Raw genomic sequence first — 56761 nt, 5'->3', positions numbered from 1 at the left:
TGAACGACGTTGAAGGCGCTGATAGAAGTCGTATCGACCTGTTCGCGCATCCGTGGGTCGGGAGCGAGGCCAACGGCCCAAGCGCATGTTGATCCCGGCGCTGACCAAGATGCAGGAGATCAAGCCGAATTCCTCGCGAATCCTCTGGAAGGCATGTTCCACCGAGGCCACATTGCGCGGATCGCGCCGGATGCCGCCTTCTTCGCCTCGCGCGCCTGTCTGCCTGAACGCCCGCGCGCGCATGCCCCGGAGAGGCCAATCGGGTTTCGCGCGCCATGCCTGAGAGGAAAAAATGACGGGACCGGCCCCGCTCGGACCAGACCCGCCGCAGGGCGATCAGAGCCTGTTCAGGATGGCATCGGCGCGGGTCGCAAAGACCTCGTCGCCCGCGGGCAGTTCAGCATCGCCGATGCGCTGCTGCCAATCCGCCGTCGCGCTGGCCAGAGCATTGGGCAGGCCCAGCTCGGCCAGGGTGGCGGCGACTTCGCGCATTTCGGCGGCGCGGCGGCGGCCATGGACCATCATCCGCTCGAGGTTATAGGCCGCCTGCCGGGGCCATTCGATGTCCGGATTCGAGGCCTGCAGCGAGGCCAGCACCTGCGCCTCGACCCCGGCCCGGCGTGCGGCCAATAGGCATTCGGCAGTCAGCGCCTCCATGCCCTTGATCATGACCGAGCGGATCATCTTGATCGATGAGGCGTCGCCCACCGCATTGCCCGCGATCCTGGCCTGCATATCCAGCGCGGCCAGCACAAGCGCGGCATCGCCGCTATGGGGGCCCGCGATCAGAAGCGGCGTGCGATGCAGCTTGGGATGGACCGGGGCCATGATCGCGACATCGACGTAGCGCCCGCCCGCTGCCTCGACGATCGCCGCCGCGCGCCGCTTGGCCCCGGGCGAGCAGCTGTTGCCGTCGAACCAAAGCGTCCCCGGCGCGAGGAATTCGGCGGCCTCGGTCGCGGCCTCGACCGCGCGGTCGGCGGTCACGAGACAGAACACCGCCCCCGCCCCGGCAAGCGCCCCGGCCCGATCCGAGGCAAGCGTCACGCCTGCGCGGGCGGCGCGGGCCTGCGGCAGCGCCGCGGCGACGGGATCGCAAAGCTTGAGATCGAATGCCCGCGCCCGGCCCGCCAGTTCCTGTCCCCAGCCCGTGGCAAAGGCTTCGGCTGCCTCGCCGAAGCCGACAAAGGCAATGCCCTGCCCGATTGTGTCGAAATCTTCCATGCATGTCCTCCGGTTTGGTCCAGACCTAGCGCAAGCCCGCCGCAAGCCAAGCGGCCATAGCTCGCGCTTATGACATTGGACGCGCTTCGGAATTGCTCCTCGCCCGTCCGAGGGTCAGAAGCGGGACGGTTCTGACGAGGGGAGACGAAAGATGCGCGATCGGTTTCTGGAATTGCTGGGGCCTTCGGGCTGGCGTTCAACCCCCGAAGAGATGCGACCCTTTGCCCGCGACTGGCTGGACCGGCATGGCGAGACGCCGCTGGGCGTGGCGTTGCCCTGCTCGACCCCAGAGGTCGCGGCGGTGCTGCGCCTTGCCGGCGCGCTGGGGCTGACGGTCACGCCGCAGGGCGGCAATACCGGGCTGAATGGCGGCAGCGTGATCTCGGCGGGCAGGCCCGGCATCATCCTGTCGCTGGCCCGGATGAACCGGATCCACGAGATCGACCCGATCGGCATGACCGCGACCGTGGATGCCGGGCTGGTGTTGCAACGCCTGCATGACGCGGTCGCGGATCACGGCTTGATGTTTCCGCTGCATCTGGGCTCGGAAGGCAGCGCCCAGATCGGCGGGTTGATCGCGACCAATGCCGGCGGCAGCCTCGCCGCGCGCCATGGCATGATCGAGGCGCAGGTGCTCGGGCTGGAGGTGGTGCTTCCCGATGGATCGGTCTGGGACGGGATGCGCGCCCTGATCAAGGACAATACCGGGCTGCAATTGCGCAAGCTGTTCTGCGGGGCCGAGGGGCGTCTGGGCGTGGTCACGCGCGCCATCTTGCGCCTGCATCCCGCTCCGCGCGTCAGGGCCTCGGCCTTGCTTGCCGTGGCGGATCTGCGCTCGGCGCTTAAACTCGGCGCAGACCTACGCCGCGACGCCGGGGACATGCTGGCCGCGACCGAGTTCTTCTGCGAGACGGGGCTCGAGATGCTGCTGCGCCACCTGCCGACGCTGAGCCGCCCGATCCAGGCGAGAGGCCCGTATTACCTGCTGGTGGAACTGGCAAGCGCCAGCAACTGCGCCGATCCCGAGGCGGTTCTGGCCGATCTCATCGAATCCGCCTTCGAGGCTGGCGAGGTTCTGGATGGAACGATCGCCGCCTCCGACGCGCAGCGCGCGGCGCTTTGGCGGCTGCGCGAAGAGATGCCCGAGGGCCAGCGTCTGGAAGGGCCGCAGATCAAGCATGATATCGCCGTGCCGGTGGCCCGGCTCGCAGAATTCGTGGCCGGAATCGAAGCCGGGTTGCAAACCGTCCTGCCGGGGGTCCGGGTCAATCCCTTTGGACATCTGGGCGATGGCAATGTCCATCTCAACCTGTCGCCACCGCCCGGCGCGGGTTTCGACGGGCGCGAAAGCGCGCTTTCCGGACTGGTCTATGACCTTGCCGCCGGGATGGGAGGCAGCTTTTCGGCCGAACACGGGCTGGGTCAGGCCAAGGTCGCGCTGGCCGACCGGCTGCGCGGCGCGACCGAGCGGCAGCTTATGGCGGCGCTGATCGCCGCCGTCGATCCCGAGGGACGGATGAACCCCGGCAAGATCGTCTGACGTGCCTGCCGGATCCCTATAGCATTTCGTTATCCGACGCGGGCCGTTTCTGAATTGTCCTGCCCGCGCCGGATGCGCAAAAGGAGCAAGAGGAGAGGTCCGGTTTGCGCCTTGCGCAATTCCGGGCCCGGGAATTCGGGAGAGAACGGATGGATGGAATCCTTCAGTCGCTGGGGGTGATCTTCAGCCTGTCCGGGGTGGCGGTGCTGCTGGTCGGCGCGCTTCTGGGCATTGTTATCGGGGCCTTGCCGGGTCTGGGGCCCTCGATCGGGCTGAGCCTGCTCATCCCCTTTACCTATTCCATGTCGCCCGAACTCAGCATGCTGCTGATGATCTCGCTCTACACCTCGGCGGAATATGGTGGCTCGATCAGCGCGATCCTGCTCTCGACCCCCGGCACGGCGGCGGCGGCGGCCACGGCGATCGACGGCTATGCCATGGCCCAGAAGGGCCGCGCGAATGAGGCAATCTCGATCTCGCTGACCGCCTCGACGGTGGGGGGCATTCTTGGCGGGCTGGCCCTTCTGCTTCTGGCCATGCCGCTGGCGAAACTGGCCCTGCAATTCGGACCGGCGGGATATTTCGCAGTCGGGCTTTTCGGGCTGAGCTCGGTCGCGGCGCTGTCGGGCGGCTCGCTGGTCAAGGGCCTGCTGGGCGCGGCCTTGGGTCTTGCGCTGGCGACGGTCGGGATCGACCCGATCACGGGCGCACCGCGCTTCACCTTCGGCCAGTTCGAGCTTTACGAGGGCGTGCCCTTCCTTGCCGCGCTGATCGGGCTTTTCGCGGTCTCCGAGGCCATGGCCCTGGCCGAGAAACACGCCCGCGCCGTGCCGCAGGTCAAGGAGCGCGTCGGTCATGTCTTCATGTCGCTGGAGTTGTGGCGGCGCACCTGGAGGGCGATGATCTCGGGCTCGGTGATCGGCACGCTGCTGGGCATCCTGCCGGGCGTCGGCGGCAATATCGCCTGCTGGGTGGCGCGCGACTATGCCCGCGCCCGCGACCCCGAACCGCAGGAATACGGCCAGGGCGCGCCCAATGGCATCGCGGCACCGGAGGCTTCGAACAATGCCACGGTCGGCGGGGCGCTGGTGCCGCTGCTGGCGCTGGGGGTTCCGGGTTCGCCCACCACTGCGATCATGATGGGCGCGCTGATCATGCACGGGCTGCATCCCGGTCCGCAGCTCTTCACCGAGGCCCCGAGCCTGGTCTATGCGATCCTCTTCGGCGTGATCATCGCCTCGATCGTGCAGTATCTGGTCGGCTCGCTGTTCCTGCCGATCCTGGCGCGGACCGTGCGTCTGCCCGACGGGGTGATTGCGGCGGGGATCATGGCCTTCGCCATTCTCGGCGCCTTCGCGATCCGCAACCTCATGTTCGATGTCTGGATGACGCTGGGCTTCGGCCTGCTGGGCTACGGCATGAAGAAGCTCGATTTCCCGGTCGCGCCGGTGATCCTGGCCATGGTGCTGGGCTATCTGATCGAGTCGAATTACCGCACCGCGCTGGTGGCATCTCAGGGGGATTACTCGGTCTTTGTAACGGACCCGATCAGCCTTCTGTTCCTGATCCTCAGCCTGATCAGCGTGCTGGTTCCACTGCGCCGGGCATGGCGCGCACGCCGCGCCCGCAGCGTCGTCACCGAATGAAAAATCACCAAAGGGAGAGAGACACATGAAACCTGCCGAAACCGGCAAGATGCCCCCACGCCAGCCCCTGCACCAGCGCCTGCGCGGCCTATTGCAGGCCGCCGTCGCAACCTTTGCCCTGGTGGCGGCAAGCACCGCCCTGCCCCAGACCGCCGCGGCCGAATTCCCGGAAAAGCCCGTGACGCTGGTCGTCTGGTCGGGCGCGGGCGGGGCGCTCGACACCTATGGCCGCAAGCTGGCCGAGCTTTTGGAAAAGGAATCCGGCTGGACCGTCAAGATCGACAACCGCCCCGGCGGCAGCGGCGCGGTCGGGCTGTCGCAGATCGTGACCCAGCCCGCCGATGGCTACAGCATCCTCGTGCTGACGGGCACGCTGACCTTCGGCATCGCGCAGGGCCTGATCCCCTTCAAGCTCGATGACCTGCGCCTTCTGCGCGCGATGCAATCCGAGCCCTCGTCGCTGGCCGTGCTCAAGGACAGCCCGTTCCAGAACGTGCAGGATTTCGTCGATCACATGAAGGCCAATCCGAACGGGCTGAAGGTCGGCGGCCATTCCTCGGGCGGGTTCCATCAATACATGCTCTACCAGATGATGAAGCAGGGCGGTTTCGAGAGCGGCTGGATCCCGCATGACGCCTCGGGCAAGGTCACGCTGGGCCTGCTGGGCCAGCATATCGACGCGGCGATGATGACGCCCTCGACCGGGCTGTCGCAGGTGAAAAGCGGCGAGATCCGCCTGCTGGGCGTGACCACCGAGGAACGCTCGCCCTTCCTGCCCGATGCGCCGACCTTCAAGGAACAGGGCTTCGACATCGAGGGCGCGATCTGGCGCGGCATCGCGGTCAAGGCGGGCACGCCCGATGAGGTCGTGGCCTCGATCCAGACGGCGATCGACAAGGTGACCGCCTCGGAGGACTGGAAGAAATTCCAGGAAGAGCAGTTCCAGGACAGCCCGAACTGGACCGAGGCGGAATTCACCGAGCGCACCAAAAAGGATCTGGAGGAACAGCGCGAGTTCCTGCAATCCGCCGGTCTTATCAATTGACCCCGCGTCCCGATACCGACGCTGGCCGGAGGATTCCGGTCAGCGAGCTTGTGACGGGCGGTCTGTGTCTCGTCGCGAGCGGCGTCTTTCTCGCGCTCGCCACCGCGCTGCCCCAAGGCCATTCGCGCGGCGATGACGGCCCCGGCGCGTTGCCCGAGCAGATCGGCGTCTTTGGGCTGGTCTGTTCCGGTTTCTACCTCTTCTTCACGCTGCGCGGCGGCTTTCCCGGCGTGGCGGGGAAATTCACCGCCGCCCCGCGCGCCCTGGCGAGTTTCGCGATATTTGCTCTGGCCATGGCCGCGGTGCCGCTGCTTGGACTTGCTTCGTCCCTGGCGCTGGCAGCCGCCGGGCTGACGCTCCTGTTCCAAGGCGAACGGCGCTGGCTGCGCGCCGCAGCGACCGGCATTGCATTGTGGCTGATCGCAACGCTGCTGTTCCAGCGGCTGCTGGGGCTGCCGCTTCCGTGATAGGGCTGGGGGCGATCTATCTTCTGGGCGGGATGACGGGCTGGGCCTGCGCATGGCTTGGGCTGCCCTTGCCCTGGATGATCGGCCCGCTGCTGACCACGGCGACTCTGGCGCTGAGCGGTGTCCTTGCCAAGCCGCTGCCGGTCCGGACCCGGCCCTATGGTCAGGCGGTGGTCGCCTCGACCGTGGGGCTGTCCTTCACCGGCGAGGCGCTTCAGGCCGTGCTTGGGGCGCTGCCGCTTCTGCTCGGCATGGCGGGGTTGACGGCGGCCCTTGCGCTCTGCCTGTCGGTCCTTCAGGCCCGGCTAGCCGGGGCGCGGTTGTCGCGCATGGCGTTGGCGACATTCCCCGTCGCTCCGGTCGAGGCCGCCATCATCGCCGAAAGCTGCGGCATCCCCCCTGCGCCGGTGGTCATGGCCCAGACCCTGCGCATCGCCGCCATCGTCGTGACCGTGCCCCTGCTGCTTTACGCCATCGACGGGCGGCCCCAGGCCGATCCTGGCATTTTCCATGCGGTCGCAAACCCCGCCCTGCTACCCCTTCTTGCTGTGCTGGCCTTTGCCAGCGGACAGATCTTTCGCGCCCTTGGCTGGGTCAATCCCTATTTCCTCGGACCGCTTGCAATCACTTCGGCGGTGACGGCTTGCGGGCTGGACCTGCCGCATTACCCACCCCCGATCCTGGCCGGGGCGCAGATCCTGCTTGGCGCCTGGCTTGGCTCGACCTTTCAGATGCATCTGTTTCGCGGTGCGGCTGCCGAGATGGTCATTTCCCTGCTCGGCACCGTCCTGCTGCTGGCGCTGACCTCCGGCGCGGCGCTGCTCATCGCGCATCTGAGCGGCCATAACTGGGAGACGGCCATTCTGGGCATGGCGCCCGGCGGCGTGACCGAAATGGCCCTGACCGCGCAATATCTGCACCAGGACGTGGCCCTTGTCACGGCAGCGCATGTGGTGCGGATCTTTCTGCTGATGCCCTTGGCGCGGCCGCTGATCCGCATGCTCGACCGCCATGACCGGCGGCTCACGTCCTGATACAATTCCACACGCCGCTTCCGCCTTTCTAGATCCTGAGAAGATCCGCCGCCTTCTCGGCGATCATGATGGTCGCCGCATTGGTATTGGCCGAGACCAGACGCGGCATGACCGAGCTGTCGCAGACCCGCAAGCGGTCGATCCCGCGCAATCGCAACTGGGGATCGACGACGGCATCCTCCGTTCCACCCATGCGGCAGGTTCCGACCGGATGGTACGAGGTGCGGGCATGCTGTCGGGCAAAGGTCCGGTAGTCCGAGGCGCTACGGATCTCCGGGCCCGGCAGGTGGATTTTGCGCAGGTAGCGTCCGAATGAGGGCTGGCTCAGGATGTCCTGACAGAGCTTGATGCCATCAACCGCGCGCTCCAGGTCATAAGATTCGGCAAAACAGTTCGTGTCGATGCATGGGGCGGACCAAGGATCCCCCGAGGACAATGTGACACTGCCACGCGATCGCGGTCGCAGATGGTACGAATTCAGCGTGCAGCCATGACCGCCCGGCACGGTGCCGATCCCCTCTTCGACCCCCGCGCCGGGCAGGAAATGCATCTGGATGTCCGGGGTGGCCTCATCGCGGTCGCTCCACCAGTATCCGCCGGCTTCGACGATATTCGAGGCGACCGGACCCTTTCGGAAAAGCGCGTATTCCAACCCGGCGGCAAGCTGCCAGCGCCGCTGCTTGTAACGGTCGATTCCGAAGGGGCCGCGCAACGCGCCAATCACGTCGACCGCAGTATGATCCTGCAGATTGCGGCCGATCTGCGGCAGGTCGCGCAATACCTCGATCCCGTGGCCGCGCAGCATCTCGGCAGGCCCCAGCCCCGAGAGCATCAGAAGTTTGGGAGAGCCGATGGCACCCGCCGTCACGATCACCTCGCGCTCGGCCCGCAGGGGCACGGGGCGGCCAGCTTCGATGATTTCGACGCCGACGGCGCAGCCGTTCTCGATCAGGATACGGCGGATGGTTTGCCCGGTGCGCACCGTCAGGTTGGGCCTTGTCTCGGCGGGACGCAGATAGGCGACGGCCGTGCTGCTGCGACGGCCATTGCGGGTTGTCGTCTGGTAGAAACCGATCCCCTCCTGTCGACCCGCGTTGAAATCGGCATTGAACGGCAGGCCCGCATCCTGACCTGCCTGCACGAAGGCCCGCGACAAGGGATGCGGTGTCTGAGAGCTGACGCCCAAGGGACCGTCGCAGCCATGACATTCTCCGCCGAAGGTATCGTTGCCCTCGGCCTTGCGAAAATAGGGCAGGACATCGCGATAGCCCCATCCCTCGCAGCCGTCCCGATCGCGCCAGCCGTCGAAATCCTCGGCGCAACCACGGGTATAGACCTGGGCATTGATCGAACTGCCCCCACCCAGCACCCGCGCCTGAGGATAGACAAGACGTCGCCCCTCGATCTGCCGCCCGGCCTCGGTCTGGTAACCCCAGATCAAGGGCCCCGCGGTCATGCGGAAAAAACCCACTGGCAGATGGATATAGGGATTGCGGTCGCGCGGACCAGATTCGATCAACATGACCGAAATATCGGGGTCCTCGGAAAGCCGCGCCGCCAGAACACAGCCGGCAGATCCCCCGCCGATGATGATGTAATCGGCCATTTTTATCCCTCCACAAACCCAACATGCTGTATTTAAATGATAATCATTTTGTTCTGTTTGCCCGCCCTGAGCAACAATCGGAATTCTCTTGCCCGACGTCAAGTCTGTGGCTACCGTTATCGTATTCAAGGGTTGTCATACAACGTGGGAAGTGAACGTCCAATCGTAAACCTGGGGAGGATTTCGAATGACAGGCCAGACAAAGACATATTTAACCCGCCCGATGGCGCGGCGATCGTTCCTTGCGACAGCCGCGGCCGGCGCAACCGTCGCAGCCCTGCCGCACCGCCTTTTTGCGGCCGAGAAGCCGACTCTGGTGACCTCGATACGGTCACTGTCCAACCCTTATCACGCGGTCTGGAAGTCGGGTGCGGAAGCATTCGCCGCCAGCATCGGGCTTGAGCATGTGACGCTGGTGTCGGAGGGGAACAGCGAAAAGGGGATCGCGGATATCAAGGCCATGCTGGCCAAGACCGGCGGAAACATGGTGTTGAACTCGGATCCGAACGACACCCCGGATGCACGCCCGATCGTCGAGGCATGTGCCGCCGCCGGGGCCAGCGTCGTGACGCAATGGAACAAGCCGAAGGATCTGCATCCGCGCGACTTCAACCCGTTCTATGTCTCGCATATCGAATTCGACGGCATCGCCAGTGGCAAGCAGATTGCCGAGATCCTGTTCAAGGCGATTGGCGGATCGGGTGGGATCATCGCGCTTGGCGGCCAGATTTCGAACACCGCCGCGATCGAGCGCAAGGCGGGTCTTGAACAGGCCCTGGCGGCCAATTCCGACATCAAGCTGCTGGATTTTCAGGTCGCGAACTGGAAATCCAGCGAAGCCTATGACCTGACCGGCAATCTGCTGACCCGATTTGGCGACGATATCAAGGGCGTCTGGGCCGCCAATGACGACATGGGCACCGGCGCGCTCGAGGCGCTGCGGGCCGAGGGGCTAGCGGGTAAGGTGCCGGTGGTCGGCGTCGATGGCATCAAGGCCGCCGTCGATGCGGTCAGGGCGGGCGAGTTCGCCTGCACCGTCACCTCGGATCCGTTTTGGCAGGGCGGCATGGGGCTGGCGATCGGGCTGGCGGCCCATCAGAAGAAATTCGACCCCGCCGCAGAGCCGCCGGACCGGCGCGAATTCTATGGTCAGGCCGTCCTGATCTCAAAGGACAATGTCGAGGAATATTACAAGACCAATATCGAAGCCCAGCCCGTGCTGGACTGGGCCGATCTCTGGGGCCGAGTGACCGGGCCGATCCGCAGCGCCTGATCCGACCATCACATGCCGCGGGCCGGTTTTCCGGCCCGCCATCCATCGCGATGATGCAAGGGGGCGACCATCCGTTGACCGACAATGTCCAAGATCTCAAGCCCGGAAACATCCATGAGGAACAGATGTCCATGCCGCGGCCTGCCCTGTTCGGCGAAAGCAATCGCAAGCGCTTGCGCCGCTGGGCTCCGGCATTGGTTCTAATGCTGCTCTGCACGCTCATCACGATTGCCAATCCCAATTTTATCGAGCCGCGCAATCTGATCCGTGTGGCGAATTCCGCAGCCGTCCCCCTGACTTTGGCGATGGGGCTGACCTTCATCATCCTGATGGGCAGCATCGACCTTTCCGTGGAAGGCTCGCTCTCGATCGCGGCCATGGTCACCGTTCTGCTGGCCGCGAATGACGCCAATGCCAATTCCTGGGGCTGGTTCGCCGTCGCCGCCGCCATCGCGGCAAGCACGGCGCTCGGCGCGCTGACGGGTGCGATACAGACGTTTCTGCGGATTCCTTCGTTCATGGCGACGCTGGGGATCTGGTTCATCGGATTGGGGGTCTCGGTCTATATGCTGGGAGGCTCGGCGGTGCGGTTGATGGATCCGAGCATCCGCGACCTCGCCCTTGCCCGGTTCCTTGGCTTCCCCCTCTCCGTCTGGGTCGCGCTGGGGGCATTTCTCTTGGCCTGCGCGATCCAGTACCATACCCGGCTGGGTCGCCACATCCTTGCCATCGGAGGCGGCGAGGAGGTCGCCGAACTGTCTGGTATCAAGCTGCGCCGGGTCCGGATCGCGGCTTTTGCGCTGGCTGGCTTCTTTTTCGGACTGGCTGGGATTCTGGCGGCGGCGCAGCTGGGCCGTTCGGACGCGGTTATCGCAGATGGCAGGCTTTTCGCTGCCGTGACTGCGGTCGTGGTCGGCGGCACTGCTTTGACCGGGGGCGAAGGCGGCGTGGTCAACACATTGATTGGCGTGCTGATCGTCACCGTGCTCGGCAATGGCATGATCCTGCTGGGCGTTTCACCCTATGTCCAGCAATCGGTGCAGGGACTTCTGATCATTGCGGCGGTCGCGCTGTCGCTGGATCGGCTGCGCCTTCAGATCGTGAAGTGACCGCCATGCTGACAGCCAATGGGATATGCAAGTCCTTTGCCGGAGTACCGGCGCTGAAGAATGTCTCGGTCGAGATCAGGCCAAATGAGGTCGTCGGCCTGATCGGCGAGAATGGTGCAGGCAAATCGACCCTGATGCGTGTTCTGGCCGGGACCCATCAGCCCGATGGCGGCGCCCTGTTGCTGGACGGAAAACCGCTGCGCCTGAGACATGCGGCGGATGCGGCGGCACAGGGTATCGGCATGGTCTTTCAGGAGCAGTCGCTGCTGCTGAACCTCTCGGTGGCGGAAAATATCTATTTGGGTCAAGAGGATCAGTTCCTGCGCTTCGGCATCGTCAACTGGAAGGCGATGCATGCGGCGGCAAGGCGTCAGCTTGCCAAGATCGGCGTCGACATCGACGTGCGCGCCCGTGCGTCGGAACTGACCTTCGCGGCGCGCCAGATGGTCGAGCTTGCCAAGGCGCTGACGCTCGAGGAAACCGTCTCGCGTCCGCTGGTCATCCTGCTGGATGAACCCACATCGGTTCTGGGCGCGGGCGATATCAAGGTGCTTTTCGACCGCGTGCGGGCGCTCAAGTCGCGGGCGAGTTTCGTCTTTGTCTCGCACCGGCTCGATGAGGTGCTGGAGATCTCGGATCGGGTTTACACCATGAAGGATGGCGAGGTCGTGGCCGAACACCGGGCCGATGCGATCACCGGACCCGAACTGCACGAAATCATGGTGGGACGCGGCTTGCAGGCGAGCTATTACAAGGAGGACCGACAGCACCCGCCGCGCGACGACATCATCGTCGATGCCAGGAAAATCAGCCATGCCGGCCATTTCTCTCAGGTCGATCTGCAGATCCGCGCCGGCGAGATCCTGGGCATCGCCGGGGTAGTCGGCTCGGGGCGGGAAGAGGTCACGCGCGCCATCGGCGGCTTCCTTCCCCATGATTCCGGCACCTTGAGCATCCGGGGAGAGCGGGTCCGCTTCCGCTCTCCACAGGATGCCGTGCGGCGCGGGATTGGCTATGTGCCGCGCGAAAGACGGGTCGAAGGACTGGTCATGTTCCTTTCCATTGCCGAGAATATCACCCTGGCCGATCTGTCCGCCGTGACACGGCGGGGTGCGATCAGCCATGGCCGCGAGCGAAGGCTGGCTCTGGACTGGATCAGGCGGCTCAGGATCAAGGCGCCGGGTCCGGAGATCGCCTGCCGCAAGCTCTCGGGCGGCAATCAGCAAAAGGTGGTTCTGGCGCGCTGGATGACGGCGGGATCGCGCATCCTGATCCTCGACCACCCTACCCGGGGATTGGATGTGGGGGCCAAGGAAGAGGTCTATGAACTGGTGCGTGAGCTTTCGGGGGACGGCGTGGCGATCCTGCTGATCTCGGACACGCTCGAGGAAACCATCGGCCTTTCGCATCGCGTGATGGTGATGCGCGACGGCGAGGTCACCGCCCATTTTGATGCGCCCGCAGGGGCGAAGCCGGATCAGGTCGATCTGGTCCGCGCCATGGTCTGAGGAGATACAGATGGACTTCCGAACCCTTAGATCCGCGTTTTCCCTGGGCTGGGTCAATGCGGCGATCCCACCGGCATTGCTTTTGATCCTCATCCTTGGCATCGGCAGCGCCGCGCCGGGCTTCCTGACCCAGGAAACGCTGTTGCTGCTGCTGGCAAATACGGCGGTGCTTTTCATCCTCGCCGCGGGCGTGACCGGCGTCATTCTGGTCGGAGGGATCGACCTCTCGATCCAGGCCATCGCGTCGCTGTCCAGCGTCATCCTGGCCCAGCTCGTCCCCCAGATCGGGATCATGGCCTTTCCCGCCGCAATCCTTGCGGGGGTCGTTTTCGGTGTGCTCAGCGGTCTTGTCCATGTCCGGCTGAAAGTGCCGTCCTTTGTCGCCACCCTGGCGACGGGGGGCGTCGTCGCGGGGATCGCGCTTTGGGCCGCCGATGGCCGCGCCATCACCATCGAGGCCAGCGGGCGCGTCTTTACGGGCTGGATCAACGGAAGCTTTGCCGGACTTCCCGTCGTGGTCTGGATCGCCGCAGTTCTGGGAGCGGCGCTCTACCTCGTGATGCGCTACACGCCCTTTGGCCGCTACAGCCTCGCCATCGGCGCAGGCGAGCCCGCCGCAATCGCTGCCGGGATCAATGTGGACCGGACCAAGATCATCGCCTTTGCCATCTCGGGCGGGCTGGCCGCGATCGCAGGCGTGGTGCTGGCGGCGCGGCTGTCGAGCGGCTCGCCGACGCTGGCGAACCAATTGCTGCTTCCGGCGATTGCGGCGGTGATCGTGGGTGGCACTGCCATCACCGGCGGGCTGGGTGGCATCGGCCGGACTGCCGTGGGGGCGCTGATCATCTCGATCGTGCGGATGGGAATGACATTCATCGGGGTCAACATTTTTGCCGAGAACGTGGTCTTTGGCGCGGTCCTGATCCTGGCGGTCGCGATCACCATCGACCGCAGCAAGATCGCCGTCATCAAATGAAAGGCGCGCGCTATCTCAAGCCTGAGAGCACCACGCTGCAGGGCCGCGGCGTGGTGCTGCCCCGGTCACATCGTGTCCAGCCCGATCAGTTCGATCTTGTAGCCGTCCGGGTCCTCGACAAAGGCGATATGCGTCGTGCCATGCAGCATCGGCCCCGGCGGACGTGGAATCTTTGCACCCTGCGCGGCAAGCGCCTCGCAGACCGCGTAGATGTCACGCACGCCCAAGGCCAGATGCCCAAAACCGGTGCCCATCTCGTAAGGCGCGTCGCGACCCCAATTATGCGTCAATTCGACAACGGTATCCGTTTCCTCGGGCCCGTACCCCACGAAGGCATTGGTGAATTTGCCATCCGGATAATCGTCGCGCCGCAGCAACGTCATCCCAAGCAAGCGGGTATAGAAGTCGATGGATCGGTCCAGATCAATAACCCGGATCATCGTATGCATCATTCGGAAATTGCCGGATGCGTCATTCATCTCCGCGTTTCTCCTGTTACGAGTTGATTTCATGCGAATGATTGGCGCTCTGCAGATGCTCTGCCCCTCGGCTCCTCGCATGATTTGTAGGATAACCATGGAACAGAATGAATTGTCCAGACCTTTCCAATCCGTGCCGGAGCATGCCACATGAACCCTCTTTCCACGCTTCAGCAAAGCCTGATCGCCAAGCTTGCGGATGCGGTTCCCGCATCGATCCTGTTGACCGGGACCGAGGAGTTGGAACGGTACAGTTGCGACATCTCGGGGATCCGGCATGCCCGCCCGCTGCTGGTCGCCCGCCCCGGTTCGACCGGCGAATTGAGCCGTCTCATGGGGTCTTGCCATCGCCATGATATCCAAGTGGTGCCGCAGGGCGGTCTGACCGGGCTCGTCGGAGCGGCCGTGGCCAGCCATCCCGCGGGTGAGATCGTCGTCTCGCTGGAACGGATGGACCGCGTCCGCTCTGTCGACGCCATCGACTATGCCATGGTGGTCGAGGCAGGCTGTGTGCTTGAAAGGGCCAAGGCCGCCGCAGATGCGGCAGGCTGTCTGCTGCCGATCACATTGGGCTCGCAAGGCTCCTGCCGGATCGGCGGCAATATCGCCACCAATGCCGGAGGGTTCAACGTCCTGCGCTATGGCATGACCCGCGATCTGGTCTTGGGGCTCGAGGCGGTGCTTCCCGACGGCCGGGTCTGGGACGGGCTGCGGGTGCTGCGCAAGGACAATCGCGGCTATGATCTGAAGCAACTCTTCATCGGCAGCGAAGGCACGCTGGGCATCGTGACGGCCGCGGCGCTCAAGGTCTTTCCCCGTCCCGATCAGGTCGAAACCGCCTTTCTTGCCCTTGGTTCGATCGAGGCGGCACTCGAGCTTTACTCCCGCGCGCGCCGGGAATGCAGCGATCTGATTTCGGCTTTCGAACTGATCCTGCGTCCGGGACTGGAGGTGGCGTTGAACAGCCGCGCCGATCTGCGCGACCCGCTTGGGGACCGGCATCCCGTCTATGTGCTTGCCGAACTGTCTGCGGCGGGCCGGATCGATCTGCGCGGCTTGCTCGAAGGCTTTCTCGCCGATGCCGGCGACATCGTGCAGGACGGGGTCATTGCGTCAAGCCGGGCACAAGCCGAACGCCTGTGGCTGCTGCGCGAGGTCATGGTGGACCGGCAAGGCCGGGGCGGTCCCTATCTGCGCAGCGACGTCTCCGTCCCGATCTCGCGGCTGGCCGCATTCGTGGCGGATGCCCTTTCCGCTCTGGCGCTAAGCCATCCCGATGCGACACCGATCACCTATGGACATGTCGGCGATGGAAACCTGCATCTGAACGTCATCCCACCCCAAGGCATGAACCCGAACGAGATGGCGCAGATGATCCACGAGGCCGAAGAGGTCCTGTTTGAGGTGCTCGACCGCCATGGAGGGTCGATCAGTGCAGAACATGGCATCGGGACGGTCAAGCAGCAGGCATATCTCAGCCGTGTCGATCCCGTGACGCTGGAACTGTCCCGGCGCATCAAGGATGCATTTGACCCCCGCCATCTTTTGAGCGATGGACGGATCTTCAACCGGTGACGACAAGAAATCCAGAGAACCCCATGTCGCTCAAGCTCGACAAGGTCAACCGCGGCCCGCACCTGTCCACGCTGGTGGCCAGCTCGATCTCGCGCGAGATCGCGCAGGGCAGATTGAACCCCGGGGACCAATTGCCCACAGAGCAAGAATTGGCGCAGACCTTTGGCGTCAGCCGCAATATCGTCCGGGAAGCGATTGCCCGGCTGCGGGCCGAGGGGTTGGTCTGGTCGCAGCAGGGCCGCGGCGCGTTCGTCTCGGCACAATCCGACGCGCCGGTGCTCAGGCTGGATCTGGGCCCGGTGCAGGACAATGCGGCATTTGCATCCTTGTTCGAATTGCGCGGACTCTTGGAGGTCGAGGCCAGCGCGCTGGCCGCCGCACGCCGCGACACCGACGACCTTGCCGCCCTGTCCGAAGCTTTGGAGAAAATGCGCCAGGCCGCCTATGGCAGCCGGGCCTGGCTTGAGGCCGATCTGGCATTTCATCAGGCGATCGCCACCGCGACGCGAAACGATTATATCGCGCAATGCCTCTCGGCGGTATCCCAGCGCGTCGGGGACAGTATTCTGGCCTCCGGTCACCAGCGCGCGTCGGGGGAATTGGCAGATATGACTCTGGGCGAACATCAGGCAATCCTTTCCGCCATCGAATCCGGCGACGAAGCCGAGGCGCGCGGCGCGATGGCGCATCACCTGAAACAGGCGGCCGGTCGGTTGAACCTAGATCCGATCGGGACCGCGGCCGCGAAGCCGCTTGGATCAGCATAGGCGTCATGCAGCAATGACCGACAAAGCATTGTTTAAGATGATCCCGCAGACGCCCAACCTGCGCAGCGAGTTGGTCGACACGCTTTCGGCGCAGATCGAGGCGGGCGATCTGAAGCCGGGTGAGCGCCTGCCGACCGAGCAGGCCATCATGGAAGCGACCGGCGTCAGCCGCACCATCGTGCGCGAGGCGCTGGCCAGCTTGCGGGCCAAGGGCATGATCACCACAAGGCAGGGCCTGGGGGCCTTCGTGTCGCACGATCCCACGCCCCGCGTGTTCTCGATCCTTTCCGCCGATCTCGAATCCATCGAAGAGGTCTTGCAGGTTCTGGAACTTCGCATCGGAATCGAGGCCGAGGCCGTCGGACTGGCCGCCCAACGTCGGACCGCCGAAGACCTTGCGCGGATGACGGCCCATCTTGACGAGATGGATCATGCGATCGAGGCGGGCGGCTATGGCGCCGACGAGGATTTCGCCTTTCATCGCGCGATCCTCACGGCCACTGGAAATCCCTATTACGCGCGCCTCTTCGACACGTTCGGTCGCGCGATGATCCCGCGCCAATGGTCGCGCCTGTCTCCGATGACCGAGGCCGAGCGCAGGCGTCATAACGCAAGGGTAAGGAAAGAGCACCGGGCGATCCTGGCAGCGATCGAGACAGGCAATGCGCGGGCGGCACGAACGGCCCTGCGTCAGCATCTGGGAGCCAGTGCGCGCCGTTTTGCCCTGCTGCGGCAACGCAAGGCAGATGTCTGATCCACGATCTGATGCGGCTCCTGCCGCAAAAGACCGCAGGACCCCGACAGCGCCCCGCGAGACCAGACCCTTCAGGGCGTTGCGAGGCCACGCAGCACCTGCGGCCAAGCTGCTGCGGGCCAAAGCTGTTCCGCGCAATTCGGGATGGTGGCCGCCTGACGGACCGGTTCCCGCGCGCCCGGCACGCATCTGACATCAAAGCGCGTGCCACGGATTCGAGCCCAGGGCCGCCATGACGAGCCCCTGCCCTGCGCGAGCCCCCCGGAAATCGCCCGAGACCGGCGCGGAGCGCTTCGACCATCGGGATCGGCCGCTGTCCTTGGCCTAGATGGTTGCCCGGAGCAGGGCGTCAGAATTTCCACCGCGCCCCCAGAATGAGCGCCGAGATATCCTGATAATCCGCGCCGGTATCGTCGTCGAATTCGTATTCGCGATAACCCAGATAGGCCTCGAGACCGTAATCGTCGAAAGCCTGCACCGCCTGAATGCCCCAGGATTTGGAATCCGAACCCGAGACCGCGTAGTCGCTGCCGTCGAAATAATCGATCGAGACTGCAGTGCTGCCCTGCGCGATCAACTGGCCCGTCCAGCCGATCTTGGCATAGCCATAGCTGCCATTGTCGTCCTGCCCGTCGCCCAGGGCGAAAGTGGCGTTCAGCCCGGTCGGCAGATGCACCATCGAGGTCGAGGCGATCACCTGCTCGCTATCGCCATCATCATCGGAATTCTTCCAGGCATAGCCGATCGCGGCGTCGGCCTTGAACATCTCGCTTTCATAGCCGTAGCGGGCGGCGACGTCATAGTAATCGGCATCGTCATCCTCGGCTAGGATTTCCTCGCCATAGGCCAGCGAGATCATGAAACCGCTGAATTTCGGCGTGTCATAGCGGATGCGGAAGCGCCTACCTCCGTCGAAATCCTTGAAGACATCACCGATCACGATGCCCGAGAGCGCCTCGCCGTCGCGGAATTCATAGCCTCCGGCCATGTCGGGCAGGTTCGCATAGCCCGCAAGACTGGTGCCGGAATTGTCGATCTCGGCCACGCCATCGGTTGCCATGCTGCCCTGGCCGATCCAGACCGAACCGAAATTCGCGATATAGACGGCTTCGAACTTGCGCAGATCGGTGCGCTGCCAGTCGATCCAGTCGGCATCCTCAAGCTGGCTGGTCTCTGAGGTGGTCTTGAAGCCGAGCCCGGTCTCGAAATTCATCCTGAGCTTGTTCTCGCCCAATGGCATGTCGATCCAGAAGCCCATGCGGCTGACCGAATTGCCGTTATCGACGAAATCGTCATTGGTCTCTTCGCCGTCATCGACGCGCTGATAGGTCAGGTTCAACTGGCCATAGAAAGTCGCGGTCGCCCCCGAGGGATGCGTAAAGGTCAGGTCCTGGGACCGGGCTGGAAGGGCCGCGATACAGAGGCTTGCGGCGATGAGAAGGATCTGGGTCTTCATCTCGCTGTCTCCTGTTTGCTAATGTCCTTTGAGGACAAGGGTCTGGATCGGCAGAAGCAGGGCCTGGATGCGCAGGATCAGCGCATGGACCAGCCCGACTGCATCCACCGCATGCAGGGCAAAGCGCCGGAAGCCACCGATTTCCGGATCGTCCAGCTTGTCGTGATTGCTTGAATAGGCATTGGCGATGCAGGTCGCGCCCTGGGGCAAGCCGTCCAGCGCCCCCTGATAGAGCGGCTCCATGATCACCGTGATCGTGCCGCCCTGCGCGAGGTTCTGGACATCCTGCAACTGATCCGTCGGGCGCACCTGGCCCGAGGCGATCACCTCCTGCACCTGGGTCACCACCATCGGGATGATCTGCCAGGGCTTGGCAGCGCAGGTGACCTCGCCGATCATGCCCGGTTTCATCACCTGGCTCTCGATCTGGCCGAACCCGGCGGCGAGACCGGTGACGCGGCGTGCTGGGACAAGGATGCCCGCCGGGCGCAGCATGGGATTGACCACATCGCCGGGCCGCAGCGCGAATTGCTGCACGATACCGTCGGTCCCGGCCACGACCAGGGTCTTGTCCAGTTCGACCTGCGCCTGGGCCAGGGCCGCCTCGGCGCTGGCCCTTTGCGCGGGCAATTGATGCTCGACCTGCGCCACCAGCGCATCGCGTGCCGCGATCGCGGCATCGACCTGACCCTGCTGCGTCGCGACCTGGACCTCGGCGCGCTCGACATCGCGCCGCGCCACGGCGGTCGAGTTCTGCATCAGCAGCGCATTGCGGGTCTCATATTCGTCTTGCGCCTGCGCCAGCATGCCCTCGGCCTGAGCGATCCTGCCCTCGGCCTCGCGAACCTGGATCGTGGCGACCTTCAGCGCGGCGTCGATCTCATCGAGCTTGCGACGCGCGGTCTCGAGCGCGGCCTTCTGCTCGAAATCCTCGAGCCGGAACAGCGGATCGCCCTGTTTGACGCTCTGGTTGATATCCACGAAGGTCTCGGCGACGCGGCCATTGGTCTGGGGCAGGATGGTGACGGTGCGAAAGACCGAGGTCGCGGCCTTGGTCGCCGGGTGGAAATAGAAGATCGCGGTGATCAGCGCGATGGTCAGCAAAAGGCAGAGCACGATGCCCCAGCGCAATTCGTACCATATGGTGAAGAGCGTGATCTCGCGGCCCAGCCGCTTGCCCTGCCCAAAGCGGCGATAAAGGAAATCCGGCAGCACCGTGACCGAGGAACATAGCAGCAGTTCAAGCATGACCCTGCTCCGTCGCGTCGCGTTCTTCGGTCGGGTTCAGGTGAGGGGGGGTGGGCACCGAGGGCGACGGCGGCTCAGGGGCCGGGGGAACCCCCGCCATGCGCCCCAAGGATTGCGCCATCGAACTTAGCGGGGTGGTGAAATCCGGCAGCGGAATGATCGCGATCAGCAACCCCGCGATCCAGAAGGCATGGTTATGGGTGAAGAGCGAGATGAGCGCCAGAACCGCGACCAGCTCAAGCTGGATCTTTTGGCCGCGATGGGCCATCTGCTCGGGTAGGGCGTGGAGCTTGAAGTAAAACACCCCGACGCCCACCACCGCGAGGATCAGGAAGATCCCCGTCGCGATCATCAACCAGTCGGTCTGACCCGGCAGGGTGATGAAGGGCGGCAGATGCGCCACCGCCTCGGGATGGAGCAGGGTCTGGTTCTCGGCTACGCTCGCCACGATTTTCTCCGTTCCGGTTTCAACAAAGCCGGGCCGGAAGGGCCAGGCTGATTTCGCTGGGCGGGCGGAGCGGACCTTTCGGCCAGTCTAGCCGCGCGGGCGGGTCGCGCAGAGCGGCCCGGATGTAAGTCACTGTCAGCAAGACGCGTCACGCCTTGCGGATGCCCTTGTCCCGCGCCGCGCCCCAGCCGGGATCGATCTGACCGATCGCGCGCAAGATCTTGGCGATCAGATCGGGATGAAGCTGGCGAAAGCCCAGATCTTGGGACAGGCGCCCGCGCAGGTCCGGAGAAAGCCGCCCGGCCTCGTCGAGCGCGTGGCGCGCCTCGTCCATTCGTCCCAGCGCGGAATAGGCGGCCGCCATGGCAAGCCTGACCTGCGCGATCTGCGGGGCATTGATCGCGCTGAGCTTCTGCAAAGCCTTCTCGGGCCGACCCTCGGCGAAATGATACAGAAAAAGGCCCATCCGATACTGCCCGCTCTGCTGCGGGTCCCGGGCATAGGCTTCGCGCAGCAGGGGAACAGCGACCTCCCAATTCATCCGCATGGCATGGCGAAAGCCCATTTCAGCGAGGATCTCGGGGTCGTTGGGATTGAGCGCGTGGGCGATCTGAAGCGTGGCGATGCTGTCCTCGGTCCGGCCCAGAAACCATTCGGCGATGGCGCGGGCATGATGGGCGCGGCTGGAATTCGGGGCCAGCCGGATCGCGCGGCTGGCCAGGTCCAGCGCCCGGCCCAGCGGGTCGGCGCAGCCGGGACCGGGATCGAGGCCGTAGCGGGCCGCATTGGAATAGAGCATGGACAGGCAGGCATGGGCCGCGACGAAATCGGGATCCTCGGCGATCGCGGCCTCGAGTTCCAGCCGCAATGGCTCGAACAGGGCGACATCCAGCGAGCGCCAGTAATCGTGGAAGCGCTGCAGCTTGAGATAGCCCGCGAAATGCCGCGGCCCCGCGCCCGCCCGATCCCGGGCCTGGCTGTCCAGGATGCCATCGCGCAGCGCAAGGACGCGGGCGACATGGCCCGCAATCTCGCCGCACAGGCCGACGATGCGCGACGGATCGCAGGTCTCGCCCAGTTCACGCTCGAAATCCTGCACCCAGACATAGCGGCCATCCGCCTCGCGTTTCATCAGAATTTCGGCTCTGAGCGCGCGTGTCGAGACCATCACCGTGCCGAGAATCCGGTAATCCACGCGCAACTCCCCGACCTCGGCCGGCTGCACCTCGGAGGTGGCGAAACCATAGACGAAAAGCTCGGTGAAGCGGGTCAGCGCGGCGATCAACTGCCGGGTCAGCACCCGCGCCACATCCTGATGGCCAAGTTCGCCCTGCTGGTCGAAATTCTCGACCAGCAGGCGCGGCGCGTGATCATGCAGCGGACGGTCCGGGTCGGGTTCCGGCGCCGCGGGCCCGGCCGCATCGCGGGTGTCGAAGAACGGGACATAGCTGCCCTTGGGCATCTGGATCCGCAGCCCGACCTCGTCGTGGCGCAGATGGTAGTTCTCGAGCGCGCGGCGCAGACGCCCGGCCTCGATGCGGACGATGGAATCCTGCATCGGGTCGAAATCGTCGGGCCGCCCGAAGACCGTGGTGGCGATGCTATAGGCCTTGATGCGCTCGGCCCGGCCCGCCAGCGCCTCTTCGACGACATGGCGCAGGAAACGGCGATTGCGCTCCGAGGCCTCGAAATCGGGCGCCGCCAAGATCCGCTCGAGCGCCGCCCGGATCTCCTGCTCGGTCAAGCCTGTCCCGGTCTTGCGCGTCATCGCCGCCACCCGTTCGTCGAGGAGATGCTGAGCCCAGTCGGTCTTGCGCGCGGTCGATCCCGCGCCGCGGAGTCACAGTAACGTAATGCCAGTCCGAAACGATTCGGGGAACCTTCTGCTATTCTAACGCCTTGCTAGGCAGCCAGAAGCCATTTTCTCGCAGCGGGGCCTTCCTGAACCATGCGCAGGGTCGATCTTGTCGTCGAGCGTTTTCCGCAATGCGCCGATGAGGTTCGGCGGCTCTACCTGCGCGACGCCGATTTCCGCGCGATCTGCGAGGATCTGGCCTTGTGTCTCGACTCGCTGCACCATTTCGAGGCCCGTCCCGATGCGCCCCTGCGCCCCGAGGTCGATGATTTCCGCAATCTGGTGACCGAACTCGAGGCCGAGCTAAGCCGCCATATCGCGGCGGCGGCGGGTTAACGGTAAGTCACATGCCGACCGATGGAGGCCGCTTCCCCGGCAGCGCTAAAATCGCGCCAGCTGCAGCCCCATGGGTTGCCATCTCCAGCCGAAGGGAAGGCCGCGATGGACAAGGGCACGACAGGTTCCGCAGCCCAGAGGATCGACCATTTCTTCTCGTTCCCCGGCGCGCGATCCGACCGCTGGCGCGGGTTGAACGCCGCTTGCGCAGAATGGGCGCGCGGCGGCGAGGGAGCATCCTTGCCCGCCGCGCTGCTCAAGGAAGTCGAGGCCTATGAGGGCTTCTTTGCCTATCCCGGACGGGCTTTACTTGCGACCCTGTGCCAGAGGATCGAGGCGGGACAGGCGGGGGCCGCGGCGGCGCTGGCACAGCGGATCTCGGAATCGATCCTGACGCGGTCCTACAAATCCGACGCCGCGGACTGGCAATCTGCCGAGGCGCAGGCCGAGACCCCGCCCGATCTGAACACCCCGACTTTGGCGCGCGGCACGGGCCACCGCCCCTATTTCGAGGTTCTGGTCGTCGCCCCCGGCGCAGCCACGCGGGGCGAGAACATCTCCCAACAGATGCGCCGGTTGCGCCGGTCCGAGGACGCCTTCATCTACGAGGCCGTGCCCGTGGGCAGCTTCGAGGAGGCAATCTGCGCCGTGATCCTGAACCCGGCTATCGCGGCGGTGACGATCTACGAGGGTTTCGCCCATCAAAGCGCCGCCGAATTACCGATCTTACGCGATTTCCTCGCCTCGGCGCGGTTCGACGCGGCGTCCATCGCCGGGGCAGATTTGCCCTTGTCGCTGGCCGACGCGATCAAGCGCATCAGGCCCGAACTGGACCTTTATCTGCTCTCGGACCGCCATGTCGAACGCATCGCGGGCGATGCGCGCGCCGCGAATATCCGCCGCGTGCTCTATTCGGTCGAGGAATTGCTGGAACTGCATCTGTGCATCCTCGAAGGCGTGAATGACCGCTTCCGGACGCCCTTCTTCGACAATCTCAAGAAATACGCGATGCGGCCGATCAGCACCTTCCACGCCCTGCCCATCGCGCGCGGCAAGTCGATCTTCAAATCCGACTGGATCCGCGACATGGGCGAGTTCTACGGGCTGAACATCTTCCTTGCGGAATCCAGCGCGACGACCGGCGGGCTCGACAGCCTGCTGGAACCGACCGGCAATATCAAGGAGGCGCAGGACATGGCCGCGCGGGCCTTCGGCGCGGATCATGTGTTTTTCGTGACCAATGGCACCTCGACCTCGAACAAGATGGTGCATCAGGCGCTGGTCGCACCCGGCGATATCGTGGTGCTGGACCGCAATTGCCACAAATCGCACCATTATGGCCTCGTGCTGGCGGGTGGCCAGCCGCTCTACATCGACGCTTTCCCCATGACGGAATATTCGATGTATGGCGCGGTCCCGCTGGCCTCGATCAAGCAGGCGCTGCTGGATTTGAAGGCCGAGGGGCGTCTCGACCGCGCCAAGATGGTCGACCTGACCAATTGCACCTTTGACGGCCATATCTACAACACCCGCCGCGTGATGGAGGAATGTCTGGCGATCAAGCCCGACCTGATCTTCCTCTGGGACGAGGCATGGTTCGGCTTTGCCCGCTGGTCGCCCTTCCTGCGCCCCCGGACCGCCATGGGTGCGGCGGATGCCATCGCGTCTTGGATGAATGATCCTGCCTCGGTCGAGGCCTATGAAGCGCAGCAAAAGGAACTGGGCAAGAACCCTTCGGTCGAGAAGTTGATGGAAACCCGGCTGATCCCCGATCCGCGCCAGATCCGTCTGCGGGTCTATCAGACCAACTCGACGCATAAGTCGATGTCCGCGCTGCGGCAGGGCTCGATGCTGCTGGTCCGCGACGTCGATTTCGCATCGGTCGAGGCGCAGTTCCACGAGGCGGTTTTTACCCACGCCTCGACCAGCCCGAACCAGCAGTTGATCGCCAGCCTCGACATCGCCCGCCGCCAGATGGAGCTGGAGGGCTACGGCCTTGTCGCCAATGCGATCGAGATCGCGCTCGACATCCGAAAGGAGGTGAACGCCCATCCGGTGATCTCGAAATATTTCCGCGCCCTCACGGCGGCCGAAATGATCCCTGCCAAGTACCGCCAGACCGGCTTCACCGATTTCCTGAGCCCCGGCACCGACTGGGAGGACCAGGTCCGCTCGATGCATGAGGACGAGTTCTGCCTCGACCCGACACGCATCACGCTGGTCTGCGGCACGGCAGGTTTCGACGGCACCCAGTTCAAGAAGCTGATGGCGGATGATTATGACATCCAGTTCAACAAGACATCGCGCAATTCGGTGCTGCTGCAATCGAACATCAACAATACCCGCAGCGATGTCGCGAACCTGATCCGTGTGCTGCTGGAGATCAGCCGCAAGATCGAAGGCGATCTGGCCCGCGGCGGCGAAAACGGCCGCGCGGGTTTTGCCGCCCGCGTCAAAGCGCTGATGGAGGATGTGCCGGACCTGCCGAATTTCAGCGCGTTCCACGAGGCTTTCCGCTGGGACGCCGGCAAGAAGACCCCCGAGGGCGACATGCGCTCGGCCTTCTACAGCGCCTATTACGCCGAGGGCTGCGAGTATCTGCCGCTCGACAGTCCCGAGGTCGACAGGCGACTGAAATCCGGCCCGGCGATGATCTCGGCCAATTTCGTGATCCCCTATCCGCCGGGCTTCCCGATCATGGTGCCCGGGCAAATCATCAGCGCCGAGACCATTGATTTCATGCGCAAGCTCGACGTCAAGGAGATCCACGGCTTCGAGCGCGAGCGGGGGCTGAAGCTGATCCGTCCCGACCACGCCAAGGACCACATCCGCAAGTAAGGGGGAAGTCATGTTCAGCTATATCGCGGAAACGCTTCGCGCCAACCCGCAGCTTGCGATCTTCCTGACGCTGGCGATCGGCTACTGGATCGGGGCGCGGCGCTTCGGCAGCTTCAGTCTGGGCGCTGTGACCGGCACGCTGCTTGCGGGCGTCGTCATCGGCCAGATCGGGATCGAAATCTCTGGGCAGGTGAAATCGATCTTCTTCATCATGTTCCTCTTTGCGGTGGGCTTCGGGGTCGGGCCGCAATTCGTGCGCGGCATCGCCACCGACGGCGCGCCGCAGGCGCTGTTCGCGGTTGTCGTCTCAGTGCTCTGTCTGGCGGGCGTGTGGATCGCGGCCAAGGTTTCGGGCTACGGGGCCGGGCTGGCGGCGGGGCTACTGGCCGGGACGCAGACCATCTCGGCCTCGATGGGGCTGGCGACGGATGCAATCAACAATTCGGTACTGACCCCGGAACAGGCCACGGCCGAGCTGGACCTGATGCCGGTGGCCTATGCCATCACCTATCTGTTCGGCACCATCGGCACCGGCTGGATTCTGGCATTCCTCGGCCCCAAGATGCTGGGCGTCGATATCGCCGAGGCCTGCGCCCGCTATGAGCGCGAGGTGCTGGCGGGCGGGACCAAGGATGCCAGCCATCTCAGCGCGTGGCGCGCCCGCGAGTTGCGCGCCTATCGTGTCCGCGAGGGCGGCATCGCGGTCGGTCGCACCCCCGCCGCGGCCGAGGCGCTGGCCGAGGGTGAGCGCATCTTCATCGAGAGGATCCGTCGGGACGGCGAGCTTGTCACCCCCGGCCCCGAGACGATGCTGAAAGCGGGGGACGTGGTCGCGGTCTCGGGCAAGCGCGACGTGCTGGTGAAGCTGTTTGGCGCGACCGAAGAGGTCGATGACCGCGAGCTTCTCGACATTCCGGTCGAGGCCGTGGACGTGGTCCTGACCAGCAAGGCGCTGGACGGGCAGGAACTGATCGAGCTTGCGAAAGAGCCCTTTACCCGCGGGGTCTATCTGAACTCGATCCGGCGTGGGTCGATGTCGGTGAACATCCCGGTGATGCCCAGGACCAAGCTCAATCGCGGGGATATCGTCCGGGTCGCGGGATCGACTGCCCATGTCGCTCAATTCGTCAAGTCGGCGGGCTTTGCCGACCGGCCCCAAACGGTGACAAATATGGTTCTGGTCGGGCTGTCGATCTGCATCGGCGGGCTGATCGGAGCCTATGTCCTGCCGGTGTGGGGGATTCCGATCACGCTTTCCACCTCGGGAGGGGCGCTGATCCTTGGCATCATCGTGGGCTGGCTGCGCACCGTGAAGCCGCAGATCGGCAATATCCCGCAGCCGACCCTGTGGTTCATGAACTCGGTCGGATTGAATGTCTTCATCGCCATCGTCGGCATCACCTCGGGTCCGACCTTCATCGCCGGGTTGAAAGAGGCGGGCTTCGGGCTGTTCCTCTGGGGGCTTTTCGCGACCGCCATGCCGATGCTGCTCGCGCCCTATATCGGCAAGTACATCTTCCGCTTCGACGACGCGATCAATCTGGGCTGCTGCGGCGGGGCGCGGACCTCGACGGCCTCGGTCGCCATGGTGGGCGAGGTCGCCAAAAGCGACGTGCCGATGCTAGGCTATACTGTCCCTTATGCCGTCAGCAACACGCTCTTGACGCTCTGGGGGCTGGTGATCGTGCTGCTGATCCTGTGACTGCAATGCGGCAGGCGCAAATCTCTGGCCCGGTCGGGGCGCGCGAAATTCTGGCGGGCGGGATCACCCTGAGCAAGGTCCGGGACGGCATGACACGCCCGACCGACCGCGTCGGCGCATGGCCGGGCAATGTCGACGCTGCCCATGCCTGTCTCTCGGGTTGCGTCCTGATTCTCCCCCTCGTTCGCCGGAGTGCCGCCGTCACAGAAACTCGCCCGCGCGGCGCAGGCGTTTCGGGGGTGTCCTGCTGCGCCGGCTCAAGCGCGCCCAAGCGGTCGGACCCGATTGGGCGCGCGATCCCGCCATCGGGCGGCGCTTCCCGCCACCTTGTCCGAAATGCCCAGGCCCGCGCCATGAGGGATATCGGGCGCATCCGGCGCAACACGCATCCTCTTGTCCCGCCGCGCCGCCCGACATGTTCGGTAGATAGGCCCTGCGATGACAGGCGGCGCGCTGGGGGAAACACGCGTCCGCGCAGGGCCGGCTGTCAGGAGGCCACCCTCGAAAATACCGTGCCTATGCGATCTTCAATGATAGGCTGGCGCGACTTGGTCACGTTATGATCCTTACCGTCTGACGAGGCGCGAATGACCCAGCTTTTCGCAAAGATCCGCTCGACCCCGCTGCTTTGGCTGCTGCTCTTTGTCCCTATCGTTCTGGCGGTCGAGATCCTACGCCCCGAGGCGCATACATTGCTTTTCCTGCTTTCGGTCCTCGCCATCCTCCCCCTGGCCGCGATGCTGAGCCTGGCCACCGAATCCGTGGCAGAGAGGACAGGCGATGCGGCGGGCGGGTTGATCAATGCGACGCTGGGCAACCTGACCGAGTTGGTCATTGCCCTGACCGCGCTGGCGGCGGGGCAATATGCGCTGGTCAAGGCATCCATCGCGGGCGCGATCGTCACAAACGCGCTCTTCATGCTGGGCGCGTCCTTTCTGCTCGGCGGGTTGCGCCATCATGTGCAGGAATTCAACCGCGTCGGGGCGCGTTTTCAGGCCAGCCTTCTGTTCATCGCGACGGTTGCCCTGCTGGTCCCTTCGGCGGTGGCGACGGCTGATCATGTGGCGGATCCGGGCGCGATCCAGCGGCTCAGCGCGATGCTGGCCATCTTGCTGATCGCGGGCTATGGGCTGGGGCTGTATTTCTCGCTCGGCACCCACCGCGAGGCCTTTGCCAGCGCCGGGCATGAGGCGCATGGCGAAGCCCTGCCCATCGGCCTCGCATTGGGCACGCTGGCTGTGGTCACGGTTCTGGTCGCGCTGGTCAGCCATGTCTTTGTCGCCTCGGTCGAGGTCGCGGGCGCGGCGCTGGGGCTGACCCCCGCCTTTGTCGGATTCATCGTCGTCTCGCTGGTCGGAGGCGCTGCCGAATTCGCCTCGGCCTTTTCGGCCGCGCGCAAGAACCGGCTGGATCTCAGCGTCAGCATCGCACTCGGCAGCGCCGCGCAGATCGCGCTGTTCGTCGGCCCGTTGCTGGTGCTGCTGAGCTATCTGATCGGACCCGCGCCGATGGGACTGGATTTCTGGCCCGGAGCGATCGTGATGATGCTGATCGCGGCGATCTCGGCCGCGATGCTGACGAATGGCGGTCGGTCGACATGGTTCCTGGGCGTTCTGGTGCTGATGGTCTATGCCATCTTCGGCCTGACGCTCTATGTCCTGCCGCCCGCGCAATGAGGACCGGCGGCTTGCCGTGCCCTGCCAAGGAACCTGGCCGAGGGGCTGGAAATGCCGAGCAAGCATCCTGACCCTCTGTTGGCGTCGGCAGTGTCGTGCAGATTTGCCGCAGCCAGCTCATGCCGACGGCCTTGCAGCAAGACGTAGCGCCTCGGGCTTGCCATGATCTTGAATGGACTTATTCTTGCCGGCAGAGCCCGCGCCCCGGGAGGGTGAGAAATGCGCATCTTCCATGCCTATGCCGCGCTGTTCTTCGCCGTTTTCGCCGCATTCCGGACCCCGCGCGTGCAGGCGCTGATCTTGGTCTGCCTGCTGATCGCGTTGGTGCAATCCGGACTGTTCATGCTGATCGAGAAGTGGCGGTTTCTGGACGCCTTCTATTTCTCGATCGTCAGCATGGCGACGGTGGGCTACGGCGACCTCACGCCGCAGACATCGCTGGGCAAGATCTGCGCGATCTGCTTTCTGCTGGTGGGCATCGGCATATTTGTTCTGACCGTGACCTCGCTGGCACAGGCAATCATGCGCGAGCTAGAGATCACCGAGGAACGGCGCGACGCCCCCCCAGATCGAGAAGACTGACCAGACTCCTGCCCAAGCCCCCGGCCAAGGGCGCAGGACCGATCATAGCGTCGCAATGGCACGCGCCATGACCTCGCGGATACGCAGCGCACGGGCCGGCAGCACCCTGCCCTTGCGCTGGATCGCCCAAAGCTCATGCCGCACGGGCTGCGCCAGCCGCGCCACGCTCACGTGCCGGCTCAGCGGCGAGGCATCGATCCCGCTGCGCGGCAGGATCGTGTAGCCCATGCCGCGCGCCACCGGCTCGGGGATCTGGCCGATCTGGTTGATGAAGCTGCGCAAACGCAGCTGCTCGACACCGCAGAAATCGCTCGCGTAATTCGCGGAAAGCAATTCTTCGGCATGGGCGTAGCCGTCGGGATGGGCGATGAAGCCGCGCTGCTGCAGATCCTCGAAGCCGGGCTTTTCCGGCGCGCCCGCAGGAAGGATCAGGCACAACTCGTCATGGCCCAGCCGCTCGCCCGACAAGCGGGCATGGCCGGGCGCGTGATCGGCAATCCCAAGGTCGTACCCGCCCGCCAGAACCCCTTCGAGGATACGGGCCTGCGGTGCCGCCTCCAGGCGGATCAGCAATTGCGGGGCGCGCGACATCATCTCCAAGAGATGCGGGTAAAGAAGCAAGGCAAGGCTGCCCGAACAGGCCAAAGTCACCTCGCCCGCATGGGGATCGTCCTGCGTCAAAGCCTGCCGCAGCGCGCGTTCCTCATCGCGGCGGCGCAGGCCAAGCGCCAGCACGGACTCGCCCGCCGGGGTCAGGGTGAAGCTCTTTCCCTGCCGCGAGATCAGTGCCTGCCCGACCTGCTGTTCCAGCTTCTTCAACTGCTGCGAGACACCTGGCTGGGTCATGTTCAGCCGCTCGGCCGCGCGGGTGAAGTGCCCCACCTCGCAAAGCGTCACGAAGGTTTCGAGCCATTGACCATTCAGCATCATTCATTCCGAAATGTAATTATTATCCGTTCAAATGATAATTTCACAAACCGACAGCGCAACCCCAGTTTTCCTTCAAGCAGACAGGAGACCCCATGCCCACGCCCCGCACCTTCTCGCATATCGGCCTTTCCGTCCCCGATCTCGAACGCGCCGTCGAATTCTATCGCGACGTGATGGGCTTTTACGTCATCATGTCGCCGACCGAGATCATCGAGGATGGCAGCGATATCGGCGTGATGTGCAACGATGTCTTCGGCCCCGGCTGGAGCAAGATCCGCATCGCCCATCTCGCGACCGGCGACCGGATCGGCTTCGAGCTGTTCGAATTCGCCGGCAATCACGCGCCCGACAACAACCTGCCCTATCGCCAGACCGGCCTGTTCCATTTCGCGATTCAGGACCCCGATCTGGAAGGGCTGCTTGGCCGCATCGTCGCCGCCGGAGGCAAGCAGCGCATGCCGGTGCGCGAATATTTCCCCGGCGAGAAGCCCTATCGCATGGTCTATGTCGAGGACCCCTTCGGCATCGTCTTCGAGCTTTATTCGCATAGCTACGAACTGACCTATTCCGCCGGCGCCTATAACTGAGACCCTGACATGCCCAATCTTTTCGACAGCATCCAGATCGGCCCGCTGCGGCTGAAGAACCGCGCCGCGATGGCGCCGATGACCCGCGCCCGCGCGCCGGGCAACCTGCCCACGCCCGAGATGGCGCGATATTACGCGCAGCGCGCCAATGCCGGGCTGATCGTGACCGAAGGCACGGTGATCTCGGCCGAGGGCTCGGGGTTCGTCGATTGCCCGGGCCTCTGGTCGCAAGAACAGGTCGCGGCTTGGAAACCGGTGACGCAGGCCGTGCATGATCAGGGCGCGGCGATCTTCACCCAGATCTGGCATGTCGGCCGGATGAGCCATGTCTCGCTGCAACCGGGCGGGGCCGCGCCGGTCAGTTCGACCGGGCAGCAGGCGGTGAAGTCCTCGGCCTTCGGCTATCTTCCGAATGGCGCGGCGGGCTTCGTTCCTGCCTCGAAACCCCGCGCGCTGGAAACCGACGAGATCGCCCGCGTAGTCGGGGACTTCGCCCGCGCCGCGGAAAACGCGGTTGCGGCGGGGTTCGACGGCGTCGAGATCCATGGCGCAAACGGCTATCTGGTCGAGCAATTCCTGAACGGCGCGGTGAATGACCGGACCGACCGCTACGGCGCGCAGAATGTTCAGAACCGCATCCGCTTCGCGCTGGAGGTGGTCGATGCCTGCATCGCCCGGATCGGTGCCGAGCGCGTCGGCATCCGCCTGTCTCCCTTTGGCCGGTTGCACGAACTTGGCGATTTCGAGGGCGAGGAAGAGACCTTCCTGACGCTGGCCCGCGCGCTTTCGGAACGCGGCATTGCCTTCATCCATGTCATGGATCAGGCCTCGCGCGGCGCGCCCGCCATGCCTCAGGGCTTTCTGCAGAAGTTCCGCGCGGCCTTCCCCGGTGCCCTGATCCTTGCGGGCGGCATGGACCTGCGTAAATCCAATGCCATGCTGGCCGAGGGGCTGATCGATATGGCCGCCTTCGGCGCGCCTTTCATCCCCAATCCCGACCTGATCGAGCGCCTGCGCCACGGCTGGCCGCTGACGCCGCCCGATCCCGCCACATTCTATGGCGGCGACGCACGCGCCTATACGGATTGGCCGACCTGGCTGGAACAGGCCTGATCCCCCGACGTTGTGTCCCCAAAGAAAACGGAGATCCCCATGAAACCCATCCTCATCGTGATGACCTCGCATGGCGACAAGGCGGGCCACGGCCCGACCGGCTATTACCTCTCGGAGGTGACGCATCCTCTGGCCGTCTTCGAGGCCGAGGGCCTGCCGGTGGCCTTTGCCTCGATCCAGGGGGGCGAGCCCCCGGTCGACGGGTTCGACCTCGAAGACGCGACCAATGCCCGCTACTGGAACGACCCCGATTTTCGTGCGCGGATCGCGGCCAGCGTGAAGCTCTCCGAGGTGAACCCGGCCGATTATTCCGCGATCTTCTTTGCGGGTGGGCATGGCGCGGTCTGGGACTTTCCGGTGACGCAGGCGGTGAACGACGTGACGCGCGCGGTCTGGGAACAGGGCGGCGTGGTCGGCGCGGTCTGCCACGGCCCGGCGGCGCTGACCAACGTCACCCTGTCCGATGGCCAGCCGCTCGTCGCGGGCCGCGAGGTCGCGGCCTTCACCGATGACGAGGAGCGCGCCGTCGGGCTGGAAGAGGTCGTGCCCTTCCTGCTGTCCACCCGGCTTGCGGAACTGGGCGCGAAGATGCAGCCCGGCCCCGACTGGACCGAAAAGGTGGCGGTGGATGGACGGTTGGTGACCGGGCAGAACCCGCAATCCGCGACCGCCGTGGGCGACGCCATCGCCCGCCTCGTCAAGGGCTGAACGGAGGGTGATGAGATGAAGTCTGGATTTCTCGCCTTGGCTGCAGCGGTCCTCGCCGCGCAACCTGCCATTGCCCAGACCTCCGCCCCGGATGAGGTCCGCGCATTGAAGCTTTCAGAAGTCATCCTGCATCCCGACGAACGCGGACCCGATGCCTCGGGCACCCTGCCCGGCGGCGTCCGGGTCGAATTGGACTACCACCGAGATGGCCGCCTCGAGGAGGTCGAGGCGAAGGATCGCGACCTCTTGCCGTTCGAGGCTGTCGCGCCGGTCCTGCCAGAACCCATGCGCGCCGACGCGCGGCTGGCGGGTGCCGGGCTCGAACAGATCGAATTCGACGATGACGGCATCGAAATCGAGGGTCGCGATCGCGACGGCAATCGTTTCAAGGCCGAATATTCGGCCTCGGGCGCATTGCAGGACTGGAAGCGCGATTGACGAGGTCCCGCCCGGTGACGTCACGCGGACATAGGCCCTGTAGATCTGCCCACGCCCGCACCGACCAGCCCCCGCCCTGTGCGCTTCATGAAAGTGATCAACCGGCGATCCCTTGGGACGCCCGTAGAATGGTCAGTTCTGCTGCGGGCCAGACCAATTCCGAAGGGCTTGCCGCAGGATGCTTTTCCCGCGCGGTACTCAAATCCAAACGCCCCTGCGCAAATGCCTGCGGCTCAGGTCACCAACAGGGCTGTTCAAGGCCGGTATATTCGGCGCCGGGTGAAGCGCGCGGAACTGTCAGGTCGTCGCAACTCGCTTTTCTGCGCGCCTTCCGTGGCATGGGCAGGCCCGATGGGGACGTCCCGTCGCCTTCGGGCGCGGACCATGCCCCAGCAATCGGGATATGCACCGGCACTTTCTGCGGTCCATCCCATTACGGGTTATTCCTCGGGGCGGGCATCGGCCCAAGCCATTCCGGCGGGCCGCGCTGCGACGGCTCCTTGCCTCTGATCTCACCTCAAGATTAATTTTCCGGCAGACCTGCCTTGCCGGGATGCTTTGCCCGGAAATCAACCGGACTTCCGACAGATCACTTGACGCAGGCGGAACCGTTGCGTTCACTGTGAGCAGATAACAGGCATTCGGGCCCCGATTTCTGACGTCGCCGCAAAGCGACGCCAGAGAGTCGGGGCCTTTTCACATTTCGGGGCGCATGAAACGTCAGATCAGCATCGGATTGCTCTATTCGCGGACAGGCAGCTACAGGCTGATCTCGCTGGCCTGTCGCAGCGGCGTTCTTGCGGCCATGGCCGAGATCGAGGGCGATCCCGCGCTCGACCTTCGCTTCCATGCGGTCGAACGCGATCCGGGCGGCAATCTCGATCGCTACGCCCCGCTCTGCGACGAGATTTTGCGTCAGAGCCCGGCGCGCCATATCTTTGGCTGCGTCACGTCCTCGAGCCGCAAGGAAGTCATCCCGACCCTCGATCGCGCGGGCGGCACGCTGTGGTATGCCGCGCCCTATGAGGGGTTCGAGGCCTCGGATCGCGTGGTCTATACCCATGCTTGCCCGAACCAGCATCTGCTGCCGCTGCTCGGCTGGTGCTTTGCCCGCTTCGGCCGCCGGGCCTATCTGACCGGTTCGAACTACATCTGGGGCTGGGAGATGAACCGCCTTGCCCGCGAAGTGATCACCGATGCAGGCGGCGCGGTCCTGGGCGAGCGCTACCTGCCCGTCGGCGAAACCGATCCCACGCGACTGATCGACGAGATCCGCGCGACCCGGCCCGGCTTCATCCTGAACAATCTGATCGGCGATAGCCAATATGCCTTTCTGCGGGCCTATGCCGCGTTGGGACGCGAAGATCCCCATTTCCGACCCGAGACCTGCCCCATCCTGTCCTGCAACCTGACCGAATGCGAACTGGCCGAGATCGGCGCGGATGCCGAGGGCCTGATCGCGGCCGGGCCGCATTTCGACGCAGAGGGCGGGTCCGGCTGCACCGCGCGCTCGTCCTTCGAGGCGGCCGCCCATGCCTCGGTCTGGATGCTGGCACGGCTGCTTGCGGACCGGCCGGGTGCGGAATCGCTGCCCATCTCGGCCATGCTCGACGAAAGCGCCGCGGACCGGGCCGGGATCGACCGCCGCACCCATCATCGCAGCCTGCCCGTGCTGATCGCGCAGGTCCGCAATGGCGGCTTCCGGCTGCTGCACCGCTCGGTGCCGGTGGCCGGTGATCCCTATCTGGCGCAGGGCCGCGCCATTCCCTTCCACCCCCAGCAACTCAGGGCCGTGCCATGAAAAGACAGCGGCTGCGCAGTCAGAATCTGGGCGGTGCGCGCGCCATCATCCTGCACCGGCCTCATCCGGGGCTGCAGGCGCTGGAACGCCAGCTGGCGGCCATCGGCCTTGTCGTGGAACAGGCCTGGCCGGACCTGCCCGCCTCGGCGGTGGCGGCGGATTTCACCTTTTTCGATGCGGATGACGGCCATGACAGCCAGTTTCCCTGGCTGCCCGGACAGGCGCCGATGCCGATGATCGCGCTGATCGGCTCGGAAGCGCCGGGCCGGATCGAATGGACGCTGAATGCCGGGGCGGATGCCCAGCTTCTCAAGCCGATCGGAGATGCCGGGGTGTTCTCGGCTTTGCTGACCGCGCGGGCCGCCTTCGAGGCGCGCAAGTCCCTGATGGCAGAGATCGAGGAATTGCGCCGCAGGCTCGAACAGCGCCAGACCGTGGTGCGCGCCGTCGCCGCCCTGATGGGCATGGGCAAGACCGAGGACGAGGCCTATGCCCAGCTTCGCGGCATGGCCATGGCCTGGCGCGTCAGCTTCGAGGCCGCGGCCGAACGTGTCGTCGCCATGCCACGCCCCGGCCTGAGCCTGCGCCCATGAGCGAAACCACGATGCCCCCAGCGAGAAACCGCACCGCCGGCGCGCTCGACCGCTTGCTGCGCCGCAAGCTTGCCGTGCTGGGAATGGCCATCGTCGCGATCATGGTCGCGGCAGCCGTCTTCGCCCCGCTGATCGCCCCCTACCCCCCGGCCGAGCAGCTTTTCGACGGGCTCACGCTGGAGGGCGCGCCCCTGCCTCCCGGAGGCGCCTATCTCTTCGGCACCGATCTTCTGGGCCGTGACCTGTTCAGCCGGCTGCTTTACGGCGCGCGCACCTCGCTGGTGATCGGCCTTGTTGCGAACGGGATCGCGCTTGCGATCGGCACGCTGATCGGGGTGACGGCAGGATTTGCGGGCGGCTGGGCCGGGGCGGTGCTGATGCGGCTGACCGATCTGATGATGGCCTTTCCGGCGCTGCTTCTGGCGATCTGCCTTGCCGCGATCTTTACGCCCTCGCTCTGGATCGTGGCGCTGGTCATCGCGCTGGTGAACTGGGTCCAGACCGCCCGCGTGACCTATACCGAGACCTCTGCACTGGTGGCGCGTGAATTCATCGCGGCCGAGCGCACGCTGGGGGCCGGGCCGGGGCGGATTCTCTTTCTCCATATCCTGCCCCATCTGCTGCCCACCGTCATCGTCTGGGGCACGCTGGGGATTTCCACCACCGTCCTTCTGGAGGCCACGCTGTCCTATCTGGGCGTGGGTGTGCAGCCGCCGACGCCAAGCTGGGGCAATATCATCTTCGAGAACCAGACCTATTTCCAATCCGCGCCTTGGCTTGTCTTTATTCCCGGCGCGGCGATCGTGGCTCTGGCCCTGGCCTTCAACCTGATCGGAAATGCCCTGCGCGACGTGCTCGACCCGACACAGCGGGGACGAGGCTGATGATCGCCTATCTGCTGCGTCGGTTGATCCAGTCGGGGATGATCCTGCTCGGGGTCTCGTTCGTCACCTTCCTGTTGCTTTACGTCCTGCCCGCCGATCCGGTGCGCCAGATCGCCGGACGCTCGGCGACCGCCCAGACGGTCGAGAACATCCGCCAGCAACTGGGGCTGGACCAGCCCTTCCTGGTCCAATATGGCCGCTATCTGGGGCATCTGGCGCAAGGCGATCTGGGGCGCAGCTATCTGCAAAAGACCGAGGTGGCCGCGTTGATCGGCGCTCGCCTGCCGGCTTCTCTCTTGCTCATGGCAGGGGGCATTGCCTGCGAATTGGCGATCGGGCTGACGCTGGGCGTGATCGCGGCCCTGCGCAAGGGGCGCGCACTGGATCATGGCCTGATGCTGGGCAGTTTCGCCGTGATTTCGGCACCGCAATTCGTCGTCGGCCTGCTTCTGCTTTACGTCTTTGCCGTGCGCCTCGACTGGTTCCCGGTCGGAGGCTATGGCAGCTTCGCCCATCTGGTGCTGCCAGCGCTGACGCTGGGGATCCTCGGCTCGGGCTGGTATGCGCAGATGATGCGCTCGTCGATGATCGAGGTGCTGCGCGCCGATTTCATCCGCACCGCCCGCGCCAAAGGGCTGGGCCGGCTGCGGGTGGTCCTGCGCCATGCCCTGCCCAATGCGATCCTGCCCATCATCGCCATGATCGGCATCGATATCGGCATCTTCATGGGTGGCCTCGTCGTGGTGGAAAGCGTCTTCGGCTGGCCCGGCATGGGACAGCTGACATGGCAGGCGATCCAGCGCGTCGATATCCCGATCATCATGGGGGTCACGCTGGTTTCTGCCACGGCCATCGTGCTGGGAAACCTGCTCGCCGACCTGATCGCGCCAATGATCGACCCCCGAATTAGACTACGCTGAAAATGAAAAAACAAACACCGACAGGAGAGATGAGATGAACAAATGGCTTGCCTCGACCGCGCTGGCGGTCTGCCTTGCGACCGCTGCCGCGGCGCAGGACTACACCCCGGACCCCAATGCGAAACCGGGTGGCTCGATCACCATCACCTATAAGGACGACGTGGCGACGCTCGACCCGGCGATCGGCTATGACTGGCAGAATTGGTCGATGATCAAGTCGCTCTTCGACGGGCTGATGGATTACGTCCCCGGCACGACCACGCTGCGCCCCGGTCTGGCCGAAAGCTATGAGTTGTCCGAGGACGGGCTGACCTTTACCTTCCATCTGCGCAAGGGCGTGAAATTCCACAATGGCCGCGAGATGGTGGCCGAGGACGTGAAATATTCGCTCGACCGCGTCACCAATCCCGAGACGCAATCGCCGGGCGCGGGCTTCTTCGGTTCGATCGCGGGCTTCGACAAGGCAGGCGAGGGCAAGGGGCTCGAGGGCGTCAAGGTCATCGACCCGCAAACCGTCGAGATCACGCTGTCGCGGCCCGATGCCACCTTCCTGCATGTCATGGCGCTGAACTTCGCCTCGGTCGTACCAAAAGAGGCGGTCGAGGAACATGGCGCGGATTTCGGCAAGCACCCGGTCGGGACCGGTGCCTTCAGCCTTGGCGAATGGACCATCGGCCAGCGGCTCGTCTTTGCCAAGAATGCCGATTACTGGCGCGAGGGGGTTCCCTATCTGGACGGGGTGACTTTCGAGGTCGGGCAGGAACCGGTCGTGGCCCTGCTGCGTCTGCAAAAGGGCGAGGTCGATGTTCCCGGCGACGGCATCCCGCCCGCCAAGTTCACCGAGGTGATGAACGATCCCGAACAGGCCGCACGCGTGGTCGAGGGCGGCCAGCTTCACACCGGCTATATCACCATGAACGTGACCCAGCCGCCCTTTGACAAGCCAGAGGTGCGCCGCGCGGTCAATATGGCGCTGAACAAGGAGCGCATCACCCAGATCATCAATGGCCGCGCCGTGCCCGCGAGCCAGCCGCTGCCGCCCTCGATGCCCGGCTATGCCAAGGACTACAAGGGCTATGCTTTCGATCCCGAAGCGGCGAAGAAGCTGCTCGCCGATGCGGGGCTTGCCGAGGGCTTCGAGACCGAGCTTTACGTCATGAACACCGACCCGAACCCGCGCATCGCGCAGGCGATCCAGCAGGATCTGGCAGCGGTGGGGATCAAGGTCGCGCTGCAGAACCTCGCGCAGGCCAACGTGATCGAGGCCGGCGGCGCGGGCACCGCGCCGATGATCTGGTCGGGCGGCATGGCCTGGATCGCGGATTTCCCGGACCCTTCGAATTTCTACGGCCCGATCCTTGGCTGCGCGGGCGCGGGCGAAGGCGGCTGGAACTGGTCGAAATACTGCAACGAGGCGCTGGATGCCGAAGCCGTCAAGGCCGACAGTTTCAAGGACCCTTCGGATCCGGCCCGGCTGGCGATGTGGTCCGAGATCTACACGAAGATCATGGATGACGCGCCTTGGGCCCCGGTCTTCAACGAGCAGCGCTACACGATGAAATCGCCGCGCATGGGCGGGGCCGACGCGCTTTACGTCGATCCGGTCTCGATCCCCGTCAATTACGATTATGTCTACGTGACCGAGTGATCCCATGTGCAAGGCCTGCAACTACACCATCCACGGCGCGCAGCATCATTTCGGCTGGGACAATTCCCTTGCCCCCGCGCAGCGCGCCGATCCGGGATCTACGATCCTGTTTCACTGCCATGATTCATCGGCGGGCCAGCTTGGCCCGTCCTCGGTCCTTGCCGATGTGACGGCGCTGGATTTCGGCAAGATCAATCCCGTCTCGGGTCCGATCTTCGTCGAGGGAGCCGAGCCGGGCGATGCGCTGAAAATCACCATCGACAGCTTCGCCCCGCAGGCGCAGGGCGGGCGCGGCTGGGGCTGGACGGCGAACATCCCGGGCTTCGGGTTGCTCGCCGACCAGTTCGCCGATCCGGCGCTGATCATCTGGGATTATGACCCGGCGACGCTGGCCCCGGCGCTTTGGGGAAGTGCCGCGCGCATTCCGCTGAAACCCTTTGCCGGGACCATCGGCTGCGCCCCAGCCGAGGCAGGGTTGCATTCGGTCGTTCCGCCGCGAAGGGTCGGCGGCAATCTCGATATCCGCGATCTCGCAGCGGGGACGACGCTTTATCTGCCGGTCGAGGTCGCCGGGGCTTTGTTCAGCGTCGGCGACACCCATGCCGCGCAGGGCGATGGCGAGGTCTGCGGCACGGCGATCGAAAGCCCGATGGATGTCGTGCTGACGCTGGATCTGGTCAAGGGTGCCAACCTGAAGCTGCCGCGCTTCACCACGCCCGGGCCGGTGACGACCCATCTGGACGCCAAAGGCTATGAGGTCACGACCGGCATCGGTCCCGACCTGATGTCGGGCGCGCGCGACGCGGTCTCGGGCATGATCGATCTCTTATGCGCGACGCGCGGCATGTCGGCGGTCGAGGCCTATATGCTTTGCTCGACCTGCGGCGACCTGCGCATCTCGGAAATCGTCGACATGCCGAACTGGGTCGTCAGCTTTTACTTCCCGCGCGCCGTCTTCGAATGATTTCGGCCGCCCAAACGGGGGTGCCTGCACCCGTGCTTTCGGTCCGGGGCCTGACGGTCTCGGTCCGGAACGGGGACGGTCCCGCACTGGTCAGGGATCTGAGCTTCGATCTGGCCCCCGGCGAGACTCTCGCGATTGCCGGGGAAAGCGGTTCGGGCAAATCGCTTACCTCGCTTGCGATCATGGGCCTTTTGCCATCGGCGCTACGGTCCGAGGGAGGGCAGGTCCGCTTCGACGGGCGCGATCTTCTGACCCTGCCCGAAAGCGCCCTGCGCGACATTCGCGGCGGGCGGATCGCGATGATCTTTCAGGAGCCGATGACCAGCCTGAACCCGGTCATGACCATCGGCGCACAATTGGTCGAGGCGCTCGATGCCCATGAAACTGTGTCTCGATCCAAGGCGCGCGCGCGCGCTCTGACGGCTCTTGTCGCGGTCCGGATCTCGCAGCCCGAGCGGCGGATGGGTCAATATCCGCATGAATTGTCGGGCGGCATGCGGCAAAGGGTGATGATCGCCATGGCGCTCCTGCTCAGACCCGCCGTGCTGATCTGCGACGAGCCCACGACCGCGCTTGACGTGACGGTGCAGCGCGAGGTTCTGGACCTGCTGCGCGACCTGCAGCGCGAAACCGGCACGGCGCTGATCCTGATCACCCATGACATGGGCGTGGTGGCCGAGATGGCCGATCGCGTGCTGGTCATGCGCGCCGGACAAATGGTCGAGCAGGGCCACGTGCGGCAGATCTTTTCGACCCCGGCGGCAGATTATACCCGCGAATTGCTGGCGGCCGTGCCCCGGATGGGCAAGGGCTGCGGGGCGCGCCCGGTCCCGGCCTCGGCCCCCGTCGCGGTGCTGAGGGACGTTTCGGTCCGTTTCGATATTCGCAGCGGTCTGACGCGACGCGTGACCCACCGCGTTCATGCCGTGGAATCCGTGAGCTTCCAGATTCTGCCCGGCGAGACCTTTGCGCTGGTCGGCGAATCCGGCTGCGGCAAATCGACCATTGCCAAGGCCATGGTCGGGCTGGTCCAGCATGACGGGCGGATCGAACTTGCAGGGCGGCTGCGTGGCAGTCTGGACGCCCAGGGCCGCAAGGCACTCTGCCGCGATGTCCAGATGGTCTTTCAGGATCCGATGGCCGCGCTTGACCCCCGGATGCGGGTGGGCGATCTGGTTGCCGAACCCCTCCAGATCCACGCCATCGGCACGCCCGCTGAACGCCGCGCCCGGATGTTCGAGCTGTTCGATCTTGTCGGCCTGCCGCGCGACTCTGCGGAACGCTACCCGCATGAATTCTCGGGCGGGCAGCGGCAGCGCATCTGCATCGCCCGCGCGCTGGCGCTGCGGCCCCGGCTGATCATCTGCGATGAAAGCGCCTCGGCGCTGGATGTCTCGGTCCAGGCGCGGGTACTGGCGCTGCTCGACGAATTGAAGCGCGACCTCGGCATCGCCTATCTCTTCATCAGCCATGACATGGCGGTGGTCGAGAATATCGCCGACCGCGTCGCGGTCATGTATCTGGGTCAGGTGGTCGAGATGGGCTGCCGCGCGCAGATCTTCGGCAATCCGCAGCATCCCTATACCCGGCGGTTGATCGAGGCCGTCCCGGCGCCCGACCCCGACCATCTGCGCCCCGCGCATCTGCGCCCCGCAGGCGAGGTGCCGAGCCCGATCCACCCGCTTGGCGCGGGGCCGGTCCGGATGGAACTGCGCGATATCGGCGGCGGTCATCTTGTCGCGCTGCCCTCCTCCACCATGGAGAGCGCCGCCTGATGCATCGCTATCGTTTCGTCCTGTTCCGTCCGCTGCAATTCCTGCCGGTGCTTTTCGGCATCTCGGTGATCACCTTCGTCCTGGTCCGGCTGATCCCCGGCGATCCGGCGCGGATCCTGCTGGGCACGCGCGCGACACCCGCCGCGATCGCCAATATCCGCGCCCAATACGGGCTCGATGACCCGATCTGGGTCCAGTATCTCTATTTCATCAAGAACCTCCTTGCCGGAGAGATGGGCCGCTCGACGCTTTACAAGATCGACGTGCTGCGCCTGATCGGAACGCGGATCGAGCCGACGCTGGCCCTTGTCGGGATGGGCGTGCTGCTGGCGCTGATCATCGCCCTGCCCTGCGCGGCACTTTCGGCCCGGCGGCAGGGCCGCATCGCAGATCACGCCGTCCGGCTGGCCTCGACCGCCGGGATCGGCTTTCCGTCCTTTTGGCTGGGAGCCATGCTGATCCTGCTGTTCTCGGTCAGGTTGGGCTGGCTGCCGGTCTCGGGCTATGGTCAGGGTTTCGCCGACAAGCTGGTTCATCTGGTCCTGCCCGGCCTGACCATTGCGCTGTCGCTCTCGGCGGTGCTGACCCGCTCGCTGAGGGCGGGAATGATCGCGGGGCTGCAATCCGACATTGCCACGGCCGCCCGCGCGCGTGGCCTGCCCGAAAGCGCGGTCTTCTGGCACCATGTCGTGCCGAATGCCTTGCTGCCGACCGTCAACCTGCTGGCGGTCAATATCGGCTGGCTGATCGGCGGCACGGTGGTCGTGGAAAGCGTCTTTGCCCTGCCGGGACTGGGACAGCTGATGGTGCGGGGGATCTTTACCCGCGATTACATGGTGGTGCAGGGCGTCGCCCTGACATTCGCCTGCGCCACCGTGCTGATCAATTTCCTGGCCGATATCGTCACGGTCGCCCTTGATCCGAGGGTCGAGCTATGATCCGGACCGCCGATCTTTCGCTTCTGCCGCGCTGGAGCCGCCGCTTCGGCCGCCGCCCGATGCTGGCCGCGGGCATTGCGATCCTGACGGGCTTTGTCGTGATGGCGCTGGCGGCGGGGCTGATCGCGCCCCATGATCCGATCTATCAGGACGCGGCGGCGCGGCTGCAGCCCCCTTCGCTGGCCCATCCCTTCGGCACCGACAATTTCGGGCGCGACGTGTTCAGCCGGGTGATCTGGGGCGCAAGGATCGACCTGCAGATCGCGATCATCGGGGTGATCTTTCCCTTCCTGATCGGGACCGTCGTGGGCACGGTCGCGGGGTTCTTCGGAGGCTGGGTCGATGCGCTTTTCATGCGCATCATCGATGTGGTGCTGGCCTTTCCCTTTCTTGTGCTGATGCTGTCGATCATCACCATCCTGGGTCCGGGGTTGAGCAGCTTCTACATCGCCATGGCGCTGGTCGGCTGGGTCAGCTACGCGCGGCTGATCCGGGCCCAGATCCTCGTGCTGAAGACGCAGGATTTCGCCGTCGCCGCGGCGAGCCTGGGTTTTTCGCGGCTCAGGATCATGTTCGGGCATCTGCTGCCGAACGCGCTGGCCGGTTCGCTGGTCTTTATCATGTCGGATGCGGTGCTGGTGTTGCTCAACGGCGCGGCGATCAGCTATCTGGGGCTGGGCGTGCAGCCCCCGGTCGCGGAATGGGGCGTCATGGTGGCCGAGGCGCAGGGCTTCATCACCCAAGCCTGGTGGATCACGCTTTTCCCCGGCCTCGCCATCGTCGCGCTGGCTTTCGGATTTTCCCTGACCGGCGATGCGCTGGCCGACCTGATGGGGATACGGGAATGACGCCACTGCTGTCCATCACCGAACTTTCGGTCGCCTTCCGGCAGAACGGGATCGAGCGCCTGCTGCTGGACCGGATTTCCCTGCAACTCGGCAAGGGCGAGATCCTTGGCCTGGTCGGGGAATCCGGTTCGGGCAAAAGCCTGCTCTGCCGGACGGTGATCGGGCTGCTTCCCTCGCGGAACCTGCAGGTCTGCGGCGGATCGGTCCGGCTGGAAGGATCCGAGATCCTGCGGGATGCCGCGATCGACAAGATCCGCGGGCGCCGCATCGGCATGATTTTTCAGAACCCGAGCAGCCATCTCGACCCGGTGATGCGGATCGGCCGCCAGATCTGCGAGGGGCTGGCGCTGCATCGCGGGTTGCGGGGGCGCGCCGCGCGATGCGAGGCGATCACGCTTCTGGATCAGGTGGGATTTCCCGATCCTGCCGCCGCCTTCGCCAGCTATGCGCATGAATTCTCGGGCGGGATGCGACAGCGCGCGATGATCGCCATTGCCCTGGCCTGCGACCCCGAGATCCTGATCGCGGATGAGCCGACCACTGCGCTTGACGTGACCATCCAGGCCCAGATCCTGCGCCTGCTGATGGATCTGCGCGCGGCGCGCGGCCTGTCGATCATCCTCATCACCCATGATCTGGGCGTCGTCGCCCAGACCTGCGACCGCATCGCGGTCATGCGCCATGGAAGGCTGGTCGAACAGGGGGAAAAGCGCGCCCTGCTTGCCGCGCCCGGCCATCCCTATACGCGCGAGCTGATCGCCTCGCATCCTGCGCTGACCAGCGGGGACGTCCCGCCCCTGCCCTCGCACGGCCATGCCCGTCCGATTTTCGAGGTGAACGATCTTGAGGTGGCCTATCCCGGCGGCGGTTTCCTTCGCCGCGGCACGGGGTTTCGTGCCCTCAGGGGCGTGTCGCTGCAGATCTGGCCCGGCGAGACGGTCGGCATTGTGGGCGAATCCGGTTCGGGCAAAAGCACGCTGGCGCGGACGCTGATGGGTCTGATCCCGGCAAGCGCCGGCAGCGTCGCCCATGACGGCGAGGTGCTGACGCTCCGCCACATGGCCGCTCTGCGCCGCCTTCGCGCCGAAGTGGCGATGGTCTTTCAGGACCCGTTCAATTCGCTCAATCCGCGCAAGACGATCGGGGAAACCCTGGCCGAGGTGCTGCGCAGCCGGGGCCTGACCGAGCCGAAACGCGTCTCGGCCCGCATCGACGAGTTGCTCGACATGGTCGGGCTTGAGCGCTCCTTCGCGTCGCGGCGGCCGCGCAGCCTGTCGGGAGGGCAATGCCAGCGCGCGGGAATCGCGCGGGCGCTGGCGGTGGAGCCACGCGTGATCATCGCCGATGAATGCGTGGCCGCGCTCGATGTCACCATCCAGTCTCAGATTGTCGCGCTTTTCCGCAAACTGGCCGCGCAGCATGGGCTGACGCTGATCTTCATCGCCCATGACCTTGCCATCGTGCGCAACCTCTGCGCCCGGACCGTGGTGATGCATCGCGGCGAGATCGTCGAGGACGGCCCCTCGGCCGCGGTCTTCGACCATCCCGCAAGGGATTACACGGCGGCGCTGATCGCCGCGATACCCGATATCGACCCGGACCGACCGATGAACGGCGGCCTTTCACCAACCAGCCAACGGGAGTTGACGACATGATCACGAACTGGGCCAAGGCAGCATTGCTGGGGCTGATGACATCGACCGCGCTTGTTTCGGTTGCCGAGGCGGGGGGCGTCCTCAGCATCGGCCGGCGCGAGGATTCCAGCACCTTCGACCCGATCGCCACCGCGCAGAACATCGACTTCTGGGTCTTTTCCAATGTCTTCGACGTGCTGGTGCGGGTCGACAAGGCGGGACAGGAACTGCTGCCCGGCCTTGCGGAAAGCTGGGAGGTCTCGTCCGACGGGCTGAGCTATACGTTCCATCTGCGACCGGCGAAATTCTCGGACGGCACGGCGGTGACCTCGGAGGATGCCGCTTATTCGCTGACCCGCATCCGCGACAGCGAGCTTTCGCTCTGGTCCGACAGCTACAAGATCATCAAGGACATCCAGACCCCCGACCCCCAGACGCTTATCGTCACGCTGAGCGGCCCCTCGGCTCCGTTCCTGTCGACGCTGGCAATGCCCGGGGCCTCGATCGTCTCCAAGGCGGCGATGGAGGCGCTTGGCCCCGAAGGCTTTGCCGAAAAGCCCGTCGGCTCGGGGGCGTTCATGCTTGACGAATGGCTGCGCGGCGACCGGGTGAAGCTGAAGAAGAACCCCGAATATTGGGATGCGGCCAATGTCGATCTGGACGGTGTCGAGTGGCGCTCGATCCCGGATGACAATACGCGGATGCTGGCCGTGCAGGCGGGCGAGCTGGATGCGGCGATCTATGTCCCCTTCTCGCGCGTGGCCGAGTTGCAAAAGGATGATAACCTCGCCGTGGTGATCGACCCCTCGACGCGCGAGGATCACCTGCTGATGAACCAGGAACATGCGCCCTTGGACAATGCGAAGGTGCGCGAGGCGATCGACTATGCCATCGACAAGCAGGCGATCATCGACACCGTGACCTTTGGTCTGGGCGAGGTGGCGAATTCCTACATCCCAAAGGGCGCGCTTTATCACAGCGACGAGAATGGCGCGCGTCCCTTCGACGCCGAAAAGGCCAAGGCGCTGCTGGAAGAGGCCGGGACAGGCCCGCTTTCGTTCGATTATGTCGTGAATGCCGGGAACGAGGTCGACGAACAGATCGCTGTCCTTCTGCAGCAGCAGTTGGGCAATGTCGGCATCACCCTGAACCTGCAAAAGATCGACCCCAGCCAAAGCTGGGACATGCTGATCAACGGCGAATATGACCTGTCGGTGATGTATTGGACCAATGACATCCTCGATCCCGACCAGAAGACCACCTTCGTTCTGGGCCATGATGTCAACATGAATTACATGACCCGCTACAATAACGAAGAGGTCAAGAACCTCGTGGCCGAGGCCCGGCTGGAAATGGACCCCGCCAAGCGCGAGGCGATCTATGCCGATATCCAGAAGCTGGCCAAGGCCGATGTGCATTGGATCGACCTCTATTACAGCCCCTATATCAGCGTGACCCGCAAGGGGATCGAGAATTTCGGCCAGAACCCGCTGGGCCGGTTCTTCCTTGAAGACACGGTCAAAACCTATTGAGTGCATCGGGGGCGGCGCGGGACCCTGCGCCGCTCCTTCCGGATATTTCATGAATGGTGACATGATGAGCCAGATCGACCTTGCCGCGCTCGACGCCGCGTTGAATGCCTTGCCCAAGCGCTTTCCCGGACCGGGCGGTGTCGCGGGCATCGTCAAGGATGGGCAGGTCGTCGCGGCGCGGGCATGGGGCTATGCCGATCTGGACAGCGCCCAGCCCATGACAGGCATGACGCGGCTGCCGATCTGTTCGATCTCGAAACAGTTCACCTGCGCCGTCCTGCTTGCGACGCAGAAGGACCCCGCGCGGCTTGACGCCCGCGTGGCCGAGTTCCTGCCGAATTTCAGCGGCCCCCTGCCCAGCATCCGCCAGCTTTGCGACAACCAGTCCGGGCTGCGCGACTACTGGGCGCTGACCGTCCTGCAGGGCGGGCTGGCCGAACAACCCTTCCGCCGCGAGGATGCCCTGCCTTTGCTGGCGCGGATGAAGACCGGCCATTTCCCCCCCGGCACGCAATATTCCTATTGCAACTGCAATTACCGCATCCTCTCCGAATTGATCGAAAGCGAGACCGGCGAGGCGCTCAGGGAACTCTATCGACGCCTGATCTGGGAGCCGGCAGGGATGAAGACCGCGACCCTGACCTCGGATACCAGCCGGCCCGAGGATGGCGTGGTGGGCTATGAGGGCAGCGACGCGACCGGCTTCTTTCCGGCGCAGAACGCGATCTACTGGATCGGAGATGCGGGGATCTCGGCCTCGCTCGAGGATATGCTGGCCTATGAGGCCTGGATCGACGCCACCCGCGAAGATGAGACGAGCCTTTACCGTCGTATTTCGGTTCCTCCGCGCTTCGCGGATGGGACGCCCGCGCGCTACGGCTATGGTCTGGCCCATGTCACGATCGGGGATCATGCCTTTACCGGCCATGCCGGGGCGCTGCGGGGGTTTCGCGCCCAAAGGCTTTATTGCCGCGACGCGCGGATTTCGGCAGTGGTGATCTTCAACCACGAGGCAGACAGCTTCGCCGCGGCGGCCGGCCTTCTCAAATCCGCGCTGGGTGTGGCCGAGGAACCCGCGTCGCCTGTTCCCGATGGCTGGGACGGGCAATGGATCGGGCCGAACGGATTGCTGAGCCGGGTCGATTCCGCGCGGAACTCGGCAAGGCTGCGTCATGCCACCGGGGCCGAGACGCTGACAGTTTCCCCCGATGGCACATTATCCGCCCCGACCGTGATCCTGACCCGCGCCGGCGAAGCGCTTTCGATGCAGCGTCCCGGCGACAATCTGACCGCCTTGCTCGCGCCGCTGGCCGTGGTCGATGCGGCGGATGGAACCGAGATTGCCGGGCGCTACCATTCCGACGAGCTTGAGGCCGCGCTTGAGATCGAGGCGCGCGACGGTGCCGCCTATGCCCGTTTCGACGGGCTGCTGGGCCGTGGCCGGATGGAGCGCATGGAGCCCGCAGGCAAGGATGCCTGGCTGATCGCCACCCGCCGCTCGATGGACGCACCCGCGCCCGGAGACTGGACCCTGCTTGTCGAACGCGACGATCAGGGCCGGGTCTCGGGATTGACGCTGGGCTGCTGGCTTGCCCGCGAAATCCAATATTCGCGCAACTCGGGGGCGTAGGACGAAGCTGCCTTGCACCCAAGATGCGGGCCTCGGACGCTTTCGACAGGACAGGCGTGTCATGGTCCTTTGCCGCAGAATGTCGCACCATATCGCGACCGCCTGCGCGTGACCCGACCCAGAGCGCCTCGGCCCGCAAAGCGTAGGGCGCTAGCGCAATCGCCTTTCACGCTTTCGGCGGCCCCACCACGATCTAATCTGGCGGGCGCACAGTTCAATCGGCCGCACTCTTGGCTGCTCGGGCGCGTCTGAGACATGCAAACCGCGCTCTGCCGCAACGATGCATCGAAGATGCGGCGGTCGCGGCAATAACCGTCACCTTCAGTCCCGCGATATCCGCGATATCCGCGATATCCGCGATATCGCGAACCTCCTGGGCCCGGATCTGGAAGCGTCGCAAATGTTTGCAGACCTTTCGCGCATCCACGTGATTTCCTGATTTGAGCGGCGTCTGCACCGTGAGCCTGCCTGCCTCTCCCAGTTCGGCGTCGCCCGTTTCACTGTCCCCGACCGCAAAGGTGATCAGTCGATCTCGCACGCGACAGGTCAACAGGATGTCCAGCACATAGACCGGCTCAAGGCTCAGATTGCCAATCAGAAAATGGCCCGACACCGCGCTCGGTCCGCCGATCGTGATCAGGATTTCGGTCCGGCGCTGACGACGAAATCCCGAGACGAGGATATGCAGATAAACCACCCAGACAGCGGCGGTGACGATCCCCAGAGCGGCTTGCATTCCAACATGCTGCCCCGTCTCGCATCTCCGGCCCTCGGGTTGCGAGGGATGAAGGGGAACGGATGGCGCACTGTTCCCCCCTTTGCCCGCCGCGCCGCGCGTTTCGCGCTTGCCAAGCAGCCGATGTGAACATGCCGCGCCGTCGCAAGACCATATGTGGCGCTGCTGAGTAACGCGCCCGCGAGATGCCCGCGTCCTTCCCCTCGCAGGTCGGCCTCAGGGTCGGAGCTTGCCTTTCGCGGCAGGGTGACGCAAGCTTCGGGAAGTCAAAAATCTGCTGCCAAACGCTGTTGTCTCTCACGCTGACCAAGATCCGACAGGAAGCCCTGCGAACCCGTCCAACCATGGGCGCGGCCCCGGAATCTGCATTTCTGCCATGAATTTCCTTGTCTCGGTCGAAACGATCCGGCCAGCGGTGAAGCCACCCGTCACTCACGGCGCAGCGCAGCCTGTCCGGACCGGTTCCGGGCCTGTCCGCTGCCGCCTGTCAGATCCTGCAGCCCGGTCGGGCGCAATGCGCAACGGCCCGGAGGTTCGTCATTCCTGATCTTCTGACCCCGTGGCGCAGCGTCGCCGCTGCATTTGCCCTGAATGGCGTGCTGCTGGGTGCCTGGGCATCGCGCATCCCGACTTTCGTCGACAGACTTGACCTGAACGAGCGTGGCCTCGGCATCCTGCTGCTGGTGATGGGCGTGGGGGCGCTGGTGTCGTTTCCGCCGGCAGGACGCCTGTCGGATGCCTATGGTGCGGTCCGGGTAACGCGCTGGATCGCCTGCGTCTATCTTGGCTCGATCCTGCTGGTGGGGCTGAGCGGATCCCCGGTGGCGCTGGCTGTCGCACTTTTCGCCTTTGGGTTCTGTCATGGCTCGATGGACGTGGCGATGAACAGCTGGGCCAGCGAGGTCGAGCGCCATATGGGCCGGACGGTCATGTCATCCTTTCATGCGATGTGGAGCCTTGGTGCCGGGCTGGGCGCGGCGGGCGGCTACGCGGCGACCTCACTCGGGCTGGGGACCGGGGTCCATTTTCTGCTGACCGCGCTGGTCACGGCGATGGTCTTTGGCCCTTTCCTGCGCGCGCCCTGGCATTCCACGATCCGTCGCTCTGCCCGAAAGGGTCCGGCCTTTGCGCTGCCACGCGGGCCGCTGGTTCTGGTCGGGTTGATCGCGCTTTGCGGCGGGCTGGGCGAAGGTGCCGTGGTGGACTGGAGCGCGGTCTACCTGCGCGATGTGCTGGGCATGGCAGAGGCACAGGCGACCCTGGGCTATGCCGCCTTTTCCGCCACCATGGTCATCATGCGGCTGTCGGTCGACCGGATCGTGCCCCGCCTCGGAGCGGCTGGCGTCGTGCGGATCAGTGGCGCTCTGGCCGCCTGCGGCTATTTCATATGTGCCGTGACCGACCACTTCCCGCTGGCGCTCTTGGGTTTCATTCTGATGGGCTTGGGCTATGCGGCAGTGATCCCCATGGCCTTTTCGCGCGCCGCGAATGACGCCGAGATCCCCCCGGGCCAGGCCATCGCCTCGGTTGCGACGCTGGGCTACGGCGCAATGCTGCTGGGTCCGCCCGCAATCGGCCTTGTCGCCCATGCCACGTCACTGCGGGTCTCGTTCCTGATCGTGGGCGGTTTCGCGCTGCTGGTTGCGGGCCTGTCGGGCGCGCTTCGCCCCGCAAGCCACGCGGAGCAAAGCACGCGCGTCCCGTCAGGCAACGGCACGAGATAGGGCCTCCGTCGGCCTGGCCCCGAGCCAAGCCGACATCGCGACGGATCACCGCCCGCGCCGGTCATCTCACCACGAGGTGAAGCCGCCATCCAGAACCAGATTGGCCCCGGTCATGTAGCTAGAGGCCTCAGAGCCGAGGAATTGCACGATCGGGCCGAATTCCTCGATCTCGGCTTGACGCCCCATTGGCACGCGCTCAAGAAAGGCGTCAATGAATTCCTTGTCGAAACTGCCGGTCTTGACCCCGCCAAAAGTCACCAGATTGACGCGGACGCCCTTCTTGGCCCAATAGGTGGCGAGGTAACGGGTCATGTTCAGAAGCCCCGACTTGGACGCCGCATAGGAAATCGCCTTGATAAAAGGCTTGCCGTCGCGTTTCTCGCGATAGGCGTAAAGCGCTTGGTTCGGCGAGACCATTCCATACATCGAGCCGACCATGATGATCGAGCCCCTGCCCGCCTCGGCCATGCGCGAACCGACGACCTGCGTCGTCAGCATGACCCCGGTCAGGTTCGTGTCGATGACCTCGTTCCAGTATTTCTGCGGATAATCCTCAAAGGGGGCGTTCTGGTCGGCATCGCCATTCGGCTTGCTGTCGATCCCGGCATTGTTGATCAGGATATGCGGCACGCCCCAATCGGCGATCAGATCTTCGGTCGCGCGCTCGAGCGCGGCTTTGTCGGTGACGCTGGCGACATAGACGCGGATGCGCTCGGAATGGCCGGGGAATTTCTCGGCGATCTGCTCGGGGCTGAATGGGCGGCGGCTGAAGATCGCGACCCGGGCTCCGCCCTCGGCCAGGGTCTTGCAGAATTGCGTGCCAAGCTGGCCCAGACCGCCGGTCACGACGGCAATGCGGTCCTCGATCGAAAAAGCCTTGGTCATCCGTTTGATCCTTTCTGAATGGTCGAAGCGCCGGCGGGCAAGGCCGGCTTGCGCCGAAGCGCGCGCAAGAGGGTGAAGAGGACGATCAGGCAGACCAGCGCGCCAAGCGCGGCGGCAACCGGACGCTCGAAGAAGCCCAAGAGATTGCCATGCGAGATCTGCATCGACATGATGAAGTTGCGTTCCAGAACCGGCCCCAGCACCAGCCCCAGAATGACGGGGGCGATGGGGAACTGGTTGCGTTCCATGACATAGCCGACAAGTCCGGCCACGATCATGGTGCCGACCCCGAACAGGCTGTTATTGACGGCATAGGACCCGACGAAGCAGCAAATCAGGATCATCGGCACGATCACCGAACGCGGCACCGACAGGACGCGCCTTGCGGCCTTGATCGCGAAATATCCCAGCGGGAAGAGCAGCAGGTTCGCCACGAAGAAGCTGAGGATGATCGCGGTCGGCATGACCGGGTTCTCGACGAAAAGACGCGGGCCGGGCGCAACGCCCTTCATGAAGAGGACGCCCACTGCAATCGCGGTCACCGCGTCGCCGGGGATGCCGAAGACCAAGGCGGGTATCCAGGCGCTCGACAGGCCCGCATTGTTCGACGAAGTGGCCTCGATCAGACCCTCGGGGTGACCGGTGCCGAATTTCTCGGGGGTGCGGGAAAAGCGCCGGCTCATGCCATAGGCGATCCAGGCCGCCAGATCGCCCCCCACCCCCGGCAGGGCCCCGATGGCCGAACCGAGCGCGGTGCCGCGCAAGAGGCTCATGGGATAGCGCGCCACCAGCGAGAAGATGCCGCGATACGGACGGTAGACCTCGCCCTTGGGCGGGGCGGGCAGATCGAAGGCGCTGGCCGAGAAACCGCGCAGGATCTCGGACATGGCGAACATGCCGATCATCACCGGGATGAAGCTGACGCCTCCGGACAATTCGACGCTGCCGAAGGTAAAGCGCGGCTGGCCGGTCGTCACGTCAAGCCCGACGGTCGAGACGAGCAGCCCGAGCACGAGCGAGACGCCGCCCTTTGCTGGTTGCGGGCTGCTGACCAGCGCGCAGGTCAGAAGGCCGAGGCAGGCCAGCCAGAAGAATTCGAAGCTGGAAAAATTCAACGCGACCCGCGCCAGAAGCGGCCCCGAGACCAGCAGCACGAGCGCACCGATCAACCCGCCCGTCGCCGAGAAGAAGAAGCCCAGCGACAGGGCCTCGCTGGCCCGGCCCTGCCGCGTCATTGCATAGGCCTCGTCGGTATAGGCGGCCGAGGCGGGCGTGCCCGGGATCCGCAGCAGAACGCCGGGAATATCGCCGGCCGTGATCGCCATCGCCGTCGAGGACACGATCAGCGCAATGGCCGGCAGCGGGTCCATGTAGAAGGTCAGCGGCACCAGGAGCGCCGTGGCCATGGTCGCGGTCAGTCCCGGCAAGGCCCCGATGAAGAGTCCATAGGCCGCCCCCAGAACGATTGCGGCCAGCACCTTGAATTGCAGGACTTCCACCAGAGCCAGGGAAAGCACGTCCGGATTCATCATAACGCGCCCTCCAGCACCCCGGCCGGCAGATCGACGAACATGACACGGGTGAAGGTCAGATAGAGGGTCAGGACGAAAAGCGGCGCGACCAGGGCCACCGTCACGGGCCGCGCGCCCATCAGCAGCATCAGCCCGGACATGAAGATGATGCCGAACAGGGGAAAGCCCAGCGGCTCGAACAGGAAAAGCCCCGCGCAGAGCCCGCCAAGAACCCAGAGGGCCGACGCAAGATTGCGCGGCGAGACCCGCCATTCATCAAGGCTGGCCCAGGGCCCGCCCTCGCGCAGTCCCGAACGTGTGAGGGCCGCCCCGAACAGCACGAGGCCGCCGCCGCAGATCACCGGCATGAGATCCGCCCCGAAGCGCACCCCCGGCACATCGGGGATCCGCATCGCGGCAAGGATCACCCCAGCCCCGAGCAGGATCAGCCCGGGGCCGACAATTCTGTCGCCCAGTTTCATCGCCCCGCCTTACTTGGCCAGGCCGGCGGCGGTCATCGCCTCGCCCAGACCGGCGGCGGCGGTCTCGACCGTCGCCTGAAAGGCCGCCGCGTCCTGATAGGCGACCGAGAAGCCGCGCGAAGCCATGAACTTCTGGAATTCGGGCTCTTCGGTCAGATCCTTGAGCGCGGCCCCGACCTTGGCGACCACCTCATCGGGCAGGTCCTTGGGACCGGCAAGGCCCCGGAACGGCAAGGGCGACCAACTGATGTTCAGCGCCTCGTCTGCGGTGGGCAGGTCGGGGTAAAGGCCGCTGCGCTCACCCGAGATCAAGGCAAGGGTCTTGGCCTCACCGGCATCGACCAGAGCGCGCGCCTCGGCGGGCGAGGTCGAAACCACCTGCACCGCGCCTGCGGCCAACTGCTGCAATGCCGGTGCCGAGCCGTCCGAGGCAACCCAATTGGCCTTGAGCGGATCAACGCCGACCTTGCCCAACATACCGACCCAGGCCAGATGCGACAGCCCGCCCCGGTTCGCGCCCGACGCGGCCAGCGCGCCGGGATCCGCCTTGACCGCCTCGACCAGGCTGTTCAGGTCGGCATAGGGCGCATCCGCCCGCACGTTGACCGCGATCGGATCGGCGTTGAACCGGCCGAGATAGGTAAAATCCTCTGGCGCGACACCTGCGAGGCCTTGGGACTTATACATTGCACTTTCGATGGTGATGACGCCCAGCGTGTAGCCGTCGGGCTTGGCCTGAACGATCGCGCTATGTCCGACCAGACCGCCGCCCCCGGTCCGGTTGACGACGTTGAAGGGCTGGCCGAGGCGCTTCTCAAGCCCCTCCGCGACGGCACGCGCAGTCGCATCGGTGCCGCCGCCCGCCGACCATGGGACAATGATCGTCACCGCCTTTTCAGGCCATTCGGCCAAAGCGGTGGTTGCCGTCAAAGTCAGCAGCACGCCCGCCGTGCCCAGCACGCGCCCGACAAGCCCGGAAATCCTGGATGTCATGGGTCTCTCCTCCCCCTTGATGATGCGTATCGCGGCCTCCTTACCGCGACACTTGACATATGACTTATGTCACAAGTAGCGTAACCCTGCCGCGACACTCGCGTCAACCACGCAGTTCGCGGCCCGGAACACAGAAAAGCAAGGAAACCACCCATGAAGGCCGCCCCGCAGATCGCGCAACGCGACCGCCTGCATGCGACCGTCTCGGCCGCGATCGAGGCGCGCATCCTTGGCGGCGAGTTGAAGATCGGGGACAAGCTCGATTCCGAAAGCGCGATTGCGCGCGAGTTCGGGGTCTCGACCCGCGCCGTCCGCGAAGCGATCCAGACGCTTGAAACCAAGGGCCTTGTCCAGCGCCGTCATGGCGACCGCACGACCGTGGTGCGCGAAGATGTGGGCGAGTTTCTGGGCACTTTGGCGGTCACGGTCCGGCAGCGCCTGTCCAGCGACCCGGCCTATCTGGAAGAACTGATGGCCGCCCGCCGGATGATCGAAAGCGAAGTGCTGGACATCCTTTGCGCCGGATCGGACCCGATTGCGCCCGCCGTCACCGAGGCGCTTGAACGGATGCGGCAAGCGCGGGATCGCGGCGATTTCCCGGCCTTTGTCGATGCCGATGCGGGCTTCCATCTGGCGTTGGTCCATTCTGCCCGCAATCGCATTCTCTCGATCATCTACGACAATTTTGCAGCCCTCATCGGCGAGGTCATCCAACTGACCAGCCGCGTGCCCACCAAATCCCTGGCCGCGGCCTATGACGAGCATGCCGAAATCTACGACTGCCTGCGCAAGGGTGACGAGGTCGGGGCCAAGGCCCTGATGCGCGCGCAGATCGACAATAGCGCCCGCTATTTGCGGATCGCCATCGACAAGGCCCACGAGGAGGAGACGGGGAATGCCTGATTTCGATTATTCGGATACTGATTGGGACGCCATCGCACGCCTGTCCAAATGGTATTCCGGCGATATCCACGACAGCATGGAGGCGCTTGGCCTCTGGGGCCATCTGGAAGGGATCCGCCTGCTGGGGGCGCTTGGCGAGGGCGAAGTCGTCTGCGGGCCAGCGGTGACCGTGCTCTTCGGCCCCTCGGATCGCAAGGGTGAGCCGCAGGACGTCTATCACCACGCCATCGACAATGCGCCCCAGGGCGGTATCCTCGTCTGCGACGCCTCCTGCGCGCCCGGCTCATGTTCGGGCGAGTTGATGAGCAGCGGGGCCAAGACCCGCGGAGCGGCCGCAACGATCGTGAACGGCACCGTCAGAGACCTCGCGCAGGTGCGCAGGCTTGGCTATCCGCTCTTCGGTCTTGAGCCCAGCCCGGTGGGCGTGACGGGCAAGAAAGAACCGATCAAGGCCCAGGTCCCGATCAGCATCGGCCGCGTCACGATCCGGCCGGGTGACGTGATTTTCGGCGACATCGACGGCGTTGTCTGCATTCCGAAGGAGCACCTAGCCGCGGTGGCCGATCAGGCGGACCTTCTTGGCAAGCACGAGGCCGCGGCGCGTGACCGGATTCTTGCCGGCGAGCGGCTTCAATCCGTCTGGCCGGCCTGACACAGGGGCCGAATTCGAATGGCCGGACCGTCAGGGTTCACCCCGGGCCATACGGCAAGGGGAGGATCTGGGATTGTCCCGCCAGCCATGCGCGGCGAAGACCCGCATTGCCGCGCATGGCCGACAAGGCTCGCTCTGTTCAACTGCTCAAAGGGTTCCGCGAGGCCGGACAATCGCAAGCGGCGGGCGAAAGCATTCGGCCCGCTGGCAGTCCGGTCCCGACCTTCGATGGATCGGATCGGCGATGCGTAGGTCTGGCTCTGACGTCCAGACCTGCAGTGTGGGGCTGCTGAAGAATGCAGCTTTCACGCGTGGATCCTCATTCGCATGCCGCCACGCAGCTGTGCGAGCGGGAGGTCGGTTTTGGCGGCAATTGATGGCGCCATGGGCGGCTTTGGGTCGCGGAAAGATGGCGCTGCGCAAGATTTCAGAGATCATGGCCGCGAGCCGCTTGAGATTGATGGCTGCAGCGGTGAGGAAGGCCATCCGCATATTTTCGAGCCCGCGCCGCATCGCGCGGGCGAGGCCGTGCCAGGTCTTTGCCTCGCCATGGAAGCCTTCGGACCGCCAGCGATGCCGCCGATAGAGCCGATTTTCTTCCTCGCCCCACCGTTCCCGCCGCCGTCGCGCCCTCAGGAGAGCGGGATAGTCGTGAACGATCACGACTGCCCGGGTCTTGCGTTATGGGGAAAGGCACATGGCCGCGAGATCGCATCCTGCACAGTCCCGCACCTTGGTGGCGAAGAACCTGCCGTGACCGATCCTGGTCTTCGTCGGCCGAAGGATCC

Annotated in this window: 50 protein-coding genes and 1 pseudogene (1 of these 51 cut by a window edge); 36 read left to right on the top strand and 15 right to left on the bottom strand. The window is 65.0% G+C overall.

Annotated features, from left to right (window positions below; translation table 11 throughout):
- Together ESZ60_RS10100 and ESZ60_RS10095 are read right to left on the bottom strand one after the other, a co-directional pair.
- A protein-coding gene (locus ESZ60_RS10100) for a hypothetical protein (RefSeq protein ID WP_167620109.1) crosses the window boundary here: on the bottom strand, positions 1 to 243 show its 5' portion. Its footprint begins 162 nt before the window's first position; the window shows 243 of its 405 coding nt (coding positions 1–243); its start codon is at positions 241 to 243; its stop codon lies beyond the left edge, outside the window.
- A 93-nt stretch (positions 244 to 336) separates the two neighbouring features.
- Positions 337 to 1224 carry an NAD(P)-dependent oxidoreductase gene (locus tag ESZ60_RS10095; RefSeq protein ID WP_134680455.1) on the bottom strand — a complete coding sequence of 296 codons (888 nt, stop codon included), beginning with the start codon at positions 1222 to 1224 and terminating at the stop codon, positions 337 to 339.
- A 151-nt stretch (positions 1225 to 1375) separates the two neighbouring features.
- On the opposite strand from ESZ60_RS10095, the gene ESZ60_RS10090 reads away from it, so the two are divergent.
- The 5 genes from ESZ60_RS10090 to ESZ60_RS10075 all read left to right on the top strand — a co-directional run bounded on the left by ESZ60_RS10090 (position 1376) and on the right by ESZ60_RS10075 (position 6956).
- Positions 1376 to 2764 carry an FAD-binding oxidoreductase gene (locus ESZ60_RS10090; RefSeq protein WP_134680454.1) on the top strand — a complete coding sequence of 463 codons (1389 nt, stop codon included), beginning with the start codon at positions 1376 to 1378 and terminating at the stop codon, positions 2762 to 2764.
- Positions 2765 to 2913: 149 nt separating this feature from the next.
- The gene (locus ESZ60_RS10085) at positions 2914 to 4410 is read left to right on the top strand and encodes a tripartite tricarboxylate transporter permease (protein ID WP_134680453.1); all 1497 of its coding nucleotides are present in this window, start codon (positions 2914 to 2916) and stop codon (positions 4408 to 4410) included.
- 25 nt (positions 4411 to 4435) lie between these two features.
- Entirely contained in the window at positions 4436 to 5455 is a 1020-nt protein-coding gene (locus ESZ60_RS10080; protein ID WP_209021279.1) for a tripartite tricarboxylate transporter substrate binding protein, read from the top strand.
- Positions 5452 to 5922, top strand: a complete 471-nt coding sequence (locus tag ESZ60_RS20735) for a tripartite tricarboxylate transporter TctB family protein (protein WP_167620108.1) — start codon at positions 5452 to 5454, stop codon at positions 5920 to 5922. Before ESZ60_RS10080 ends, ESZ60_RS20735 begins: the two co-directional genes overlap by 4 nt.
- The gene (locus ESZ60_RS10075) at positions 5919 to 6956 is read left to right on the top strand and encodes an AbrB family transcriptional regulator (protein ID WP_167620107.1); all 1038 of its coding nucleotides are present in this window, start codon (positions 5919 to 5921) and stop codon (positions 6954 to 6956) included. Before ESZ60_RS20735 ends, ESZ60_RS10075 begins: the two co-directional genes overlap by 4 nt.
- Positions 6957 to 6984: 28 nt before the next feature.
- Here ESZ60_RS10075 and ESZ60_RS10070 read toward each other — a convergent pair whose 3' ends face one another.
- The gene (locus ESZ60_RS10070) at positions 6985 to 8562 is read right to left on the bottom strand and encodes a GMC family oxidoreductase (protein ID WP_134680451.1); all 1578 of its coding nucleotides are present in this window, start codon (positions 8560 to 8562) and stop codon (positions 6985 to 6987) included.
- 316 nt (positions 8563 to 8878) lie between these two features.
- Between ESZ60_RS10070 and ESZ60_RS10065 the strand changes: the two genes are divergently transcribed.
- The 4 genes from ESZ60_RS10065 (at position 8879) to ESZ60_RS10050 (ending at position 13428) form a co-directional block, all read left to right on the top strand.
- Entirely contained in the window at positions 8879 to 9835 is a 957-nt protein-coding gene (locus ESZ60_RS10065) for a sugar ABC transporter substrate-binding protein (RefSeq protein WP_209021278.1), read from the top strand.
- Positions 9836 to 9966: 131 nt separating this feature from the next.
- Complete coding sequence (locus ESZ60_RS10060; protein ID WP_209021277.1) at positions 9967 to 10944, top strand: ABC transporter permease; 978 nt, start codon at positions 9967 to 9969, stop codon at positions 10942 to 10944.
- A gap of 5 nt (positions 10945 to 10949) precedes the next feature.
- Positions 10950 to 12452, top strand: coding sequence for a sugar ABC transporter ATP-binding protein (locus ESZ60_RS10055; RefSeq protein ID WP_134680448.1), 1503 nt, complete (start codon positions 10950 to 10952; stop codon positions 12450 to 12452).
- A gap of 10 nt (positions 12453 to 12462) precedes the next feature.
- A complete protein-coding gene (locus ESZ60_RS10050) occupies positions 12463 to 13428 on the top strand; it encodes an ABC transporter permease (RefSeq protein WP_134680447.1) in 966 nt (321 codons plus the stop codon).
- 65 nt (positions 13429 to 13493) lie between these two features.
- Here the strand turns inward: ESZ60_RS10050 and gloA are convergent, their stop codons facing one another.
- Positions 13494 to 13880 (bottom strand): lactoylglutathione lyase, encoded by a 387-nt coding sequence (gloA, locus tag ESZ60_RS10045; protein ID WP_280633999.1) that lies wholly within the window; start codon positions 13878 to 13880, stop codon positions 13494 to 13496.
- A gap of 177 nt (positions 13881 to 14057) precedes the next feature.
- On the opposite strand from gloA, the gene ESZ60_RS10040 reads away from it, so the two are divergent.
- From ESZ60_RS10040 to ESZ60_RS10030, 3 genes are read left to right on the top strand one after another with little or no spacing between them, the layout of a single operon-like run.
- A complete protein-coding gene (locus ESZ60_RS10040; protein WP_134680445.1) occupies positions 14058 to 15482 on the top strand; it encodes an FAD-binding oxidoreductase in 1425 nt (474 codons plus the stop codon).
- Positions 15479 to 16249: a FadR/GntR family transcriptional regulator gene (locus tag ESZ60_RS10035; RefSeq protein ID WP_209021276.1), complete on the top strand. Its 771-nt coding sequence runs from the start codon at positions 15479 to 15481 to the stop codon at positions 16247 to 16249. The genes ESZ60_RS10040 and ESZ60_RS10035 overlap by 4 nt, the downstream gene beginning before the upstream one ends.
- Before the next feature lie 37 nt (positions 16250 to 16286).
- Positions 16287 to 17003 (top strand): FadR/GntR family transcriptional regulator, encoded by a 717-nt coding sequence (locus ESZ60_RS10030; protein ID WP_209021275.1) that lies wholly within the window; start codon positions 16287 to 16289, stop codon positions 17001 to 17003.
- Between the two features lie 349 nt (positions 17004 to 17352).
- On the opposite strand, the gene ESZ60_RS10025 is transcribed toward ESZ60_RS10030, so the two are convergent.
- The 4 genes from ESZ60_RS10025 to ESZ60_RS10010 all read right to left on the bottom strand — a co-directional run bounded on the left by ESZ60_RS10025 (position 17353) and on the right by ESZ60_RS10010 (position 21923).
- Positions 17353 to 18459 carry a porin family protein gene (locus ESZ60_RS10025; RefSeq protein WP_134680442.1) on the bottom strand — a complete coding sequence of 369 codons (1107 nt, stop codon included), beginning with the start codon at positions 18457 to 18459 and terminating at the stop codon, positions 17353 to 17355.
- Positions 18460 to 18477: 18 nt separating this feature from the next.
- Positions 18478 to 19707: an HlyD family secretion protein gene (locus tag ESZ60_RS10020; RefSeq protein WP_134680441.1), complete on the bottom strand. Its 1230-nt coding sequence runs from the start codon at positions 19705 to 19707 to the stop codon at positions 18478 to 18480.
- Positions 19700 to 20155, bottom strand: a complete 456-nt coding sequence (locus ESZ60_RS10015) for a hypothetical protein (RefSeq protein ID WP_209021274.1) — start codon at positions 20153 to 20155, stop codon at positions 19700 to 19702. Before ESZ60_RS10015 ends, ESZ60_RS10020 begins: the two co-directional genes overlap by 8 nt.
- A gap of 148 nt (positions 20156 to 20303) precedes the next feature.
- Positions 20304 to 21923 carry a tetratricopeptide repeat protein gene (locus ESZ60_RS10010; RefSeq protein ID WP_134680440.1) on the bottom strand — a complete coding sequence of 540 codons (1620 nt, stop codon included), beginning with the start codon at positions 21921 to 21923 and terminating at the stop codon, positions 20304 to 20306.
- A 180-nt stretch (positions 21924 to 22103) separates the two neighbouring features.
- Here ESZ60_RS10010 and ESZ60_RS10005 point away from each other — a divergent pair, with 180 nt between their 5' ends.
- The 5 genes from ESZ60_RS10005 (at position 22104) to ESZ60_RS09985 (ending at position 29144) form a co-directional block, all read left to right on the top strand.
- Complete coding sequence (locus tag ESZ60_RS10005) at positions 22104 to 22346, top strand: hypothetical protein (protein ID WP_134680439.1); 243 nt, start codon at positions 22104 to 22106, stop codon at positions 22344 to 22346.
- Positions 22347 to 22451: 105 nt separating this feature from the next.
- Positions 22452 to 25184, top strand: coding sequence for an aminotransferase class I/II-fold pyridoxal phosphate-dependent enzyme (locus ESZ60_RS10000; RefSeq protein WP_134680438.1), 2733 nt, complete (start codon positions 22452 to 22454; stop codon positions 25182 to 25184).
- Between the two features lie 10 nt (positions 25185 to 25194).
- The gene (gene aspT, locus ESZ60_RS09995; RefSeq protein WP_134680437.1) at positions 25195 to 26886 is read left to right on the top strand and encodes an aspartate-alanine antiporter; all 1692 of its coding nucleotides are present in this window, start codon (positions 25195 to 25197) and stop codon (positions 26884 to 26886) included.
- A 587-nt stretch (positions 26887 to 27473) separates the two neighbouring features.
- Complete coding sequence (gene cax, locus ESZ60_RS09990; RefSeq protein ID WP_134680436.1) at positions 27474 to 28562, top strand: calcium/proton exchanger; 1089 nt, start codon at positions 27474 to 27476, stop codon at positions 28560 to 28562.
- 219 nt (positions 28563 to 28781) lie between these two features.
- Positions 28782 to 29144: a potassium channel family protein gene (locus tag ESZ60_RS09985; RefSeq protein ID WP_134680435.1), complete on the top strand. Its 363-nt coding sequence runs from the start codon at positions 28782 to 28784 to the stop codon at positions 29142 to 29144.
- Between the two features lie 42 nt (positions 29145 to 29186).
- Here the strand turns inward: ESZ60_RS09985 and ESZ60_RS09980 are convergent, their stop codons facing one another.
- Complete coding sequence (locus ESZ60_RS09980; RefSeq protein WP_134680522.1) at positions 29187 to 30071, bottom strand: LysR family transcriptional regulator; 885 nt, start codon at positions 30069 to 30071, stop codon at positions 29187 to 29189.
- 95 nt (positions 30072 to 30166) lie between these two features.
- Here ESZ60_RS09980 and ESZ60_RS09975 point away from each other — a divergent pair, with 95 nt between their 5' ends.
- From ESZ60_RS09975 to ESZ60_RS09900, 16 genes are all read left to right on the top strand, one after another.
- The gene (locus ESZ60_RS09975) at positions 30167 to 30661 is read left to right on the top strand and encodes a lactoylglutathione lyase family protein (protein WP_134680434.1); all 495 of its coding nucleotides are present in this window, start codon (positions 30167 to 30169) and stop codon (positions 30659 to 30661) included.
- A gap of 9 nt (positions 30662 to 30670) precedes the next feature.
- Entirely contained in the window at positions 30671 to 31774 is a 1104-nt protein-coding gene (locus tag ESZ60_RS09970; RefSeq protein ID WP_134680433.1) for an alkene reductase, read from the top strand.
- A 39-nt stretch (positions 31775 to 31813) separates the two neighbouring features.
- On the top strand, positions 31814 to 32482 hold the full coding sequence (locus ESZ60_RS09965) for a type 1 glutamine amidotransferase domain-containing protein (RefSeq protein WP_134680432.1): 669 nt from the start codon (positions 31814 to 31816) through the stop codon (positions 32480 to 32482).
- Positions 32483 to 32497: 15 nt separating this feature from the next.
- Positions 32498 to 32920, top strand: coding sequence for a hypothetical protein (locus ESZ60_RS09960; protein WP_134680431.1), 423 nt, complete (start codon positions 32498 to 32500; stop codon positions 32918 to 32920).
- 712 nt (positions 32921 to 33632) lie between these two features.
- The gene (locus ESZ60_RS09955; RefSeq protein WP_134680430.1) at positions 33633 to 34721 is read left to right on the top strand and encodes a transporter substrate-binding protein; all 1089 of its coding nucleotides are present in this window, start codon (positions 33633 to 33635) and stop codon (positions 34719 to 34721) included.
- On the top strand, positions 34718 to 35314 hold the full coding sequence (locus ESZ60_RS09950) for an ANTAR domain-containing response regulator (protein ID WP_134680429.1): 597 nt from the start codon (positions 34718 to 34720) through the stop codon (positions 35312 to 35314). The genes ESZ60_RS09955 and ESZ60_RS09950 overlap by 4 nt, the downstream gene beginning before the upstream one ends.
- Entirely contained in the window at positions 35311 to 36198 is an 888-nt protein-coding gene (locus ESZ60_RS09945) for an ABC transporter permease (protein ID WP_134680428.1), read from the top strand. Before ESZ60_RS09950 ends, ESZ60_RS09945 begins: the two co-directional genes overlap by 4 nt.
- On the top strand, positions 36198 to 37118 hold the full coding sequence (locus ESZ60_RS09940; RefSeq protein WP_134680427.1) for an ABC transporter permease: 921 nt from the start codon (positions 36198 to 36200) through the stop codon (positions 37116 to 37118). The genes ESZ60_RS09945 and ESZ60_RS09940 overlap by 1 nt, the downstream gene beginning before the upstream one ends.
- Before the next feature lie 34 nt (positions 37119 to 37152).
- The gene (locus ESZ60_RS09935) at positions 37153 to 38766 is read left to right on the top strand and encodes an ABC transporter substrate-binding protein (RefSeq protein ID WP_134680426.1); all 1614 of its coding nucleotides are present in this window, start codon (positions 37153 to 37155) and stop codon (positions 38764 to 38766) included.
- Positions 38767 to 38770: 4 nt separating this feature from the next.
- A complete protein-coding gene (locus tag ESZ60_RS09930) occupies positions 38771 to 39730 on the top strand; it encodes an acetamidase/formamidase family protein (RefSeq protein ID WP_134680425.1) in 960 nt (319 codons plus the stop codon).
- A complete protein-coding gene (locus tag ESZ60_RS09925) occupies positions 39727 to 41505 on the top strand; it encodes an ABC transporter ATP-binding protein (RefSeq protein WP_134680424.1) in 1779 nt (592 codons plus the stop codon). The genes ESZ60_RS09930 and ESZ60_RS09925 overlap by 4 nt, the downstream gene beginning before the upstream one ends.
- A complete protein-coding gene (locus ESZ60_RS09920) occupies positions 41505 to 42443 on the top strand; it encodes an ABC transporter permease (protein WP_134680423.1) in 939 nt (312 codons plus the stop codon). Before ESZ60_RS09925 ends, ESZ60_RS09920 begins: the two co-directional genes overlap by 1 nt.
- Positions 42440 to 43291, top strand: a complete 852-nt coding sequence (locus ESZ60_RS09915; RefSeq protein ID WP_134680422.1) for an ABC transporter permease — start codon at positions 42440 to 42442, stop codon at positions 43289 to 43291. The genes ESZ60_RS09920 and ESZ60_RS09915 overlap by 4 nt, the downstream gene beginning before the upstream one ends.
- Positions 43288 to 44946, top strand: coding sequence for a dipeptide ABC transporter ATP-binding protein (locus ESZ60_RS09910; RefSeq protein WP_134680421.1), 1659 nt, complete (start codon positions 43288 to 43290; stop codon positions 44944 to 44946). The genes ESZ60_RS09915 and ESZ60_RS09910 overlap by 4 nt, the downstream gene beginning before the upstream one ends.
- The gene (locus tag ESZ60_RS09905) at positions 44943 to 46457 is read left to right on the top strand and encodes an ABC transporter substrate-binding protein (protein ID WP_134680420.1); all 1515 of its coding nucleotides are present in this window, start codon (positions 44943 to 44945) and stop codon (positions 46455 to 46457) included. The genes ESZ60_RS09910 and ESZ60_RS09905 overlap by 4 nt, the downstream gene beginning before the upstream one ends.
- 64 nt (positions 46458 to 46521) lie before the next feature.
- Positions 46522 to 48087, top strand: a complete 1566-nt coding sequence (locus tag ESZ60_RS09900) for a D-aminopeptidase (protein ID WP_134680521.1) — start codon at positions 46522 to 46524, stop codon at positions 48085 to 48087.
- A 214-nt stretch (positions 48088 to 48301) separates the two neighbouring features.
- Here the strand turns inward: ESZ60_RS09900 and ESZ60_RS09895 are convergent, their stop codons facing one another.
- Positions 48302 to 48823 (bottom strand): hypothetical protein, encoded by a 522-nt coding sequence (locus ESZ60_RS09895; RefSeq protein ID WP_134680419.1) that lies wholly within the window; start codon positions 48821 to 48823, stop codon positions 48302 to 48304.
- A 596-nt stretch (positions 48824 to 49419) separates the two neighbouring features.
- Here ESZ60_RS09895 and ESZ60_RS09890 point away from each other — a divergent pair.
- Positions 49420 to 50547: an MFS transporter gene (locus tag ESZ60_RS09890; RefSeq protein WP_245155651.1), complete on the top strand. Its 1128-nt coding sequence runs from the start codon at positions 49420 to 49422 to the stop codon at positions 50545 to 50547.
- Positions 50548 to 50613: 66 nt separating this feature from the next.
- Here ESZ60_RS09890 and ESZ60_RS09885 read toward each other — a convergent pair whose 3' ends face one another.
- From ESZ60_RS09885 to ESZ60_RS09870, 4 genes are read right to left on the bottom strand one after another with little or no spacing between them, the layout of a single operon-like run.
- On the bottom strand, positions 50614 to 51432 hold the full coding sequence (locus ESZ60_RS09885; RefSeq protein WP_134680417.1) for an SDR family oxidoreductase: 819 nt from the start codon (positions 51430 to 51432) through the stop codon (positions 50614 to 50616).
- On the bottom strand, positions 51429 to 52964 hold the full coding sequence (locus ESZ60_RS09880; RefSeq protein WP_245155650.1) for a tripartite tricarboxylate transporter permease: 1536 nt from the start codon (positions 52962 to 52964) through the stop codon (positions 51429 to 51431). The genes ESZ60_RS09885 and ESZ60_RS09880 overlap by 4 nt, the downstream gene beginning before the upstream one ends.
- Entirely contained in the window at positions 52961 to 53425 is a 465-nt protein-coding gene (locus ESZ60_RS09875; protein WP_134680416.1) for a tripartite tricarboxylate transporter TctB family protein, read from the bottom strand. Before ESZ60_RS09875 ends, ESZ60_RS09880 begins: the two co-directional genes overlap by 4 nt.
- A gap of 9 nt (positions 53426 to 53434) precedes the next feature.
- Positions 53435 to 54418: a tripartite tricarboxylate transporter substrate binding protein gene (locus ESZ60_RS09870; protein WP_134680415.1), complete on the bottom strand. Its 984-nt coding sequence runs from the start codon at positions 54416 to 54418 to the stop codon at positions 53435 to 53437.
- A gap of 153 nt (positions 54419 to 54571) precedes the next feature.
- Here ESZ60_RS09870 and ESZ60_RS09865 point away from each other — a divergent pair, with 153 nt between their 5' ends.
- Together ESZ60_RS09865 and ESZ60_RS09860 are read left to right on the top strand one after the other, a co-directional pair.
- Positions 54572 to 55321, top strand: coding sequence for a FadR/GntR family transcriptional regulator (locus ESZ60_RS09865; protein ID WP_134680414.1), 750 nt, complete (start codon positions 54572 to 54574; stop codon positions 55319 to 55321).
- On the top strand, positions 55314 to 55973 hold the full coding sequence (locus ESZ60_RS09860) for an RraA family protein (protein ID WP_134680413.1): 660 nt from the start codon (positions 55314 to 55316) through the stop codon (positions 55971 to 55973). The genes ESZ60_RS09865 and ESZ60_RS09860 overlap by 8 nt, the downstream gene beginning before the upstream one ends.
- Positions 55974 to 56393: 420 nt before the next feature.
- On the opposite strand, the pseudogene ESZ60_RS09855 reads toward ESZ60_RS09860, so the two are convergent.
- A pseudogene (locus ESZ60_RS09855) lies at positions 56394 to 56761 on the bottom strand (transposase); the annotation flags it as partial.

This window comes from Paracoccus ravus, from assembly GCF_004522175.1.
Lineage (GTDB): Bacteria > Pseudomonadota > Alphaproteobacteria > Rhodobacterales > Rhodobacteraceae > Paracoccus > Paracoccus ravus.
The sequence above is the reverse complement of the archived record's forward strand: the minus strand, read 5'-3'. Positions and strand labels throughout refer to the sequence as shown.

Excerpts from the sequence above, each read along its gene's own strand:
- ESZ60_RS09950 (WP_134680429.1), top strand. The coding sequence starts at position 34,718 with ATGAAAAGACAGCGGCTGCGCAGTCAGAATCTGGGCGGTGCGCGCGCC.
- ESZ60_RS09985 (WP_134680435.1), top strand. The coding sequence starts at position 28,782 with ATGCGCATCTTCCATGCCTATGCCGCGCTGTTCTTCGCCGTTTTCGCC.
- ESZ60_RS09910 (WP_134680421.1), top strand. The coding sequence starts at position 43,288 with ATGACGCCACTGCTGTCCATCACCGAACTTTCGGTCGCCTTCCGGCAG.
- gloA (WP_280633999.1), bottom strand. The coding sequence starts at position 13,880 with ATGATGCATACGATGATCCGGGTTATTGATCTGGACCGATCCATCGAC.
- ESZ60_RS09980 (WP_134680522.1), bottom strand. The coding sequence starts at position 30,071 with ATGCTGAATGGTCAATGGCTCGAAACCTTCGTGACGCTTTGCGAGGTG.
- ESZ60_RS10025 (WP_134680442.1), bottom strand. The coding sequence starts at position 18,459 with ATGAAGACCCAGATCCTTCTCATCGCCGCAAGCCTCTGTATCGCGGCC.
- ESZ60_RS09955 (WP_134680430.1), top strand. The coding sequence starts at position 33,633 with ATGAAACGTCAGATCAGCATCGGATTGCTCTATTCGCGGACAGGCAGC.
- ESZ60_RS09870 (WP_134680415.1), bottom strand. The coding sequence starts at position 54,418 with ATGACATCCAGGATTTCCGGGCTTGTCGGGCGCGTGCTGGGCACGGCG.
- ESZ60_RS09920 (WP_134680423.1), top strand. The coding sequence starts at position 41,505 with ATGCATCGCTATCGTTTCGTCCTGTTCCGTCCGCTGCAATTCCTGCCG.
- ESZ60_RS09900 (WP_134680521.1), top strand. The coding sequence starts at position 46,522 with ATGAGCCAGATCGACCTTGCCGCGCTCGACGCCGCGTTGAATGCCTTG.
- ESZ60_RS09970 (WP_134680433.1), top strand. The coding sequence starts at position 30,671 with ATGCCCAATCTTTTCGACAGCATCCAGATCGGCCCGCTGCGGCTGAAG.
- ESZ60_RS10070 (WP_134680451.1), bottom strand. The coding sequence starts at position 8,562 with ATGGCCGATTACATCATCATCGGCGGGGGATCTGCCGGCTGTGTTCTG.
- ESZ60_RS09935 (WP_134680426.1), top strand. The coding sequence starts at position 37,153 with ATGAACAAATGGCTTGCCTCGACCGCGCTGGCGGTCTGCCTTGCGACC.
- ESZ60_RS09905 (WP_134680420.1), top strand. The coding sequence starts at position 44,943 with ATGATCACGAACTGGGCCAAGGCAGCATTGCTGGGGCTGATGACATCG.
- ESZ60_RS09965 (WP_134680432.1), top strand. The coding sequence starts at position 31,814 with ATGAAACCCATCCTCATCGTGATGACCTCGCATGGCGACAAGGCGGGC.
- ESZ60_RS10095 (WP_134680455.1), bottom strand. The coding sequence starts at position 1,224 with ATGGAAGATTTCGACACAATCGGGCAGGGCATTGCCTTTGTCGGCTTC.
- ESZ60_RS10005 (WP_134680439.1), top strand. The coding sequence starts at position 22,104 with ATGCGCAGGGTCGATCTTGTCGTCGAGCGTTTTCCGCAATGCGCCGAT.
- ESZ60_RS10090 (WP_134680454.1), top strand. The coding sequence starts at position 1,376 with ATGCGCGATCGGTTTCTGGAATTGCTGGGGCCTTCGGGCTGGCGTTCA.
- ESZ60_RS10050 (WP_134680447.1), top strand. The coding sequence starts at position 12,463 with ATGGACTTCCGAACCCTTAGATCCGCGTTTTCCCTGGGCTGGGTCAAT.
- ESZ60_RS10080 (WP_209021279.1), top strand. The coding sequence starts at position 4,436 with ATGAAACCTGCCGAAACCGGCAAGATGCCCCCACGCCAGCCCCTGCAC.
- ESZ60_RS09945 (WP_134680428.1), top strand. The coding sequence starts at position 35,311 with ATGAGCGAAACCACGATGCCCCCAGCGAGAAACCGCACCGCCGGCGCG.
- ESZ60_RS10055 (WP_134680448.1), top strand. The coding sequence starts at position 10,950 with ATGCTGACAGCCAATGGGATATGCAAGTCCTTTGCCGGAGTACCGGCG.
- ESZ60_RS10085 (WP_134680453.1), top strand. The coding sequence starts at position 2,914 with ATGGATGGAATCCTTCAGTCGCTGGGGGTGATCTTCAGCCTGTCCGGG.
- ESZ60_RS10030 (WP_209021275.1), top strand. The coding sequence starts at position 16,287 with ATGATCCCGCAGACGCCCAACCTGCGCAGCGAGTTGGTCGACACGCTT.
- ESZ60_RS09940 (WP_134680427.1), top strand. The coding sequence starts at position 36,198 with ATGATCGCCTATCTGCTGCGTCGGTTGATCCAGTCGGGGATGATCCTG.
- ESZ60_RS09915 (WP_134680422.1), top strand. The coding sequence starts at position 42,440 with ATGATCCGGACCGCCGATCTTTCGCTTCTGCCGCGCTGGAGCCGCCGC.
- ESZ60_RS10040 (WP_134680445.1), top strand. The coding sequence starts at position 14,058 with ATGAACCCTCTTTCCACGCTTCAGCAAAGCCTGATCGCCAAGCTTGCG.
- ESZ60_RS09875 (WP_134680416.1), bottom strand. The coding sequence starts at position 53,425 with ATGAAACTGGGCGACAGAATTGTCGGCCCCGGGCTGATCCTGCTCGGG.
- ESZ60_RS10020 (WP_134680441.1), bottom strand. The coding sequence starts at position 19,707 with ATGCTTGAACTGCTGCTATGTTCCTCGGTCACGGTGCTGCCGGATTTC.
- cax (WP_134680436.1), top strand. The coding sequence starts at position 27,474 with ATGACCCAGCTTTTCGCAAAGATCCGCTCGACCCCGCTGCTTTGGCTG.
- ESZ60_RS09860 (WP_134680413.1), top strand. The coding sequence starts at position 55,314 with ATGCCTGATTTCGATTATTCGGATACTGATTGGGACGCCATCGCACGC.
- ESZ60_RS09865 (WP_134680414.1), top strand. The coding sequence starts at position 54,572 with ATGAAGGCCGCCCCGCAGATCGCGCAACGCGACCGCCTGCATGCGACC.
- aspT (WP_134680437.1), top strand. The coding sequence starts at position 25,195 with ATGTTCAGCTATATCGCGGAAACGCTTCGCGCCAACCCGCAGCTTGCG.
- ESZ60_RS09975 (WP_134680434.1), top strand. The coding sequence starts at position 30,167 with ATGCCCACGCCCCGCACCTTCTCGCATATCGGCCTTTCCGTCCCCGAT.
- ESZ60_RS09895 (WP_134680419.1), bottom strand. The coding sequence starts at position 48,823 with ATGCAAGCCGCTCTGGGGATCGTCACCGCCGCTGTCTGGGTGGTTTAT.
- ESZ60_RS09930 (WP_134680425.1), top strand. The coding sequence starts at position 38,771 with ATGTGCAAGGCCTGCAACTACACCATCCACGGCGCGCAGCATCATTTC.
- ESZ60_RS09925 (WP_134680424.1), top strand. The coding sequence starts at position 39,727 with ATGATTTCGGCCGCCCAAACGGGGGTGCCTGCACCCGTGCTTTCGGTC.
- ESZ60_RS09885 (WP_134680417.1), bottom strand. The coding sequence starts at position 51,432 with ATGACCAAGGCTTTTTCGATCGAGGACCGCATTGCCGTCGTGACCGGC.
- ESZ60_RS10060 (WP_209021277.1), top strand. The coding sequence starts at position 9,967 with ATGCCGCGGCCTGCCCTGTTCGGCGAAAGCAATCGCAAGCGCTTGCGC.
- ESZ60_RS09880 (WP_245155650.1), bottom strand. The coding sequence starts at position 52,964 with ATGATGAATCCGGACGTGCTTTCCCTGGCTCTGGTGGAAGTCCTGCAA.
- ESZ60_RS10010 (WP_134680440.1), bottom strand. The coding sequence starts at position 21,923 with ATGACGCGCAAGACCGGGACAGGCTTGACCGAGCAGGAGATCCGGGCG.
- ESZ60_RS10000 (WP_134680438.1), top strand. The coding sequence starts at position 22,452 with ATGGACAAGGGCACGACAGGTTCCGCAGCCCAGAGGATCGACCATTTC.
- ESZ60_RS09960 (WP_134680431.1), top strand. The coding sequence starts at position 32,498 with ATGAAGTCTGGATTTCTCGCCTTGGCTGCAGCGGTCCTCGCCGCGCAA.